This is a genomic window from Psychrobacter proteolyticus (genome assembly GCF_038155145.1).
Lineage (GTDB): Bacteria > Pseudomonadota > Gammaproteobacteria > Pseudomonadales > Moraxellaceae > Psychrobacter > Psychrobacter proteolyticus_B.
In genome coordinates, this window is sequence record NZ_JBAKAY010000004.1 from 288,358 (window position 1) to 332,309 (window position 43,952).

Sequence of the window (43,952 nt, forward strand, 5' to 3'; positions counted from 1 at the left end):
CGAGTCACATTCAGCAGGTGTGGTCGGTCGCACTGGTGGCGGCGTGACTGAATTGTTTGATCTGCGTGGCGATATTGAGCTGATCACTGGAACTTTAGGCAAGGCATTTGGCGGTGCTATTGGCGGCTTTACGACAGGTAAAAAAGAAATGATTGAGATGCTGCGTCAACGCTCACGCCCGTATCTATTTTCAAATTCTATTCCTCCTATGGTGGCTGCCGCTGGGGTAAAAGCGTTTGAGATGCTGTCGCAAGACAATACCCTACAAGACCAATTGCATGAAAATACCGCCTATTTTGTGAAGCAAATGCAAGATGCAGGCTTCGACATCAAGCCTACCGAGTCTGCCATTTGTGCGGTGATGCTCTATGATGCCAATGTCTCGCAACAGATGGCAGACGCACTGCTTGAAGAAGGCATTTATGTGATTGGTTTCTTCTATCCTGTCGTACCCAAAAATGAGGCTCGCATTCGTGTACAGCTTTCTGCTGCTCATACTCGCGAGCAGCTAGACCAGTGTATCGCCGCCTTTATCAAAGTCGCCAAGCAAATGAAGGTGATTGATTAAGCGTCGTCCGGTATTTATCTAGGGCGTGTCCTCAATTCAAACGAGCGTTCTCTAAATGGGCTAAAAATAGCTAAATTTTGCCAAACATCGTCAAATAGTTGGTCAATATCTCGATATTATCTGCACTATTTTCCTCGTTTGACGGCAATTTATCTCATTTTTATCACCATTTTTAAAATGAGGACACACCCCAGATTCAATAATTAAATGCAGTTAAATAAGAGAAAACTATGAAAGCACTGGTTAAAGCTCATGCCGAAAAAGGCATCTGGATGCAAGACATGCCAGAACCAACGGTTGGCATCAATGACGTTAAAATTAAAATTAAAAAAACCGCCATTTGCGGCACAGATTTACACATTTATAAGTGGGATGAGTGGTCACAAAAGACCATAAAAACGCCAATGATTATCGGACATGAATACGTCGGTGTCATTAGTGAAATGGGCGATGGCGTCAAGCATCTTGAAATAGGTGACCGAGTCACAGGCGAAGGCCATATCGCTTGCGGGCATTGCCGTAACTGCCGCCGTGGTAAGCTACATGTGTGCGAAAACACCATCGGCGTGGGCGTTGACCGCGATGGCGCGTTTGCCGAATATTTGGTGATACCTGCCGACAATGTCATCAAACTCGATGAGCGTATCAGCGATGAGATGGCCGCAATTATGGACCCGTTTGGCAATGCTACTCACACTGCCCTTTCATTCCCTGTACTGGGTGAAGACGTGCTAATTACGGGTGCAGGACTGATTGGGTCAATGGCAACGGCGATTTGCCGCTTCGCAGGGGCGCGTAATATTGTAGTCAGTGATATTAGTGATTATCGTCTAGAGCTTGCCAAAAAAATGGGCGCGACGATGACCATCAACCCAGCCAAGGGTGAAACCATCGAAGGCGCTATCGATGAGTTAAAAATGCATGGCTTTGATATTGGGCTTGAGATGTCAGGCTCGCCTCAGGCCTTTGATTCGATGATTAGTAACATGTATAACGGCTCTAAAATTGCGCTCTTGGGCATTTTGCCTAACACCACCACGGTGGATTGGAGCAAGATTATTTTTAAGGCGTTAACCTTAAAAGGTATTTATGGTCGTGAGATGTGGGAGACGTGGTATCAAATGGAGCAAATGCTGATTAGCGGTATTGATCTGTCGCCAATCATTACCCATCGCATGCACATTGATGACTTTCAAGAAGGCTTTGATATCATGGAAAGTGGGCAATGCGGTAAGGTAATTTTAAGCTGGGATTGATAATGTAGTGCGTCAGTATTTGAGAAGTCGTGGTTAGGGTTTAAATTATTACGACTGATAAAACGGCACTGATTTCAGTGCCGTTTTTTTTGATGTTAAGAAGTGCTAAGATTCATGAGTTGATTGCTGAGTCTAAGAAAGGGACAACTTATTAGGAAAAAAACATGGACAGAAAAATAGTTTTTTATGATCTTCGTATGCTAGCAAAAATAGAAAACGGAATTTACATTTTAGATGTTTCTGTTGAGAGCGGATTTGCAGAATATAACGTAATCGTAGATATAAATGCTCAAGACTTTGAAGTAATTGAAAATGATAAGTATAGAGCAATACTGCTTAAAGCTGCACTACATCGACCTTTTCAGCTTAAAGAAACCGCATTAAACAAGGCTGAACAACGATACTATCTAGATATGATCCTTCATGCGGATGAATCTGAGGTCAACACCTTTCTTACAAAGTTAGATCATGGACAAGCTAATGGTGCAATATCCAGCATGGTGCGTAAAGCAAGCAACAGAGATATAGAAAAACTGCGCAATGCAAATTGGTTTTATTGAAACGTAATGTATAACGAATAATTGTAAGTTAGTGTCGAGAGACGAAACTCAACACGTTATTTGCTACGACTATTAATTTAAAAACATTGTGTATTTTAAGCCCTACTCAACCTACTTGCTTGGCATAGTAACTGTATAGTTATTTATCTCTAGTTTTTAATTATTTTATCTTTAAAAATAGCTGTAGATGAATTCTTAGATAAATACTCTATTACCCCTAGTAACTCCTTGGAGTCATCAATTCTAATTGGCACAAATGCTGGCTCAAAACTAGTGTAGCCTATTTTAAACTTTTTTAATTTCACTTTGATTCCATCGATTAGTAAATATGCATCCAAGAAAACTTCTTCGTGCAAATGTTCTCCTGAACTACTAGAATCTAGCTTTAATTTATCGCTAAGCTCTAAAAAAGAGTAGGTCATCTGTTTATCGAGATCTTCAATCAAAACCTTATCTTGCATTTCTGGAGTTACAATATATTTTTCAAGATTAATGTGAGGGTTTTCTTCTACCCAACCTTTATCAACTTCAGCTTTAATACTATTTATCAGATTTGGTTGAGAAATTTGAATATTAATATTAATCTGCTTAATAAGAGGGTTGCCTTCTTTATCCTCCCAATCTTCATCTTTCTGTTCTCGTACTATTAGTAACTCAATTTTATTGTGCTTAGCCTTAGTCTTTGCCCCACTTTGATAACCTGTTTTTGTTGCAAATACCGGTATTAGGTCTGGAATATCTTTTATCTTACCAACTAGAGCATCTATTTTTTCAACTGAAATCGTGGACGCATAATCTTTACATTCAATTACGGTTTTATAAGTAAGCCCTGCTACTTCATACTCCCAATACAGGTCAAATTCACGGTCTATCCCACAGTTATCTATAATTTTTTTATTTCGTTCTATTTCTATGTTTTTTTGTGACATAAATTCTTCAGCATTAATAAGTGCTTGCTGCAAATTTTGTACGAAAATTTCGTAATTTTTACCATCGGACATATTGTTATTCTCGATTCTGAACTATGTTTAATGTAGCTTAATTATTAATCTAAAAGAAGCATATATTTTTAAAACTCGTAAAAGATATATCATTCTCAAAAACAGTAAACAGTAATAAAAACACCACGTCACTGCTAGCCCAGACTGGCAGATACAAGCGGAAGGCGGGAAATAGCTCCCCTACTTTCAAACCCAAACCCCAAACACAAAAAAGGTGAGCTTTGCGCCCACCTTTTTTATTTGTAGAACACTAGTCCAAACTAACTTAGTCAATCTTAACGAAGCAACCTAAGACGTCAAAAGACTTTATATATTACTCAACTCTCTTAACGCAGATAACGCCTGTTCCGCCTTAACATCCGATACAAATATATGGTCATGATAATAGGCAGCGATCACATTGGCACTGATACCTTTTGAGGTCAGTTTGGTTGACACGGCTGCGGTTAGACCTACCGCTTCTAAACTTGAATGCACCATCAGAGTGATTTGCCGAAACACGCCCTCGTAATGCAAATCTGCCTCATCAGCCTTGTCTTTTGTCAAAACCAGAGTCAGCCCCTCTGACTCTACAAACGTCGCGATTGGCACTAGGTTTACGTATTCTGCTAGCTGCCCTTTTACGGTACAAAACACAAATAATTCATCAACCAGTACTGGCTGCATCGAACTCAATAGCTCATTGATATCTGTAATTCCTGACATTTTATTCTTCCTTATTTTGCTTCATTTGAGTCTTTGTTAATCGCAATTTTAACATGGGTATCATTACCTATACTCGTGAAAACACGGTATAAACGCTAACCCTTATTTCCAAACACTCAAACCTTAAACACAAAAAAGGTGAGCCTAAGCCCACCTTTTTATTTAACAAACAACTATCTAAAACTATAAGCAATTGCTAGAGGTTTGAGTAGCGACTAGCGCAACCAAGCACGGGCGTTGCGGAACATACGCATCCACGCACCGTCTTCGTCCCACTCTTCTGGTTTCCAGCTGTGATTATAAGCTTTTAGGTTACGCTCAGGATGCGGCATCATGATAGTAACGCGACCGTCGGTGCTACATAGACCCGTGACACCGCCGAGCGAACCGTTTGGATTGAGCGGATACGTCTCGGTTGGATGACCTTGGCTGTCGACATAACGCATCGCAAGTTGACCGTGTTTTGCCATACCGTCGATTTCTGTGTTGTCTAGCGTGGCATAACCTTCACCGTGCGCCACCGCGATTGGCAAAATGCTGTCTTGCATACCTTTGAACAGGATAGACTTGGTACGCTCGACTTTTACGTTGACCGTACGCGCTTCAAAACGAGCCGACTGGTTGGCGATGAAGCGTGGGAAGTTATCTGCACCTGGAATGAGGTCTTTTAACTGAGCCATCATCTGACAACCGTTACAGACACCTAGTGAGAAGGTATCAGGACGGGCAAAGAAGCGGACAAACTGCATGCGTAGCTCGTCATGGAACAAGATAGAGTTCGCCCAGCCAGAGCCAGCGCCCAGTACATCACCATAACTAAAGCCACCACAAGCGACCAGACCGTCGAAATCACGTAGATTGATACGGCCACTGAGTAGATCGCTCATGTGGACATCGACCGCTTCAAAGCCAGCTTGGGTAAAGCCTGCTGCCATTTCCGTCTGACCATTGACGCCTTGCTCACGCAAGATAGCGACTCTTGGTCTGCTGTTATCAGAATCAGCGCGACTGTTTACATACGGCTCTTCAACTTTTTGATTCAGATCAAAGTTTGGCGCAGCGATTAGGCCTTTATGGCTCGCATCAGCGATTAAGTCATACTCTTGCTGTACGCACGCTGGGTTATCACGGCGACGCGCAATTTGATAGCTGACCTGCGTCCATGCTTGCTGTAATTCAGTACGGCTAAAGCGTAGAGTGTCATCACCCATGAGCGTTGGCGTTTGGATTAGTAAGCTGTCTTCTTCAGAGCTTTGACCGACGAGGCTAAGCATATCGCTGACGTTGTTTTGCTCTGCTAGCTCCATCAAAGTAGCAACGTTTTCTGGCAATACTTGGATGACCGCGCCCAACTCTTCGCTGAACAGCTGACCGAGTAAGTTATCATCATTTAATGACAGCTTGATACCCTGACGGCTGGTAAACTGCATCTCTGCAATGGTCGCTAGTAGACCACCATCACCGATATCATGATAAGCGCTGATGACGCCTTGCTCATTACCCGCTTGGATAAAGTTAAAGAAGTCGATCAAGTCGCTTGGCTGCGCTAAATCTGGGCAGTCGTTACCCAATTGGCTAAGCGTTTGCGCAAGGATTGAACCGCCTAGACGTAATTTTCCTTTAGACAAGTCAATGCGGTAAAACGCGCTATCGCCATTGATTAGCTCAGGGGTTAGTGTTTTTGCGACGTCAACGACAGGAGCAAATGCAGTCACGACCAAACTCATTGGTGACACAACTGATTTGTCTTGGTTTTCACCATTGCCATTGTCGTTGTCAGTCCAGTTAGCACGCATCGATAGCGAGTCTTTACCAACTGGGATAGCGATACCGAGTGCTGGGCAAAGCTCTTCACCGACGGCATGTACCGCGTCAAACAATGCAGCATCTTCTACGTCATCACCACACGCGGCCATCCAGTTCGCTGACATGGTGATATCAGACAATTGAGCGATACGCGCACCAGCGATGTTAGTAATCGCTTCACCGACCGCTAGACGCGCCGAGGCTTTTGGACTGATAAGCGCAACAGGCGTACGCTCACCGACACTCATGGCTTCGCCAGTCATTGGCTGACCATCTAGTGCCACTAAGCCAGAAGCCGTCACCGCACAATCTGATACAGGCACTTGATAGCGACCCACATACTGATCACGCACGACCATACCTGTGATAGAGCGGTCACCAATGCTAATCAAGAATGATTTGCTCGCGACAGTTGGGTGACGCAATACATCGGTAATTGACTCGGCTAGATTAACGTCATCAAGCTCTAATGCTGGTAACGTGCTCTCGGTACGCTCAAAGCTGCGTTGCATTTTTGGTGTACCGCCGAGCAATACTTGCATCGGCATATCGACTGGTTGCTCGTCCAACAGCTCATCATCAACAACTAGCTGACGGATATCCGTCGCCTCACCCAAGATGGCATATGGGCAGCGCTCACGGGCACAGATGGCATCGAACTGATCTTTGCTCTCTGGGCGAATCGCTAGCACATAACGCTCTTGCGCTTCGTTTGACCAGATGGCCATTGGCGACATGCCAGCTTCTAACGATGGAATCTTACGCAAGTTCAGATGCGCGCCCATTTCATGGTCATTGACCAGCTCTGGCATCGCATTAGACAGACCACCTGCACCTACATCATGTAATGAAACGATTGGGTTGCCGTCTTTACTGTTATTGCTTACATCAACATCATCGCCCGCTAGTGCCCAGCAGCGATCAAGGACTTCTTGGCAACGACGCTCCATCTCAGCGTTATCGCGCTGAACTGAGGCAAAGTCTAAACCCTCATCAAGATCACCACTATCGACCGACGATGCGGCACCGCCGCCCAGACCGATTTGCATGGCAGGGCCACCAAGAACGATAAGCAAATCGCCTTTTTTGATTGCATTTTTTTCAATCAGATTGCGTTTGATATTGCCGTAACCACCTGCCAACATGATTGGCTTGTGATAGCCGCGCATCTCGCTACCGTCTTTTGCCGCAGAGGTATCTAGCTGAAAACTACGGAAGTAACCGCATAGATTTGGACGACCAAATTCGTTTGAAAAATTGGCACTACCTAATGGCGCTTCGGTCATGATCTCAAGGCTGGTAGCCATACGATCTGGCGTACCATAATCCTGCGTGCTCAATTGACCTGACTGCTCCCACTTTTCACTAAGCTCTGGGATATGCAGATGTGACACGTGGAATCCCGTTAGACCCGCTTTTGGCTTGCCGCCGCGACCAGTCGCGCCTTCGTCACGAATCTCACCGCCAGCACCTGTTGCCGCACCAGAATAAGGGGCAATCGCTGTTGGGTGATTGTGCGTTTCAACTTTCATTAAGATATCGATATTTTCTTGATGGAAGTCGTAAGGATGGATTGAATTGGCATCCATCGCGTCAGTTGGGATAGGATAAAAACGCATGCCATCAGACCCTGCCATGACCGCAGCGTTGTCTTTGTACGCTGACAAGATACCTTGTGGGTTCGACTGGTACGTGTTTTTAATCATTTGGAACAATGATTTTGGCTGTGCTTCGCCATCAACTGTCCACTGAGCATTGAAAATCTTGTGACGGCAATGCTCTGAGTTGGCCTGTGCAAACATCATCAGCTCAACGTCAGTTGGGTTGCGTTTCAACTCATTGACGTACGCATTCATCAGATAATCAATATCTTCACTTGATAACGCAAAGCCGAACTCTGTATTGGCAGACTCTAGCGCTGCCTGACCTTGTCCGATCACGTCGATATGATTCAATGATGCTGGCGCTTGATCGTCAAACAATTTGCTGACATCGCTCAAGTCATAAACCAAGCTCTGCGTCATACGGTCAAACAATAACTGCTCGGCGTCTACTGGTAGTTTTTCGCCCGCGTCACCGTCTGTTTTTTCATCGAAGGTTAACGTATAAACGACGACACGCTCAACACGATTGATCTCGATTTCACAGTTATTAAAGATATCTGTCGCTTTACTTGCCCATGGCGATATCGTACCAAAACGTGGCCCAACGATGACTTGTAGTTGGTTGTCTTGCGGCGCATTTAGCGTTGCTGACTGGTCAACCGCCAGTAAATCTAGCGCTTTTTTATGTTCATCACCAGATAGCTCTCGTGATAGCACATACACTTGCTGTGTACTTATTTGACTGACATTTAGCTCGGTTTTTTGCTGAAACTGACTGATGAGTTGCTGCGTCTGAAAATCGGTAAGAAACGGTTGTCCGGCGATGGTCATCATAAAGGCATAATCCGTAAGATCAAGGCATCTCTGCCATGCTAAGTAAATGGTCTGGGTATTATAACAAGAAGACCTGTAATAAGCAGGTCTAAACCGAGATAAATTGCCGATAAGTTGCGTTCTATCGCGACTTACTATTTGCGAATCGATAATTCAAAAAAGTATCTTTTTAAGTCGTTTTTGAATTATCCATCGAAAAATAGAACGCTCAAATCTATGCTGTCACAATTTTTACCTAACCTTCATATTCCTTACAAACACTCACATCGCATTACTGGGAACCTATATAAATGTAGGGTGACAACTCGGTATTCTAGTCTCAGTTGTTAAGGCGACGATGACGTTTAACTTTTAGATTTATTTAATAGTTAGACATATCTAGCATAAAGAAAAATTACTATAAATAATCAACTGTTCAATTCGGCTAATTAAAACAACGCTATATAAGCCCAATTAAAGCACTATTTAAAAGGAAATTTATTATGAGTAGACAAAACCATATCGATAAAGTACAAGAGCTAGTAAAAGAAGTGAAATTTGCCATGATGACTACTCGTACTCACGAAGGCCATTTACATGCCTGCCCAATGACCACCGGCGAGACGAGCATTGGCGCAAAAGAGATTTGGTTTATTGGTGATAAAACCACTGAGACCATCAAAGATATTGAAAAAGACCCACAAGTAAACTTGGCATATGTGAGTCAAGATGCAAAAGATTATGTCTCAATTAACGGTAAAGCAGAATTGGTCGAAGACCAAGAAAAGCTAGACGAGCTATGGTCGCCAATTTACAATGCATTTTATGAGCAAGGTAAAGAAGATCCAAATGTACAGTTAATCAAAGTCGTCCCACATGGTGCCGAATACTGGTTAAGCGGTAGCTCAGTAGTTAATATGTTTAAAATGACCACTGCTGCAGTAATGGACGGTAAGAAAGCGACCAACTTAGGCGAAAACAACTCAGTGACACTATAAGTCGTCTAATTTATAGGCAGTAAAAACAAAAACGCCAGTAGCTAATGCGACTGGCGTTTTTATTGTCTAAATTTTATGCTGATTACTTTTGTCTTATGGAGTTATCCGCTTTGCTTTAAATAAGGCCAAGCGGCTTTTAGATAAATCATCATCGACCATAAGGTAAGTATCACAGCAGCGACCATTAATACGTAGCCGATGGTTTCAAGCGACTGCCAATTAAGCAATAGTACGGTAATCGCTACCATCTGGAACGTGGTTTTTAGTTTGCCAACATAAGATACGGCGACGCTAGTACTCTTACCTAGCTCTGCCATCCACTCGCGTAATGCTGATACTGCGATCTCGCGCGAAATAATGACGATAGCAGCTATCGCCATAATGATATTGGGATGCCACTGTACAAGGACAATGAGCGCTACAGCTACCATCAATTTATCAGCAACAGGGTCCAAAAAGCGACCAAAGGCTGACATGACATTGAGTTTACGAGCAAAATACCCATCGAGCCAATCAGTAATCGCGGCAATAATAAAGACGCCGGTCAATAATAAATGGCGCAACAAACTATCGCTAAACTCGCTCATCCCAACGCGCGCAATGACATTGTCTGAAATCGCAGGCATACCAATACCCATGGCTGGCGGCCAATAAGCAATCGCGACAAATAGCGGAATCATCAAGATACGCGCAATCGTAAGGTTGTTAGGCAAGTTAAAAATACTCTTGGTATTTTGCGAACTTGGCGGTTCTTCCTGCGTATGCAAATGCGTGCTGTCAGTCATGGCAAACCCAGTTTAATATGAACATAATAATGGCAGATAGCTTAGCATTTTTCGGACAAGGCGTCATGCCATCTCTGCAGCGATTAAGTTATCAAAGATATCAATAGTGACTAGATGACCTGTTATCGACATAAACTATTGAAATTATTGGCAGCCTTTATGGATGATTGCATCATAAAGCTCCGCTACTTACTCTAAATATCAGTGCTTCATACCAGTCTTTGCATCTTTTGGAATTTTACAAAGTAATATACTGTAACCAAAACCGCCAGACAGCACTCAATTGCGCTATCATAGCGACTGTACCAGAACACTTGTACACTTAAATTAGTAAATGTTAATAGTTAAATATCTCCACCTATTGTATTGATAATTACTACCCTTATAAATAACAGTAGAGAGCACCAATAATTACAACAACTCTTGACCACGGCCTGTGTAGCTAATACATGACCCGTTTTCCTCAGCCCACAGTACCTCCTCTGTGGGCCTTTTTTTTCTTACATTTTGCTAAATATCGAGTTTTCGACTGTCCAAATATCGCCAAACGATGCAAAATAATGAGTATAGATATTCCGCTTACTATATTTGCATAACTGCCTTAACGGTTTGCTGAGCCATCCGATAGCAGCTTTCAATATTACCTTTTGCACACCAGTCACCACTGACGATCCACTGCTTAGTTGCATCTATTAAGATGCCCAACTCTTCAGTATCCTTATTTACAATAGTAGCTGCATAGCGCCAACGATGACAATCTGTTTGGCTAGGTGCGCTGTCTTCATTCCAATTTAATGCTTGTTTTGCCGCCTGTAATAATTGTTCTGTGACTAACTCTATATCGTCATCGACGTGGGCTTCTGACCAGTCATTACGTGCATGTATGGTGACACTTGGTAGTAGTTCACCATGAGCAGGTTTTTGATGCTCAATAAATATCCTATCGAGAATAGCGTTATTTAAATAAGCGACATCCCATTGCGGTGCTAGCTGATCCTTTAATGTTTCAGGTAACTTTTGTACATCATCCCAACCAAGCATCAGCGTATAGCAGGCTTGCATTTGCGGTTTAGTAATTTTGTCTTGCTGAGCAAAGCCGCTATCTGCCATTAGCTCTACCGCCTGACCATTTGGCGCTGTGCAGATCACCCAATCAAACCAACCGAGACTGGCTCCAGTTTCGTCAAATAGCTCAGTTTGCTTGCTGTTTTGATTAAAAGTTTGATTAAAAGTTTGATTAAAAGTTTGATTAAAAGTTTGATTATGAGTCTGGTTCTGGATCTGATGCTGAGACTGCTGCGGGTTTTGACGGTGCAAATACTGAGCAAGCGGTGCGACACGGGTCTTAAATACTATGGTCGTATGCTTGAGCGCAGCGACTAATTCACGACCCCAACTGGTCATTTTCGGTGTGCTGATATAGCGTGCATGCACCGCGTCCCATTGCTCTTTGCTTTGGATATTAGGTGACTGACCATTTTCATCTGCTGCCGTTAACTCAACCACTTCAGCACACCATGGCTTCAGCAACTCTGTATCTAACCAAGGCGCGATAAACTGTTGAAAGTCAGCAGTTTTGGCGGTGAAAAACTGTGCGCCGAACGACCATTGCCAGTTTTTACCAGTCTCACTGTCGCTACGATAGCGGGTCGCTAAACGGCCTACACTACGTGATTTTTCAAAGATAGTGATTTGCGGGGTGTTAGATGACGAGCCTGTCTGGTTTGAAGCACGCTCTAATAGTGTTGCGGTAAGCAATCCAGTTAAGCCTCCACCGATGATGGCGATTTTTGGGGCGGATAGAACAGTTGAGCACGAAGCATGATCAGTCATGATGACAGTAGACCTTATAAAGTATTTATGAGTCGCTACTATATTAATTAGTTAGCCTAGTAAGTACCGAGTGGCTCGTCAATTAATCCTCAATTAAAATGGTAGCGATGTTGTCTTGTTAGCATTATTGAACCTTCAAAATGCGCCAATATCAATATCGTCTACGTAAAAAAGCCATGCTATTCTCGATAACATGGCTCTTATTTAACTTCGATATATGAATATTAATGGCTAGTATTGAATAACTATCCTTAACACTACAGGATCGTTATCAGGCTGACTTACTCTCCGCGGCCCGCTTTTACTTCTTCAACCAAGTCATTAATCACTGAGCTATCAGCAAGCGTAGATAGGTCGCCCAGTCCCACATATTGCCCTGCTGCAAGGTTACGCAAGATACGGCGCATGATTTTTCCTGAGCGCGTTTTTGGTAGTGCATCAACCATATAGATGGCATCCAAAGTCGCAATTGGTCCAATCTCGGCACGCACATGACGTTTTAATTCTGCTTTTAGATCGTCGGTCTTTTCTTCACCTGACTTTAGAATGATAAATGCACAGATACCTGTACCGCGTATCTCATGCGGCATACCGACAATCGCAGCTTCAGCAGTTGCAGGATGCGCAACCACTGCGCTCTCAATCTCTGCTGTGCCCAAGCGATGCCCTGCTACGTTGAGTACATCGTCGACACGACCGGTAATCCAGTAATGCCCATCTTCATCACGTTGAGCGCCATCACCCGTGAAATAATGACCCGGATAATCGCTAAAGTAGGTTTTCAAAAAGCGTGGATGATCATTATAGATAGTACGCATCTGCCCTGGCCAGCCGCTACTGATCACCAAATTGCCTTCTGCAGGGCCTTCCAAGATTGCGCCATCGCTATCGACGACTTCTGGTTTGACGCCATATAGCGGTGTCATTGCCGCGCCCGGTTTGAGATCGACTGTACCTGGTATTGGCGCCATTAAGATGCCGCCTGTCTCGGTCTGCCACCATGTATCGACGATAGGACATTTACCATCACCGACGACGTTGTAGTACCAGTCCCACGCTTCTGGGTTGATCGGTTCACCGACCGACCCTAGCAGGCGCAAACTAGAACGATCTGACTCTCGAACAAAGGCGTCGCCCTCTTTCATCATCGCGCGAATGGCTGTTGGTGCAGTGTATAGGATAGTCACGTCATGCTTATCGATAATATGACCGATACGTGCCCATGTTGGATGCTCTGGCACACCTTCAAACATTACCGTTGTCGTGCCATTGGCCAATGGTGCATAGGTTGAATACGTGTGACCAGTAATCCAGCCCACATCTGCCGTACACCAGTAGACGTCATCTTCTTTGATATCAAAAACATCACGGAACGTTGAGATAGCATAGGTGATATAGCCGCCTGTAGTATGCACGACACCTTTTGGCTTACCTGTCGAACCAGAGGTATATAACAAGAATAGCGGGTCTTCGGCGTTCATGACTTCAGGCTCGCAGATCTCTGATTGACCATCGACCAAATTGTGATACCACACATCACGGCGGCCACTCATTGGTATAGAGTTACCCGTACGATGAACGACGATGACTTTTTCGACACTCTCAGTACCATCCATATCGAGTGCATGATCGACGTTGGCTTTAAGCGGTGTGTGCTTACCGCCGCGTAAACCCTCGTCAGCGGTAATAACAACTTTTGAGCGACTGTCTATCAAGCGATTGCCCAGACTCTCGGCAGAAAAACCACCAAACACCACTGAATGCACCGCACCAATACGCGCACATGCCAGCATCGCTACCATGGCTTCCGGTATCATCGGCATATATAGCGTTACGCGGTCACCTTTTACAACGCCAAGCTTGCGCAATGAATTACCCAAGCGGCAGACAGCTTCATGCAACTCTTTAAAAGAAATGATTTTGTGCAATGAAGGGTGATCACCCTCCCAAATGATAGCAGGCTTGTATGGGTTTTCTTCGAGGTGACGGTCGAGACAGTTGACTGAAATGTTTAGCTCACCATCTTCAAACCATTTGATGCGAAAATCATCTAAGTCATAATTGACGTTACTGACCTTGGTTGGTTTTTTTATCCAGTCGATTAGCTCAGCACGCTTCGCCCAAAAAGCATCAATTGCTTCGGGTGATTCGATAGATTGCTGGTAGTCTGTAAGGTACTTATCAGGTGTGGTATTGGCAGCAGCCATAAACTCGGCTGAGATAGGAAATGATTTCTGAGTCATAGTGTTGGGTCCCTTTTAATTATTATGACCTACACGGATAAACGTCTATGACGCGCCCCATGTAAGCGATAAGAGTCATCTTCCATAATGTGTGACACTCATCGTTAGTTTGACAAATAAGCGTGACGGTTGCAAGACATCAAAAGCCAAACATAACAATTTCACTGTACATCTGTATGTTTAGGCACAAATAATCTAGTCGCTATAAGGAAATTGACTCATTATTCCAGTCAATTTTTATTGTCTATGACTTATGGCTTATTTTGTATTAAGAAGGGTTTTGGACTTATGAATAATCATAAAATAGTTAACATATAAAATGAGATTATTACCAAACCCATATTTTATAAACGACACAAGCCATACTTATGTATGGCTTGCTGCTATCGAAAGCTCCATAAACATCTAGGATGTATTATTTAAGCTGCGTCACCGTTTTCCACTGACCATTTTGTACTTGCGATAAATAGATATCATTAATCGCGACATGGCTCTCAGGCGTGATGGCAACTGTAGATCCTGTGACGCCATCGACAAAGCTGACGGTCTCTAGACCCTTATTGAAAGTGTCGGCATTTAAGTCAGGACCTGCTGCGGTTAGACCATCAACGGTTACTTTGGCAGCTAGATAACCAAGAATAGCACCTGCTGATACTTCCTCCCCTGTGGCTTTTTCAAACTTCTCAACCCAAGCTTTGGTCTCAGGTTCATTGGCTCTTAGTGCCAAATCATTATAATACGATACAGAGTATAGGCCTTCACTTGCGCCGCCTGGTGCCGCTGCAACTGCAGGATGGAAACCAGTGACAGGAGCGATAAACTTCACATCACTCCAGCCCATAGCGTTTGCTGTACCGACCGCCGTGATAGCGCCGCGAATAGTTAGAGATAAGGCAATAAGCTCACATTTAGCGTCTTTTAACTTGGCCATTGCCCCAGCAAAGTCTGTTTCATCAGGACGATGTGAGCTGGACTGGACTAGGGTGACGTTAGGATTGCTATCACTAATATCCTTAGCAGCCTCATTGGTCTCTTCACCATAGTCTGATGGGATATACATGACACATAAATTGCTAACTTTGTTTTCGGCAATAAGATACTCCATGCCTAGCTTTATTGAATCATAATAGGTACTACCAGCGGTATAGCGACGATTGAAATCCCCTTCTTCTTGCATAGCCCGAGCAAAGGTGAGCGGCATGATACTAGGAACATTGGCGCGATCCATAATAGGGAAGCTCGCTAAGTTGTGCGGAGTGCCGAGCGACATCAGCATGGCAAACACTTTATCGCGGCTGACCAATTTGTTCGCAGACTGTACGGCCTTTGGTACTTGATAAGAATGGTCCTCGACAATGTAACGAATCTTTCGTCCATTGACACCGCCTGCCGCATTCACCTCATCAAAATACATATTGGCTGCGGCGACTGCAGGATTACCAAATCCAGCAAACGGACCCGATAAATCATTTGCACCGCCTAAGATAATCTCAGTATCGGTCACGCCCTGTACTGGCATATCGCTTGTAGAAGTAGATGTGGCAGCTTCAGTATCAGTGCCCGTCGCTGCGGTCGTTTCTGGATCACTACACCCTACTAGACCCATCGTACCGACCGTGAGTGCTAGTAGCGTCATCTTGAATGTCCATTTCATTGCCTTTCTCCTTGCGACTCCGTCGCTGTTAGTTTGATGCTCTTAAGATTAATACTTTCGAGGTTGAGACGACTTCAAAAAAGCTGAACGGTGCTAAACTAAACTGTATTAAAGAGCTAGATCAGTACATAGAGTCGATGAGAGCATGATGCTTTTTCTCAACCAAGTTTCTTTTCAGTTTCATCGTCGCGGTTAATTCGTCATCTTCAGGACTGAGCAGCACATCAATAAGCCTGAATTGCTTTATGGTTTCTACCTGAGCTAGAGTTTCGTTAGCAGACTGTACGACGTCATCTATCAAGGCGATAACTTCTGGCGCGTGACACAACGAGCGAAAATCAGAAAACATCACTTGATTATCTTGTGCATATTTTTCGACATTTTCTTGATCTATCATGATCAGACAAGTCAAATACTTCCGTTTATCGCCAATGACGACCGCATCTGAGATATAAGGTGAGAATTTAAGTTTGCTTTCAATCGCAGCTGGTGTGACGTTCTTGCCGCCTGCGGTGATAATAATGTCCTTGATACGACCCGTGATGAATATATAACCGTCTCTTATCTCGCCGACATCACCCGTATGTAGCCAGCCATCACGTAAGTCCTCAGCCGTTTTTTCTGGCTTATTCCAGTAGCCTGCAAACACGTTAGCGCCTTTTACGAGTATCTCCCCATTATCGGCAATACGGACTTCAGAGTCTGGTAGTGCCTTACCTACGCTGCCGGCCATCTGTGCTTCAGGCGTATTGACCGATATCACGCCCGCACTTTCGGTCATGCCATAGCCTTCATAGATAGGTACGCCTATCGCATGAAACCAGCGTATAATATCTAGCGATATGGGCGCAGCACCAGTAGTGGCACGGCGAATATTACTCATGCCTATTAGGTCACGAATTTTGTATAGCACCAGTCGATTCCAAAACTCGTAACGCAGTCGTTGACCTGTCGTAGGAGTATTGCCTGCCATCACGATATCAGCGTAGTCATGGCCTGCTTTTATGGCCTGATCAAATGCCCAGCCATTGAGCGCACTGGCATCGCTACGCATATTACTGATAGAGGCGTACATTTTTTCCCACAGTCTAGGCACAGCGGTAAAAGTATCAGGCGATACTTCTTTCATATTCTCAAATACCGTTTCTGTACTCTCAGCAAAATTGACGATACAGCCTCGATGGATAGGCAGATCCACTGACGTTAGACGCTCAAGCACATGACATAAAGGCAGAAAACACAGCTGCTCATCAGTGGGCAAGATAGGAAGAATATCTATGCTTGTTTTTAGCTCAAAGAGGACATTGGCATGCGTCAAAATCGCGCCTTTTGGGTTGCCTGTCGTACCAGATGTATAGATTAAAGTGCGTATGTCATTAGACGTACCTTGATCGATATAATCGCTAAAGCGCTCTCTTGCGTTATCAACACTTTGACCAGTCGTATATAGCTCATCGAGGAAAATAACCTGATTATCCTCTAGGCTACGCAAACCTTTACGGTCAAGGACAATGACCTTTTTAACATGAGGCGTCTGCTCACGAATCTCTAAAAACTTATGCAATTGCTCATCGTTTTCTACAATCAGAAACTTTGAGTGGCTATCATTCAATATATAAGCAAGCTGCTCAGGACTGTCTGTCGTATAGACACCGTTGGGTATCCCGCCTACGCCGCAGACACCCATATCAAAATAAAGCCATTCTTTATTATCTTCACTTAAGATAGAAACAGTATCGCCTTTGCTCAGACCAAGCTCGACGAGTGCCATGCCGATATCGCAGCTATGATGATAATAGTCTAGCCAACTATAACTCTGCCAAATACCAAAGCTCTTTTCGCGATGCGCAATCCTATCACCTCGGCTCAAGCAAACCTGTCGCCAGAGTTTGCTCAATGTATCGCACCCTTCTAGGATTTGAGGTGCATGATCGAAAGGCGCGTTGTGTATCTTTCGACCCGTATCGTAATCATAACTTTTAGAATTATCGCGAGACGATACTGGCGCAGCAGATGTTTCTTTCATGTCTGCTGCATCCGCAGGAGAAAGTGAAGTATTGTTTTCAGTATTAACATCAATATCAATGGAGGTCGTCATGATTATTATCGCCAAGTCTTTTTGCGTTTCCACCGAGTGGCTTCCGCAGTGTTATCTTTGGTTTGTCCCAAATAGAACTCTTTAATATCATCAGAGTGCATGAGTTTGTCCGCTGAGCCTGCCATGACAATACGCCCTGTTTCTAACACATAACCGTAATCCGCTGCTGCCAAGGCAACTCTTGCGTTTTGTTCAACCAGTAAGATCGTCACGCCTTGTTCTTTATTTAAACGTCGAATGATGGCAAATATTTCTTGTACTAATAGTGGAGACAGTCCAAGAGACGGCTCATCGAGCAGCATAAGAGAGGGTCGTGACATTAGTCCTCGACCGATAGCGAGCATTTGCTGCTGACCACCAGACATCGTGCCAGCTGCTTGTGTACGGCGATCTTTTAGAATAGGAAAATACTCATATATCATCTCGACATCACGCTGTATCTCAGACTTGTCACGCCGAGTATAAGCGCCCATCGCTAAATTTTCGGCGACATTCAAAAAAGGAAATACCTCGCGCCCTTCGGGTACGTGCGACAGTCCTTTTTTGACCAAGCGATCAGGTTCAGTACCATCGATACGCTCTCCGTGGAACCATACTGCGCCCTTGCGAGGATTGATAACCCCCGAGATGGTTTTCATTAGCGTCGTCTTGCCCGCCCCATTCGCACCCAAAATCGTGACCACTTTGCCTTCCGGCACCTCTAGACTCACGCCTCTCAATGCCATCACTGGACCATAAGCGGACTCTAGATTTCGCACCTCAAGCACGTTGTTTTTTACTTCGGAGTCGACCAAGTTCATTTCAGTGGCTGGCGCGGCAGAGGATAGCGGCTTTTTAATAGCTGACATTACACACTCTCCTGTCCAAGATAGGCTTCAATAACCTGTGGATTGGCTTGTACCTCAGCTGCCGTGCCCTGAGCCAAAAATTTACCTTCAGCGACGGCCAATACGCGATCTGACACCCGATTCACAAGACTCATGTCATGCTCTACCATCAAGATAGTCAAGCCAAGATCTTTCTGCATATCCTCAATCCACCATGCCATCTCAGACGTCTCCTCTACGCTGAGACCAGAGGCTGGCTCATCGAGCAAAATAAGCTTTGGATTAGCAGCTAATGCACGCGCAATCTCAACCACCTTTCTAATGCCATAAGGCAAACCTGCGATAAGCTTATCTCGATAAGGCGCTAACTCTAAAAAATCTATAATCTTCTCAACTTGCAGACGATGCTCGCGCTCGCTACGGCGGACTTTTGGCAAAAACAATAAGTCCTGTATCCATGACGTATTACGCTGCGAATGGCGACCGATAAGCAGGTTTTGTAATACGCTTGAATGATCAAACAACTCGATGTTTTGAAACGTACGGGCAATACCCAATTTTGCGATATCGTGAGCAGGTAGCTTGGTAATATCAGTATCATCAAAGGTAATACGACCACTAAGCGGCTCGTACAAGCGACTGATTAAGTTAAAAATCGTGGATTTACCAGCCCCATTAGGTCCTACGATAGTAAATACCTCGCCCTCGTTTACCTCAAAGCTAATATTATCAACGGCTTTGACGCCACCGAACGCAATAGATAAGGAGTCAACTTTTAATAAGCTCATCGCATACGCTCCGTTTTAAGATAAGTTTTAGAACGGCGAAACAGTCCTTTTCGATATAGCGGAAACATCTGAAACCAAGTCCGTATCTTTATCCAAATGCCGTATATACCGCGTGGCTCATAGATGATCATAATGACAATAACTAAGGCAAACAGCGCCGTATCAATACCAGGAATACTGGTGATACTAGAGCCCGCACCTTGACCAACCATATCGCCTAAGATAGCAATCACTTGTGGTAATAAGACAACGACGACAGCACCAAAAAACGCACCATGTATGGAGCCCAAACCACCGATGACAATCTGCAAGAGGATGGTGATAGAGATGATAACGGTGAAGCTCTCATAATTGACCGCTTGCACAAAATGTCCGTACATAGCGCCACCCACAGCGGTAATCGCACAAGATATGCTGAACGCTAGCGTTTTGGCTTGCGGCACATTGACGCCAAGCGCACGGGCGGATACTTCACTGTCTCTGATGGCTAAGAACGAACGCCCTGTGCCGCTTCTGAGCAAGTTGATATACCCTAAAGTCACCAACACCACGAGCGCAAGGCACAAGTAATAAAAGGCTTTTGGCGTGATGTAGCGATCGATGGTGTAGCCAAACAGATTGATAGGAGAGGCAAAGGTGCCAGAGATACCGCCCGTAATAGGCTCAGCTACGATAGCGATGTCCTCAACGATAATACTAAGTGCTAAGGTTGCGATGGCTAAGTAGATACCGCTGGTTCTTAAGATTGGTCTGGCGATGATCGCACCGATAACCCCAGTGATGAGTGCACAGGCAACCAAAGCAGGGAAAAAATTCCACCCTCGAGCCATCAGTGCCATATGGCTAAATGCTCCTATCGCCATAAAGGCGGCATGCCCTAAGCTGACCTGTCCGGTATGTCCCGTCAAGAGCATCAGACCCAGTCCAGAGATAGACCAAATCAATATGGCGCTAAGCTCACTGATGTAATAGTTGCTCAACAACCAAGGCGCCATTAATAGTAGCAAGAGGAGCACGCCATACTTTATGAGTTGGCTTTTGTCATCGAAGATATTGATATCTTGATCATAGCTGTGTTTAAACTGGGCTTTCATGGGCAGTAATCATCCTTGAAAAGATTTGGAGGCCGCTTTGTCATCCTTGAATCAAAGCTGCCTTAGATCAAAGCTTCTATACTTTTTTCTGTTTGACCTGAGAAAAAATACCGCCCGGACGCACGATTAGTACGATTAGCATAACCACATAAGGCGCAATTTGACTAAGACCTAGCGGTAGATAACGACCAGCAAAAGGCTCTATCACTCCTACTAGCAACCCACCTGCCAGCGCACCAGGCAAGGAGCCTAACCCACCGATTACCGCAGCGGCAAAGGCCTTTATACCGAACAGTAATCCGACAGAGGGTTCAATAGCGCCTTTGGCCGCAAATAGTATGCCGGCAAGTGCGGCAACCACCCCTGACAATGCCCAAACGATACCATTGACCCGCTTGACGGGAATACCCATATAGTAGGCTGCCATCTGGTTTTGACTGCTGGCTTGCATCGCAATACCAAGCCGCGTGTGGGCAAAAAAGAAGTACAAAATGGAAGTTAATGCGATAGTAGATATGATGATGATAATGTCGACATAAGCGATACTCAGTGAGCCTAATGCCAACATCTTGCCTGAAAACGGCGTCTGTAGTGAGACTGGGCTATGCCCCCAGATGACACCAGCGACAAAACGCATTAAAAATCCAAGCGAGATGGTAAGGATGACCATCGCAAATTGCGGCTGACCAAAAATACCACGTAGGATAAAGCGATCGAGTAAGTAGCCAAATGCACCCATGATGACAGCAGCAAAGGTGATGCCTAATAAGAAGGGAAGGTTTGCCTGATCGGCATTGATGAAAGATATGCCCAAAAAGGCACCGAGCATAAGCATGTCGCCTTGAGCGAAATTGACCGCTTCTGAGGCTTTGTAAATGAGTACAAAACCCAGCGCTAACAGCCCATATATACAACCATTAGCAATCCCGCTAATGAGCAGTTGTAGGATATCCATAAAGTCCCTTTTGTCTTAACATTATCATCCGTGACAATGTTTGAATAAGCGGTTCAATCGACTGACTTTTTCATCAACTACTTGTAAAGAAATTCATTTTCTTCATATCAAAACGATTAGCGTTTTAGTAAGCAATCAACATGGCAGCAGTAGTAGCGAATAATATTCATATATTCACATTATACCAACTACGAATTATTGTCTATAGAAAAATCAAAGTTATTCAATGATTTATAGCAAGCGGCAAAAGCTATTTATATTACTCACCTAAAAACACCGCCATTATTGCCATGGTATAATTAGCTACTTTATATCGTCTATCCAAACCTATTCTATAAGTCATCATCATGAGTCAAATGCCAAAACAAGCAAAGCCAGTTAAGCCAAGCAATTCATCAGCGGGTAATCCATCGTCAGCCAAAAAATCTACTGATAACCACTATGACGTCATTATCATCGGTGCTGGTGCTTCAGGATTATATTGCGCACTGACTGCTGGTCGCCGTGGTCGGCGCGTATTGGTGTTGGATCATGCCAATAAAGCTGGCAAAAAGATTTTGATGTCGGGTGGTGGTCGCTGTAATTTCACCAATTACTTTGTGGAGCCTGAGCATTTTATCGGTGCCAATCCTCACTTCTGCAAATCGGCACTGAGTCGCTATCCGAGTTGGGAGTTTATCGGTATGGTAGAGTCGCATAAGATTGCCTACCACGAGCGCGAACATGGTCAGCTGTTCTGTGACGATTCGGCACAAGACATCTTATCTATGCTGTTAGATGAATGCGCGGCCGTAGGCGTACAAGTAAAGCTTAACGCTCAAATTGATCATGTTAAAACTACCGCTCATGATAACGGCGAACGCTTTTATTTAACGACGAGCAAAAAGCTTGGTAAAAAAGACATCGCGAACGGTACTCAACCTTCGCAGACACGCTATAGCTGTGAGTCTTTAGTTGTCGCTACTGGTGGCCTGTCTATCCCGACCATGGGGGCAAGTGGTATCGGCTATGAGTTGGCACAGCAGTTCGGACATACGCTCGTACCTACTGATGCCAGTCTCGTGCCGTTTACCTTCACTGATAAAACAGGCGATCTTATCCGTGCCTTGGCTGGTATCAGTCTGCCAGTTATTGCCAGTAACGAACGTATCTCTTTTAAATTACCCGTCCTATTTACCCATCGTGGTCTTTCGGGCCCTGCCATGCTACAGCTCTCCAACTATTGGCAGACTGGCGAAACAATCAGTATCAATCTGTTGCCTGAGATAGACGTCACTGAGCTTTTACTGACTCGTAAAAAATCACATCCACGCCAACTGATTCGTACCGTATTGGCAGAAAACACGGATAACGCATTACCCAAGAAGCTATTGGCAGCGTTACAGACGCATTTGTGGGAAGACATCAAAGATACAGAACTTGCCAACATCAAAGACGAGCGACTTACAGAACTTGGTGCTACGCTCAACGGCTGGCAGCTCAAGCCCTCTGGTACAGAAGGTTACCGCACGGCTGAGGTAACACGCGGCGGTGTCACAACCGACGAGGTATCTTCCAAAACGATGCAAAGCAACTTACAAGATGGCTTGTACTTTATCGGTGAGGTACTCGATGTGACTGGCTGGCTTGGCGGCTATAATTTTCAATGGGCTTGGGCCAGTGGTTTTGTCAGTGGTGAAGTCGTTTAATCACCTTAATGGCTTCACTATTTATAGCGACAATAATAGCCTTAATGACTGTCAGCATTTGAATAATTGACTATTACTCAGATAATGGCTGACAGTATGTTTGATGATAGTTGAATGGTTTTAGACAGTAATATTAGAGAGCAATGAGAATAAACACAACATAAGTCTATTTTCATAGTAGAATTAACGTAAGGCATTCATCCTATTGATAGCAATGCCACTTAGACTTATGAGGTAATCCATGCGTTCAATCAAGCATATTCATGGTGATAAAAAGCCGCATTGGGTAGGTGACGGTTTTTTTGTAAAAACCCTAATCAATCATCTCGATAATAATCCTGATTTCAACTACAGCCATACCGATCCTTTTTTATTATTTGACTACGGTAAGCCCACGACTTTTTCACCCAATCCTGATTATAAGCTGCAACCGCATGGTGTTGGACTGCACCCACACAAAGGTTTTGAGACCGTAACCATCGCTTATTCAGGTGAGATTAGCCATGCAGACTCGACCGGTGGGCGCGGCGATATCTTAGAAGGTGATGTACAATGGATGACTGCTGGTCGCGGTATTTTGCACGAAGAGTTTCATTCTGAAGCCTTTGGGCAACGTGGTGGTATATTTAGTATGGTGCAGTTATGGGTCAACTTGCCAAGCGCCCACAAGCTGACCGACCCCAAATATCAATCTATCAAACGTGCTGATATGCCTATCGTTGACCTGATAGACAATAGCGACGAGCAAACTGTCATCGGTCAAACTGCCATTATTGCCGGTGACTGGCATGGGATAACGGGTGCCGCAACGACATTTACGCCAGTCAATATGTGGGATATCGAGCTACATACAGCAGGTACAACCACGCTACAAGTACCGAAAACACACAATACCCTACTGCTGGTACAAGAAGGTCAAGTATTGGCCAACGGTACAGCCGTCAGCGCAGGGAGTTTGATAGAATTTTCAGCGCCTATCCGAAATCATGTAGGCATTCAATCTGAACACCCATCATTACCTGCTACTGATACTATCGAATTGACCTACCCTACAACTACCGATGACGATACATCTATCAAATTGCTATTACTAAGCGGCGAGCCAATCGGTGAGCCAGTCGCAGGTCATGGCCCCTTTGTCATGAATACTCAAGAAGAACTACGCCAGACCTTTCGTGATTATCAAATAGGTATTTTCGGCAAATAATGAAAATCTAGGCATAAAAAAGCCGCTCAACTATTGCTAGTTAAGCGGCCTTTTTATGTTGCGTTATTTAGCTAAAAATCCAACTATTACGCTTGGTCTAAAAATGGATAGTCGGTATAACCTTCAGCACCGCCACCATAGAAAGATTCTGGATGCTGCTCATTGAGCGGCGCGCCCTTTTGGATACGCTCAGCCAAATCAGGGTTGGCGATATAGTCACGGCCAAAGGCGACTGCATCGATATAACCTGCTTTTACATTTTGCTCTGCTTTTTCGGCAGTGTAGCCACCAGCTGCGATGATCATTTGATCAAAAGCAGCACGCACACGCTTACGGAAGTCTTCGCTATAAGGTGTACCACCTGCCCAATCTGGCTCTGACAGATGCAGATACATGATACCGCGTTTGTTAATCTGCTCAATCATCCAGATATTTTCGTCTTCGTTATATCCAGCTTCTACGTTGTTGAACGTACCAAGTGGTGAAATACGAATACCAACATGATCTGCATCCCAAGCGTCTACACACGCATCGATAACATCAAGCGTCAAGCGCGCACGGTTTTCGCGGCTACCGCCGTATTCATCATCGCGTTGGTTGGTTTGCTCAACCCAGAACTGATGCAATAGGTAACCATGAGCACCATGAATCTCTACCCCATCAAAACCCGCTTCTTTAGCGTTCTTAGTTGCTTGACCAAAGTCAGCGATAACTTGCTTGATTTCTTCAAGTGTGGCTGGACGCGGCGGCGTTGCATCTACACGAATGGCTTGGTTATCGCTGTCACGTAGCGAGGTACGTACACCAACATCAACGTTAGAAGCAGAGATAGGCGCTTTACCATCTGGCTGTACGCTCTCATGAGAGACTAGGCCAGTGTGCCATAGCTGTACTACGATTTTGCCACCTTTAGCATGGACATTATCTACGATGGTTTTCCACGCAGTGATTTGGTCTTTGGTATGAACGCCTGGCGCACCAGCATAACCTTTCGCTTGGAAAGAAACTTGCGTCGCTTCAGTGATTACCAAGCCAGAACCTGCACGCTGTGAATAATATTCGCTTGCCAATGCTGTTGGTACATCGCTTGGCTCAACCGAACGCAGACGCGTCAACGGTGCCATAATGATGCGGTTTTTTAGGGTTTGGGTACCCATTTTGACGGTTTCAAATAAATTATCGTGTGCCATAAAAAGCCCTGTTTATTGTTTTAAACCTTAGTATCAGGTTTACTATTATTGGTAATAAATAGCACTTACATTAGTAGGTAGCACTTAGCTATCGTTCTATAATTTGCGAAGTACGCTACTCATAAGCCGAGTTCTTTATAGGGGGCAAATGCAATTATTCCAAGCAATATTTACAAACAGAAACACCAATATTTAGATATTTGAATCTTTGTAATTACAGGCTACGAAGACAGTTTACCGTAGCTTAAACTCTCGTCGCCCGCGTGGAATTCTTTGGTTGTAGCATTTTTTTAACAGACAGCTCTAATGACAGATATGTACCAAACAATATCACTACTGAACCGATGATGGCTTGGATATTTAGGGCTTCACCAAGCAGTAGATACCCTAAAATAATGGCAAAAATCGGAATGACCAAGGTAATACTGGTGGCGCGCGTCGGGCCAATATTTTTAATCAGCTGATTCATAAAGATAAGGGCGATGGCTGTCGAAAATACACCGATACAGATCACTGATACCCATGCCTTTATGCTGATATCTTTACCATAAGGGAACTCATTAAAGGCTACAGGCAGCATAATAATACTACCGATAATGAGCGAGCCTGCGGTGATAGCGACTGGCGATACTTCGTACAGATAGTTCTTGGTGATGTTGGCCCCAAGCGCATAACCCACACAGGCCAGTAGCGCGTAGCCCATCGGTAGTAGCCCTTCGACCAACCCTTTGCCTGGCTCACCGCCACCAAATAAGCTTTCGCTCATCAGTATGATTACCCCAATCACTCCGATGACCAAACCGAGTGCTTGTTTTTTTGATAGCCTATCTTTAAAGAAGACTCTAGCGATAAAACCACTCATCATCGGTACAGAAGCATTTAGCACGGCTAGCACACCCGCGTTCACTGACTGCGCGGAAAACGAGAACAACACAAAAGGCAGCGCTGCTGAAAACAAGCCGACGAGCGCTAGCATTTTCCAATGCTCCTTGATGCCGACTCTATTTTTCTTATTGAGCAATACAAAGACCAACATGACCAATCCGGCGAATATCACACGCAAACTGGCGAATGCCAATGAGCCAAACTCAGGCACGCCGATACGATAAAAAACGAAGGAGAGTGACCACATAAAAGAGAGTGTCACAAAGATGATGAGGTCACGGTTGGTCATTGAGTAATCCTATTAAGCGCTTAGACTGCGTTTACCAACTCGTGTCGGTCATAAGCGTCTGATGCGTTGTAAAAATTATCATGCGATTAAAAACTCATGATGATAACTTTTTAATTGTTTGATGGGTAATTTTTTATAAAAGTTATAGTGAGTTTTTATCCATTTATTAATTTTTTTAGCACAGCTTTAAGGTTTGCACCTTTTGATAATTTATAAATCTGGACAAATTCTTTTTATTAAGCAGCATATAGCAAGCAGCGCTGATCCTATATTTCTTATACTTTAGCCTATTCCAGCGCCTTTCTATTCACATACTAAAGAACTCGAAAGTCATCCTTAAGTAAGTCATCCATTCAATATCTACAAAAATAGATTCACGGTCATAGTAAACCCTGCTTATATCACTACCTTATAACAGCTACTCTTAATAATACTGATGTTAAAAGTAGCTTTAATACATCAGTTCAAGATTTTCTTAAAATATATTAGTTGATATTTGTTTACTAATTTTCTACTATCTACAAGGTATTGGTTAGTATTTGGCAATACAAAAAATAGATGGCAAACATCATTAGTAGGATTTATAAATTATTGAGGAATGATTATGAAAAGGATAGCGTTATTTATCGGTATGATGTCAGTTGCAACGGCAGGTTTTTGCGGGGTTGGTCAGTTCTCAGATGAGACCACTTGCTATGTTTATAAACAAGATAAACTGCAAAAAAAGCTAAACTGTCAGTATGAGGGCGCTGAGGGTGCAGCGATGAGTTATAGTTTTAGGCAGGTCTCCTATAACCTGCCAGGGTTTGGCAAAATGGCAACCTCTACCAGTGCAAACTATAATGACCGTAATGAAGTGACTGGATGGACGACGACCGTCAATGACGAGCCCGCGATCATCAGATATCGTCTGCCAACCAATCAGCGTATCGTCAGTGATGCCTATGCGCAGTCTGGTAAAGCGGTTATGCAATGTTATCTTAGTACAAAATCGCAGTGGGAAATCTGTGCTAAATAGAGCAGAGTACTCTAGCAATTTATAGTGCAATAAAGCTGAGTGTTTTGCTTGGCTTTTATTGCCGCCTGCTAAAAACTGAAGCATCAACCTTAGCACCATCCTCTATGAAATTTTTTCACCGTTTTTTCTATATACTCAAAGTCTTCGTCACTGTCAAAGCCACTGATAAAATCCTCCTTCCTATGAGACAGCCATTGAATTACAACCCTGCATCGGTAAGAATGATGCTACCTATTTATAAAACCTACTCACCAACCCAGTTTATTAACGAGTCAAATACATGAAACTGCGCATCCTAAAGTCTGCTGTGACCAATCCTTGGTTCAACCTTGCCACCGAAGATTGGATATTTAATACGCTCAATCCCGACTCGCATACTTTATTTTTATGGCGTAACTCTGAGACTGTGGTTATTGGACGCTCGCAAAATCCATGGGTAGAGTGCAAAACCGATAAGATGGAAGCAGACGATGTGTTTTTAGCGCGGCGTCAGAGTGGTGGCGGCGCTGTGTTTCACGATTTAGGTAATACCAATTTTACTTTTTTATCGCCCAGTGATGCTTACGACCAAGAAGCAAACTTCACCGTCATCATTAATGCGCTTAAGAAACTCGGCATAGACGCCACGCTGTCTGGTCGTAACGATATGCAGGTCGGTGACCGCAAAATATCGGGTAGCGCATTTAGACATGCAGCCGATCGCAGCTTTCATCATGGCACATTGCTGGTCAATGCCAACATGCAAAAGCTTGGCGACTATCTAAACCCGCATCCATTAAAGCTTAAAGCAAAAGGCATCAAATCTGTGCGCGCTCGCGTTGCAAACTTGGTAGATTTTAATGAGACTATCAATCACGAGACCCTGTCTGATGCGATCATCGAAGCGTTTTGTGAATATCATGGAGATACTGCACAGGTTGAGCAATTAGATGAGGCTAGCCTTGCTAAGCAGCCAACACTAAACGCTTACTATCAGCAAATGGCAGATTGGGATTGGCGCTTTGGTAAAACGCCTGAGTTTACTCATCATATCGAGACACGCTTTGATTGGGGCATGATGGATGTGCATATGGATGTGAAGCAGGCAATGATTACCGAAGTTGTCATCTTCTCTGATGCGCTAAATGTTGAGCTTATCGACCTGCTTAAGAATACATTGATTGGCGTTAAATATAATAAGCTTGAGATTAAAAACAAGCTCGATGACCTAACAAAAGCACAACCTGAATTGGCAGCGCAAGTTAGTGATTTTGAAAAATGGTTAGTTGGCGAGATGGAAGGTTAAGATTTTGCGACGTCAGATTTAATCTAGCAAGTATTATAGAGTGTGCTGCTTGTGCTGCTTGCACTGCTTGATAAAAAATTACTGACACAAATGCACTTTATGTAATTAACGGTATTGATACCATACATACGCCATCTGAGATTTTGTATATGAATGATGCATAAAAAGCACCCTACCATTACTCCATTTTTTATGAATAATCAATATTAAGGTATTTTCATGAAGTACTTACATGCAATGATTAGAACCAACAAACTAGAAGAAACGTTATTTTTCTATTGTGACCTTATGGGCTTACAACTGCTAAGAAAGAAAGACTCTGAATCAGGCAGATTCAGCTTATATTTTTTAGCAACGCATGAGGGTGCGCCAGAGATTGAGGTGACACACAACTGGGATGAAAGAGAATATACCAATGGCGATAATTTTGGGCACTTTGCCTTTAGAGTCGACAACATATACGCGCAGTGCGACACCTTTATACAGGCAGGAGTCGAGATATTAAGACCGCCAAGAGATGGCCATATGGCTTTTGTCAAAGACCCTAATAATATCTCAATTGAGCTGCTACAAAATGGCGAAGACTTAGAACCTATTGAGCCTTGGATTTCGATGGAAAATATTGGCAGTTGGTAGGTGAGTGAGGCTGGTTAGTTGGGCTAGGATGGATGGACTGATTCGTTTTTTGCAGATAGTGATGATGACACGTATATCACAGTTATAGCTTTCTTAACATACAATCAAGCTCTAAAAAATGAGGATAATATGAAAAAGTTATGCATCACTACAATCGGTATTTTAGGCACTTGCCTACTCTCCACTTATGCCAATTCAGCAAGTTTTGATTGCAACAAAGCGGCTAGTTGGGTAGAAAAAACCGTCTGTGACAGCCCTGAGCTTTCTAAGCTTGATGACGCAATGGCGAAGAAATATAAAAGCAATCTTGCCACCTCTTCTGACTATGAAGACAGCAAAGCCTTTAAAAATAGGTCCATTGCGAATCAACGCACATGGCTTACGTTTCAGCGTAATACCTGTAAAAGTGAAGAATGTCTGATACGTGAGTATAAAGAGTATATCGAAGAGCAAACCAATTACGGTGTGGCTTGGAATTTTTCAGATGAGTTAAGTCCTTCTGATTTACCGAGAAAAAGTGCCTTTGGTAAGTTTTCTCAAACCTCTCAAATCTCACTATACAATTCAGATACTCAGCGCTGGGAAGATACGGGAGAGGCAAAAAACACGGTATCGATTCATAGTGTCGCTAATAAACCTTATCTTTCTATTATCGATGGCGTTTTGATTTTTACCAATGCTCATACCTGCGATTTGGGAGAGAGTAAAGCCATATGGTCAGAAAATCACTGGGTCGTCAACGATGATCAGCCAGATAAAAACGTTGAGCTGCGTTTATATCCAGCAACTTATAAAGGCCAGACTCAATTATTATTAAGAGATATGGATGATCAATATAGAAGACTGCATTGTGGTATGCGAGGGTATTTTGACGGTATTGTATTAGAGCGTGAGTAAGTGAACAAAATCTCTCGATTCTCTCAGAACAAACATAAGCTGAACTGAATATCCAATTTAATAAGTCAAATTTTCATTCCAAATAAAAAAGGACGGCAAGAGATATCCCCTCACCGTCCATTATTTAACATTCATGCCAAAGAGTTTAGATCTGAGCTGCAACCTCTGCCCCATCACGAATCGCACGTTTGGCATCTAGTTCAGCTGCTAGCTTAGCACCGCCAATTAAGTGGTACTGCGCGTCTGGTGCATCACCAACATTTGGCATCAGCTCAACGACTGACTCTTGACCGGCACAGACAACGACGCTATCGACACGTAATAACTGGCTTTGACCTTGTGGGTTAGTCACCCAGATACCTTCGTTGGTGATTTTGTCATATTGCACGCCAGCGACTTGGATCACGCCGTGAGATTTGATATGAGCACGATGCACCCAGCCTGAGGTTTTGTTCAGACCACTACCCAGACGGCCTTTGCTACGCTGCATCAAATATACTTGGCGAATCGGCTTGATCGCTGCTGGTCTGACCAGACCACCATCACTTTGATAGTCGGTATCGTTGGTCACGCCCCACTCTTCGCGCCACTCATTGATTGACTGTGGCTCAGGGCGATAGCTTGGATCTTTTAGTCCCTCAGGGCCAATCTCATCCAGTGACTTACCATGATTGGCTGTCAGATATTCACTGACATCAAAGCCAATACCACCAGCACCGATGACCGCGACTGTATTACCCACTGCTTTTTCGCCAGATAGCAGCTCAGCATAGCTCATTACTTGTGGCAGCTCAGCACCTTCGAGCTTACCTTCTAGACTTCTCGGTACGACACCCGTTGCCACGATGACATGATGGAACTTAGCCTTTTCAAGCATGTGTTTATCGACTTTGGTGTTCAGTTTAATCTCAACACCTAGATGCTCAAGCTCATTAATATAGTAGCGAATAGTCTCGAAGAACTCTTCTTTACCAGGGATGACTTTGGCGTAGTTAAACTGCCCGCCCAGCACATCTTTAGCTTCAAACAGAGTCACGTCATGACCACGTAAGGCCGCCACATGAGCAGCTGACATACCAGCGACACCGCCACCGATGACGGCGACTTTTTTCGGTTTTTTGGTTTTTTTATAGACCAATTCAGTCTCATAACAGGCTTGCGGATTGACCAAACAAGTCGAGCGTTTGTTTTCGAACGTATGGTCGAGGCAGGCTTGGTTACAAGCAATACAGGTGTTAATGCGATCTGTTTGTCCGTTTTTGGCTTTATTGACCCAATGTGCATCAGCCAAGAATGGACGCGCCATCTGAATCATGTCAGCTTGACCAGTCGCAACGATTTCTTCTGCTGTCTCTGGCATGTTGATACGGTTGGCTGCCATCATCGGGATACTAATATGCTTTTTGATTTCAGCGGTGAAATCAACGAAAGCGGCACGTGGTACGCTAGTCACGATAGTCGGGACACGCGCTTCATGCCAGCCGATACCCGTGTTCATGATGGTCACGCCCGCTTCTTCTAGCGCTTTGGCCACGGTAATGACTTCATCCATGACGTTACCGTCTTTGACCAAATCAATCACTGATAAACGGAATAAAATAATAAAATCTTCGCCAGTCGCTTCACGTACCGCTTTGACCACGTCGACAGCGAACTTCATACGTCCATGAATATCACCACCATAAATGTCTTTACGCTTATTCACATGGCTTGATAAAAACTGGTTGAGTAAATAACCTTCAGAGCCCATGATTTCGACGCCATCATAGCCTGCTTGCTTGGCAAGTTTGGCTGAACGAGCATAATCTTTCACCGTCTGCTCGATGTTTTTGATGCTCATCTTACGCGGTTTAAACGGTGAGATTGGAGATTTAATCGGGCTAGAGGATACGGCAAAAGGATGATAGCCATAGCGACCACTGTGCAATATCTGCATGATGATTTTGCTGTCGTGCTTGTGCACAGCACGGGTGACGCGCTGGTGATTGATAACATCAGCTTTAGTATTCATCGTTCCGCCAGCAGGCAACAACCAACCTTCGCGGTTAGGCGAGATACCGCCAGTGATCATCATCGCCACGCCGCCCTTGGCACGTTCTGCAAAATACGCCGCCAGCTTGCCATAATTATAAAAACGGTCTTCAAGCCCAGTATGCATTGAGCCCATAACCATACGGTTTTTTAGCGTAGTAAAGCCCAAATCTAGCGGCTCAAATAAATGCGGATAGTGTTCATTGGTGCTAGCGGTTTGGATCGTATTGGCACTATGGCTGGCAGACATATCATTTTCCTTATGAATAGTTTATGAGGCTACTTCTTAAAAACGGCTTTTTAGAATTAGTGGGCCTAAGGGGTTTAGCATCTTCGATATCGTAACACACCGCGATTATTGTCAGCTATGCAGACAAGCGACTGATGAGTGAGCACTATATTAATTGCTATAACGAGCGGGACGGTGTATCAGACGGTACTGTGGCATATGGTTAAGCAAACACCACAAAACCTAGCCAACTTTTAAGGTAGATTATATACCGTTAGCTTAATATCACTTAGAGATTAGACTAAGATATAAATCGATAAATATCGACTTATACCTATAACTTCTATGCTAGATTACTGTACTAAATAACATACTGACGTCAATGTACTGACGCATTATAGAAATACGATAAAGGACTATCATCATGACAGATTTCCATACAGGTCTCGGCAAAAATACTGCCAACCATCAACCACTTACTCCTATTGATTTCATCATTCGCAGCGCGCAAGTTTATCCTAATAAGACTGCCATCATTTATGACGACCTAGAACACAATAACCTCACTCAGACATGGCAACAGACCTATACCCGCTGCCGCCAACTGGCTGATGGCCTGCGCAAATTGGGTATCGATAAAAATGATACGGTCGCCGTGATGCTACCGAACACGCCAGCGATGGTCGAATGCGCCTTTGGTGTGCCTATGTCAGGCGGCGTACTCTGTACTTTGAACACTCGTCTCGATATCAATGCACTTACCTTTTGTTTGCAGCATTCCGAAGCCAAGGTCTTAATCTTAGACAGCGAGTTTGCTGAGCATGCTGAGATTATTGATGAGACTTTTCCAGACTTAATCGTCATTCATTCAACGGACAAAGCTGTCGATGTCGAGCGCTTTGGGCACATGAGTTATGAAGCATTAGTAGCCAGTTCAGACAGTTTGGATAACTGGGAGATGCCGAAAGATGAGTGGGATGCCATTGCGCTGAACTATACCTCTGGTACCACAGGCAAGCCCAAAGGTGTGGTCTATCATCATCGCGGCGCAACTCTCAATGCTATCTCTAATATTTTAGATTGGGACATGCCAAAACACCCGATGTATCTATGGACGCTGCCGCTGTTTCACTGCAACGGCTGGTGCTTTCCGTGGACCATCGCCGAGCGTGCTGGGGTCAATGTATGCTTGAGAAAAATTGATGCTGATTTGATATTGCAGCTGATTGCCAAGCATCAAGTTAGCCACTACTGCTCTGCGCCAGTCGTGCACAATATGATTGCCGGCGGCAAACCTGAGTATAAAGAAGCTATCACCCATACGGTCAAAGGTTGGGTCGCGGGTGCACCGCCGTCTGAAACCATGCTGGCGGCGATGGAAGCAATGGGCTTTCATATCTCTCATGTCTACGGCCTCACTGAGGTATATGGGCCAGTGACGGTCTGTGCTGAGCAGGAAGAATGGGATGAGCTTGATGTGGCCACACGCGCCCAAAAGAAATCACGTCAAGGTATGACTTCTCACTTGATGGCAGGGTTTGAAGTATTTAAGCAAGGTACTACCGAGCCAGTCGCCGCTGACGGGGAAGAGATGGGCGAGCTGGCGCTACGTGGCAATATGGTGATGAAAGGCTATCTAAAAAGCCGCAAGGCTACCGAAGAGGCATTCGCTGATGGCTGGTTCCGTACAGGCGATTTGGGGGTTAAATACCCTGATGGCTATATCAAAATTATGGACAGACTAAAAGATATCATCATCTCAGGTGGTGAGAACATCTCTAGTATCGAGGTAGAAAACGTCTTGTATAAACTACCTGCGATTGAAAGCTGCGCTGTGGTCGCCGCGCCACATGATAAATGGGGTGAAGTGCCCGTTGCGTTTATTGAAATTCACGCTGGTAGCACGCTGCAACGTGATACGGTGATGGAGCATTGCAGTCAGCACCTAGCAGGTTTTAAAGTGCCGAAACATATTGTCTTTGCAGAAATACCTAAGACCAGTACCGGTAAAGTACAAAAATTTGAGCTACGCCAAGCGGCAAAATCATTGGCACACGAAACACCAAAAGTAACTGCCAGTGCTAAATGATCTGACAATATATTAAATCCTGTCACAAATTAATATTCATAAAAAAGGTCAATCACGTATAAGTGACTGACCTTTTTTCGAGTGCTAGCCTATTTATCCTATAGTTGGTTCAATATAATTTGGAGACAAGGAAGCCAAGTGAAAGTACTACAAATAGTAGACTAAGCGAGGCTGACACCGTATCCAATTTATAGAGAACTAACTATATTAGCCAAGCTTAGGCTCAAGCCATTGATAGACTAGCATTCCTATAATCATGGCTGGAATAAACACATAGGCTTGCCATTGACCAGTACCAAGCAATACAATTCCTGGTCCTGGGCAGATACCAACTAGCCCCCAGCCGATACCGAACAACATCGCACCAATAAGTAATTTTTTATTAATGACAGTTTTGCTTGGCATATCAATCGGTGTACCAATCCAGCTGCTTTGTTGACGCTTTGCTAATCGTACACCGAAAAACGCCACTATCAGGCCACCGCCCATCACAAGAGCAAGGGAGATATCCCATGCGCCAAATACGTCCAAAAACCCTTGTACTTTCACAGGATCGGTCATACCTGACACCAGTAGTCCCAGTCCAAACAGCAGTCCTGCTAGCAATCCGATTATATTTTTTAGCATCGTCGTATCTCGCTATTATTATCTTTTATTAACCATCATATGTCGTTCGCGTATGAGTCCGACCATCAGTCTTCATCTGGCAACCTGCCATGAGTTCGCTATAGTAGGCCTAATACGTGACGACCGATATAAACGGTCACAATCCCAAACAGCATAAAGGTGACGGTCGCTGCCAATGACCGTGGAGACAGCCGCGCATTACCACAGATACCATGTCCACTGGTGCATCCTGAACCTAAACGCGTGCCGAAGCCGACCAATAACCCTGCACCAATCAATAATGGCAGGGAAGTACTGATAGCTACCTCAGGTAGCGGTCTGGCCAACTGATATAGCAGTGGTGAAATGACCAAACCCAGTATAAATAGCACCTGCCACATCTCTACACGCTTTGGTTTTAGTAGGCTTGAAAAAATACCACTGATACCTGCTATACGACCGATACCCAGCAGTAAGATAACCGTCGCTACGCCTAGCATTAGACCACCAACTAAGGAGATCGGCGTAAATGCTTGCCAGTCTATTTGTATGCTCATAACGGACTACCTAATTAAGTTTATTAAATACGTACTTGAGTATTAATTTATAAAAATACATTATATTATAAAATATAATAAAAAGGTAAAAAAATACTGAACCTAGCATGACACTAATGGTTCAGTACTTTTTATAACTGTAAAGACTGTACTGTAAAGGCTTTAAAAAGGGCAGTGAAAAAGACTTAATAAGTTATCCTATTAATATCTTTATCAGTCCTCTTAATTGGTATCTTTACTGGCCTAACACTTTATCAAGTGCCTTTTCAAAACGCGCTACTGTGCCATCGATATCAGTCAATTTATCCAAGCCAAACAGGCCCAAACGAAAAGTTTTGAAATTATCAGGCTCGCCCACTTTCAATGGTACGCCAGCCGCGATTTGCACCCCTATTTCAGCGAAGGCACTACCTTTATGCATGTCATCACGATCAGTATAAGAGACGACCACACCAGGTGCTTTAAAACCTTCAGCAGCAACGCTCTCAACGCCCTTAGCTTCTAATACTTCACGGATACGTTTGCCAAGTGTCCACTGCGCGTCACACAATTTATCAAAACCGATTGCTTTGGCTTCATTCACGGCATCACGGAACTGACGTAAGCTGTCTGTCGGCATAGTCGCATGGTACGCATGACCGCCATTTTCGTAAGCACGCATGATGTTCAACCATTGCTTTAGGTCGATACTAAAGCTATCAGACTCAGTACTGTCCACTTTTTTGACAGCAGCGTCGCTTAACATGACCAAGCCAGCGCCCGGCGTACTGCTCCAACCCTTTTGCGGTGCGCTAATCAGCACATCAATACCCAATGCTTTCATATCTAGCCATACGCAACCTGAAGCAATACAGTCAATGACTAACAATCCGCTAACGCTATGCACAGCCTCGCTCAACGCTTTGATATAGTCATCTGACAAGATGATACCCGATGATGTTTCGACATGCGGCGCAAATACAACTGCTGGTTTTTCTTCTTTGATTTTAGCTACAGCAACGTCGATATCGACTGGAGCAAACGGCTTTGGCGACTCACTATTATCGGCACGATTGGCCGTGAGGACTGTAGATGACTTGGCGATTTTGCCTTTTTCTAAGATTTGCGTCCAACGATAGCTGAACCAACCATTACGAATGATTAGGCAGTCTTCATCATTTGCCAACTGACGAGCGACTGCTTCCATACCATAAGTACCAGAACCAGGAACGATCACCACTGCGTCAGCGTTATACACAGATTTTAGGTCACTAGATAGGTCGTTCATCACTTGCTGAAAGGCTTTTGACATATGGTTCAGCGCACGATCGGTGTAAACCACTGAATACTCTAATAAGCCGTTTGGATCGATATCTTGACGTAATGCAGGCATTGAACACTCCTAGTGTATGGTTAGATAATATGCGACATGGATTAGATAGCACTATAATCAAGTGCTATTATTTTGATGGTGAGGTCTTGCGCTGTCTAGAGATGTATTATTTTTAAACAAACAAAAAACAACGGACACTGATGAGGTCTACTAACGTGAAGTTAATATATTTTTAGTCATATTACGAGCAAACACCAGCACATATCTTGACCTAAGCCATCCATGAGAGCTTGATATTAGCACTGATACTGAAGGTTGACAACGATACGCTCAGGCAACGATATGACTTGCGCTATTGAGCATTTATTGGTAGGTGTTGGTAGGTATTGATTGATAAGTTTTGATTTATAAAGCCACGATAAAAACATCAATGCCCTCGATGAGCATCTTGTAGTCCTGACACCACGAAGTCTAGCAACTCACTATCGCCTTCACGTGCGGCTTTGCGCATCAGTTTCGATGGTGCATGGGTCAATGTTTGGGTCAAACGTCGTGACAGCTCAGTGATGATATCTTCTGGACTGACATCGTCCTGTTGCAGCTTAGCAATAGATTCATGCAGCAGTTTATCGACTTGACCTTGAGTACACGCGCGGTACTGCTGAATATCTTTGCCAACTTGGCGAACCTGAAAGCGACGGTCTATCTCGACCACCAATTGACTGACTAGCAGCTCGGCATCCACTGCGGCTTGGCGACGCTGTTCGATATTACCTGCAATGACATGCTGCAAATCATCGACAGAGTACAGATAAACATCATCAATACGGCTAATGGTAGAATCGATATCGCGTGGTACAGCCAAATCTATCATAAGCATTGGCTGATAACGGCGACGCTTTAGCGCTTGTATGGTCATTGTCTTATCAATCAGCAAATCCATACTACCACTACAACTACTAACGATATCGGCTTCTGCCAAGACTTGTGGTAGTTCCTGTAAAGGTCTAACGTCTACGCGGCGATTAGGGCCACGTAGTTCAGCCGCTAACGCTTCGGCACGTTCGGGATTACGGTTACAGATAATGACTCGTCCGACCCCTAACCCTGCGATATGGGTGGCAACTAAGCGATTCATCTCGCCTGCCGCAACGACCAGTAGAGTACGACTGGGTAAATCATCAAATATTTGTGTGACCAATTTGGCGGCAGCAAAGCTAAGTGATACGGCTTGGGCGCCAACTTGCGTCTCGTTACGCACTCGTTTGGCGGCAGCGAATACTTGATCGATGATCCAGCCTAGCTGATTGCTGAGTACTTTTTGGTCTTGAGCCAGATGCACAGAGTTTTTGATTTGACCAAGAATCTGCGGCTCACCCAGTATCATAGAGTCGAGACCAGCCGCTACTCTTAACCAATGAGTCAATGCATGAGTATCACGATGTACATAGAGATATGGATCAATATCAACGAGTGGTAGTTGCTTGAAGTCAGCTAGCCACGTTTTGATTTTGGTAATATGCGCACTAATCGCAGCAGACGAGATATTCATGCTACTACTAAAAGCATTATTGAATGACTGTCCTACGGCTTTGACATCTTGCACATTGGATGATTGTGAGTCAGATAATTGGCTATTAGCGTGCTGCGACGTTGGCGATTGTGGCACTAGCGCATAGATTTCGGTGCGGTTACAAGTAGAGACGATCACGCTACCATCAGTAAAGGCTTCTATTTGTTTAAGTGCGACATTTACATCGTCACCCACAAGCGCCAAGCGCTCTCGCAGAGCGACTGGTGCAGTTTTGTGATTGACCCCAATGACCACTAATCTCATTATCGATAGACCATAAACATGACGCTCAGTTGCCCCTTACGCTATCTTATTATTTTTAAAAGACAGTTTTTGACGACAGCGCTAAAAAGGAAGACCCTAAAAACCGCCTATTATATCATTATTGCGGGCTTTAATTAACACTCACCCATCTATGATAACCATATCTCTGTATCTGGTCGCAAATGTAACAAATCAACTACTCATACGATTTATAAAATCAATAGCTAGGTTTTGACTTATGGTCAATAATATAATGTTAAATCATTCGCTTACTCTATCTTAACTTGTTATATTTCTATAATATTCAGTTCGACAGACATATCTATATTTAATTATCTTCAGTGTCGTTCTTTGGCGACGTACTCGCTACTAGTAGCACATTCATACAGTCAGACATGCCGATACCTGAGTAACACGGATGCTATTGTTTATCTCATCGGTCTACTCTTATAATGTTTGTCATGGGTACATATTGCCAATATTTAACTTAAAATGATTAAAACAAACTTGCCTTATCTGTGTAGGTAAACCATGGGCGAATACGGCTATCTATGATTTTTTTTGGGTCATTACTTCGGTCACCACATCCCTATAGCGAATACTCTAGCTTTCGTGCTTTATTGCACGTCGCTATTGAGCGCCTGTGTCAACGGTATAAGCTAGCGTTGTCTCTAGCTGTATGCCTGTGTTTGGCAGCCCCTGTTCATGCTAGCCATCCCGATGTATTGCTAGAAGCAAAGACTCCTAAGGTATCCGTTGCTACTGAGAATAAAGCAGCTAACAATAAGCTAAATAGCAATAAAGTAAATGATAGTAATGCCGCGATTGATACACCTTATAATGAAGATACGCTTACTATAGAAAACGTAAAAAATATTAATGGCTTAGCGCCAGCCAGTCTATGGCAGCCTGAGCTTAGAGAACCAAGCTTGTACGCTCTACTGGATGCCGAGTTTGCTGCTGATCGCGATGACAAACGACGGGCGGTCTCTATTTATAAGCAACAGTCTTTTAAAGAAGATGCGACAGCCGTGTTTGAGAGAGCGCTTAGCTTGTCTTTGCGTAACGAAAGGGTTGAAGACTCATTACAGTTTGCCAAGACATGGCAAGACCAAAACCCTGACCACGTACCTGCTTGGTTTTATGTCGCGCATTTGGCCTTACGTGCCCACGACTATATATTAGCGGGTGAAACTTTAAACCGCATCTTGCGCTATGACCCACGCGCAGACTTAAGCGAAATTCTCATAGGTATTTATCCAAACAATGATGAAGACAAACGTGAACTTCTTGCTGCGTTACAACCACTAGATAGCGAGCAAAATGCCTCATTGTCAGTATTAAAAGCGGGTTTACTCTATCAGTTTAACGAACCTGAAGTCGCTATCGTTCATATCAATCGAGCGCTAGAGCGTCAGCCAGACTATGTACCTTTTATTACCTTAAAAGCGGATATATTGCGCAAAATCGTGACTGCAGAAACCGTCATCAATTATGTCAGTCAAGCTCGTCTACGTAACCCTGATAGCAAAAGCTTATATTTATATGAGATTCGCTATCTATTAGATTTAAAGCAAAGCGAACAAGCGTGGAAGTTATTGCTTGAAGCGCATAGCCGTTTCAGTGATGATTCTGAAATTACTCTGCTCGCAGCTTTAGTGAGCCTAGATATCGAAGAGTACGCTAGCGCCGATGAGCTACTCAATATGCTTGCTAAGAGTCCAGCTTATCTTGATCAAGCTTATTATTATCTGGGTATCAGTGCTGAGCGTCAGCAATTGTTCGATCAAGCCAAATACTATCTCAATGGCGTCATGCAAGAGGATTTGGTATTGGAAGCGCGTAGAAAAGTAGTAGCGTTTGAATTACTCGATAACGACGTCGATGGGGCAATCGCGACGTTAGAGAAGCTGCGCAAAGACTTCACGGTATTCGCGCCTGACACTTTTGTCATGCAAGCCGATATCTTGTGGCAACAAAACGAATCTGATGAAGCACTGCGTCTACTAACTCGTGCCGCTCGTAAATATCCTGACAATGAGATGCTACTCTTTGCACGGGCTCAGCTTTTAGATGATAAAGAAGACTATGTCGTTAAGCGCACCCTGCTCAACCATTTGCAGGCTTTAGATCCTAGCAACTTGTCCTATCAGTTAAGCTATGCACAGTTACTGCTGGCAAATGAGCGCAGCTCAGAGCAAGGTCTAGCGCTAGCTACCGCAATTATCCAGATTCGCTATGATGACCCACGTTATGATAACGACCTACATCTGCAAGCCCTAAATGTCTTGGCAGGCAATGCATTAGCCAAAGAAAACTATCAGCAGGTTATCGACTATCTACAGACACCTTATGATGTGCTACCAACTCTGCGCTCAGGCACGCTGTTATTGCGCGCCTATCAAGGCTTAGGTAACAATGACAAAGTTGAGGCATTACTCGCAGATTTGCAGCAGCGCTTCTCATTTGGACAGCACAATATCAATGACCGCATACAGCTGTATTAATAGCGCTGATTTTGGATATGCTTTTTGGGTTTTGCGATTACAGAGATATGATAATTGATAAGGTTTTTATAAAACCGAAGCATTTATAAATTACAAGGTCGTTATAAGAAGCTAACAGCCGTGCATAACCGAGCAACAAATAACGCTTAAGCTAATATCTTTGTTCATCTTTCCATTTTTGAGAAACTATTATGTCAGCATCAATCACTTCTTTTAAACCAAATAAATTGGCTCTATTTACTGCTATAACTGCAGCAATGGTCATAACCTCTGGCTGTCAGTCATTAAAAACGGCCAACGCGACCAACCAGCCAACGACTACTGTACAAGGTCAAAACGCTGATCAACCCAAAAAGCTAGAGAGCTTTAATATCACGGGCAAGATTGGAGTGACGACACCTGCGAATGATTCGACCGGTACCCAAGGTGGTAGTGCGTTCTATGCATGGGGTCAGCAAAATGACCGATTTGCCATTGAGCTGATTGGCGCACTTGGTATTGGTAAAACCAACATCGAATACAATGGTCAGACCGCTACTCTAGTTAGCGAAAAGACAGGTACATTGACCGCTGATGATCCCGAAACCTTGCTAAAGAAAGCCACTGGTTGGCAAGCCCCAATTTCACAAATGCCTTACTGGATTTCTGGTCGCCCAGCGCCTTCAGATAGTGCGCCACAACTGGATGATCAGAACCGTTTAGTTAGCTCAGTCAATGGTGAGTGGACAGCCAGCTTTACTTATAAAGGTACGGATAAGTTACCTAGTAAAATTAGTGCAGTACAGCCTCAAGGCAACAAAGTTGTAATGACGATCAACCATTAATCCATCACTGGTTGATGATATGAACTACGCTAAAAATCATTATTGCTAATTAAGATAGCTGTTTATAACTGCACCTTATGATAAAAAATATGACTGAAAATATAGCCGAACCATCTGCTTCTACGATTACTCGTTTATCGCCTGCAAAACTCAATCTGTTTTTGCACATCACTGGTAAACGAGCCGACGGCTATCATAATTTGCAAACGGTATTTCGCCTGCTTGACTGGGGCGATTACTTGCATTTTTCGGTCAGCGATAATGCCGTGATTTCTACTATAGATAGTGAATTAAGTGCTAATCGATTCTGTCATCAGCTACTGATACTAGATGGTGCAGAGGCTATCACTACTAGTATAGAAGACAATTTAATTTTCAAAGCGGCACGCGCATTGCTAGCATTTGCCATACAGTCAAACACTTTACCTGACCAATTAGCAAAAGTGCATATCACTTTAGATAAGCACTTGCCAATGGGTGCAGGATTGGGTGGCGGCTCATCTAATGCAGCAACGACTATGCTTGTGCTCAATGAGATTTGGCAGCTTAATTTTACCTGTGATGAGCTTATAAAGATTGGCGCGACTGTGGGTGCGGATGTACCTATATTTATCTTTGGGCAAGACGCTATTGCGATGGGTATTGGTGAAGAACTGACTACGATTGAATTGCCTGACCAGCAATATTTAGTACTGACGCCTAACGCTCATGTAAATACCGCTACCCTATTTGCACACCCTAAACTACAGCGAGATATCGCGCCCCTATCGGTTGCAACTATCCAAAACCAATACGCTGACTATGTACAAACGCTCACTACGCCTTATCATAATGTCTTTACACCTGTCGTCACAAGCCTTGCTCCCGCTGTTAGAGAAGCCTTGCGTTACTTGCAAGGGTTAGAGCAGCAAGCACTGGCTACAGCACGCATGACTGGGTCTGGTAGCGCAGTGTTTTTGCCTCTAGATGCAAGTGTGGCTACTAATAAAAAACTTGTGGCGAAGTGGATTGCAGATGCGCCTTGTGCAGGGTATATCGTTGGAAACTTAAAATAGCACATACAACCTTTAGATTTCTTATCATCTAAATAATGACAACGGTAGGATTGCCGATTTTAATTTGCTAAAATAGCGCCAGCAGTAACCTATGATGAATAAATACCAGAAAAAGCCGCAAATGACTTGCAAAATCTGAAAATTTACTTATAATAGGTCGCCACAATAGGGGTATAGCCAAGTTGGTAAGGCATCAGGTTTTGATCCTGACATCCGTTGGTT

33 protein-coding genes (1 of these 33 running past the window's edge) are annotated in these 43,952 nt (G+C 44.0%); 14 read left to right on the top strand and 19 right to left on the bottom strand.

What is annotated here, in order from left to right; all coding sequences use genetic code 11:
* From kbl to V6252_RS07150, 3 genes are all read left to right on the top strand, one after another.
* On the top strand, window positions 1-568 hold the 3' portion of the coding sequence (gene kbl / locus V6252_RS07140) for a glycine C-acetyltransferase (RefSeq protein ID WP_341609887.1). Its footprint begins 623 nt before the window's first position; 568 of the gene's 1,191 nt are visible here — the last part of the coding sequence; its start codon lies beyond the left edge, outside the window; its stop codon occupies window positions 566-568.
* A 230-nt stretch (window positions 569-798) separates the two neighbouring features.
* Window positions 799-1,824, top strand: a complete 1,026-nt coding sequence (gene tdh / locus V6252_RS07145) for an L-threonine 3-dehydrogenase (protein WP_341609888.1) — start codon at window positions 799-801, stop codon at window positions 1,822-1,824.
* Between the two features lie 164 nt (window positions 1,825-1,988).
* On the top strand, window positions 1,989-2,384 hold the full coding sequence (locus V6252_RS07150; protein WP_341609889.1) for a hypothetical protein: 396 nt from the start codon (window positions 1,989-1,991) through the stop codon (window positions 2,382-2,384).
* A 149-nt stretch (window positions 2,385-2,533) separates the two neighbouring features.
* Here V6252_RS07150 and V6252_RS07155 read toward each other — a convergent pair whose 3' ends face one another.
* From V6252_RS07155 to purL, 3 genes are all read right to left on the bottom strand, one after another.
* Entirely contained in the window at window positions 2,534-3,385 is an 852-nt protein-coding gene (locus V6252_RS07155; RefSeq protein WP_341609890.1) for a restriction endonuclease, read from the bottom strand.
* Window positions 3,386-3,691: 306 nt separating this feature from the next.
* Window positions 3,692-4,090, bottom strand: coding sequence for an ACT domain-containing protein (locus V6252_RS07160; RefSeq protein ID WP_341609891.1), 399 nt, complete (start codon window positions 4,088-4,090; stop codon window positions 3,692-3,694).
* Between the two features lie 215 nt (window positions 4,091-4,305).
* The gene (gene purL / locus V6252_RS07165; RefSeq protein WP_341609892.1) at window positions 4,306-8,334 is read right to left on the bottom strand and encodes a phosphoribosylformylglycinamidine synthase; all 4,029 of its coding nucleotides are present in this window, start codon (window positions 8,332-8,334) and stop codon (window positions 4,306-4,308) included.
* A gap of 482 nt (window positions 8,335-8,816) precedes the next feature.
* Here purL and V6252_RS07170 point away from each other — a divergent pair, with 482 nt between their 5' ends.
* Window positions 8,817-9,311 (top strand): pyridoxamine 5'-phosphate oxidase family protein, encoded by a 495-nt coding sequence (locus tag V6252_RS07170; protein WP_341609893.1) that lies wholly within the window; start codon window positions 8,817-8,819, stop codon window positions 9,309-9,311.
* Between the two features lie 101 nt (window positions 9,312-9,412).
* On the opposite strand, the gene pgsA is transcribed toward V6252_RS07170, so the two are convergent.
* The 9 genes from pgsA to V6252_RS07215 form a co-directional block, all read right to left on the bottom strand.
* Window positions 9,413-10,096 carry a CDP-diacylglycerol--glycerol-3-phosphate 3-phosphatidyltransferase gene (gene pgsA, locus V6252_RS07175; RefSeq protein ID WP_057758088.1) on the bottom strand — a complete coding sequence of 228 codons (684 nt, stop codon included), beginning with the start codon at window positions 10,094-10,096 and terminating at the stop codon, window positions 9,413-9,415.
* Between the two features lie 582 nt (window positions 10,097-10,678).
* Window positions 10,679-11,929, bottom strand: coding sequence for an NAD(P)/FAD-dependent oxidoreductase (locus V6252_RS07180; RefSeq protein WP_341609894.1), 1,251 nt, complete (start codon window positions 11,927-11,929; stop codon window positions 10,679-10,681).
* Between the two features lie 281 nt (window positions 11,930-12,210).
* Complete coding sequence (acs, locus tag V6252_RS07185) at window positions 12,211-14,172, bottom strand: acetate--CoA ligase (RefSeq protein ID WP_165597556.1); 1,962 nt, start codon at window positions 14,170-14,172, stop codon at window positions 12,211-12,213.
* Window positions 14,173-14,587: 415 nt separating this feature from the next.
* Complete coding sequence (locus V6252_RS07190) at window positions 14,588-15,826, bottom strand: ABC transporter substrate-binding protein (RefSeq protein ID WP_290177954.1); 1,239 nt, start codon at window positions 15,824-15,826, stop codon at window positions 14,588-14,590.
* A 121-nt stretch (window positions 15,827-15,947) separates the two neighbouring features.
* Entirely contained in the window at window positions 15,948-17,924 is a 1,977-nt protein-coding gene (locus V6252_RS07195; RefSeq protein ID WP_341609896.1) for a long-chain fatty acid--CoA ligase, read from the bottom strand.
* Window positions 17,925-17,929: 5 nt separating this feature from the next.
* Window positions 17,930-18,772, bottom strand: coding sequence for an ABC transporter ATP-binding protein (locus V6252_RS07200; RefSeq protein ID WP_228724810.1), 843 nt, complete (start codon window positions 18,770-18,772; stop codon window positions 17,930-17,932).
* Entirely contained in the window at window positions 18,772-19,539 is a 768-nt protein-coding gene (locus V6252_RS07205) for an ABC transporter ATP-binding protein (RefSeq protein ID WP_201548964.1), read from the bottom strand. The genes V6252_RS07200 and V6252_RS07205 overlap by 1 nt, the downstream gene beginning before the upstream one ends.
* Entirely contained in the window at window positions 19,536-20,633 is a 1,098-nt protein-coding gene (locus tag V6252_RS07210; protein WP_296209270.1) for a branched-chain amino acid ABC transporter permease, read from the bottom strand. Before V6252_RS07210 ends, V6252_RS07205 begins: the two co-directional genes overlap by 4 nt.
* Window positions 20,634-20,709: 76 nt before the next feature.
* The gene (locus tag V6252_RS07215) at window positions 20,710-21,588 is read right to left on the bottom strand and encodes a branched-chain amino acid ABC transporter permease (RefSeq protein ID WP_057758078.1); all 879 of its coding nucleotides are present in this window, start codon (window positions 21,586-21,588) and stop codon (window positions 20,710-20,712) included.
* Window positions 21,589-21,935: 347 nt separating this feature from the next.
* On the opposite strand from V6252_RS07215, the gene V6252_RS07220 reads away from it, so the two are divergent.
* Both V6252_RS07220 and V6252_RS07225 read left to right on the top strand, forming a co-directional pair.
* Window positions 21,936-23,276, top strand: a complete 1,341-nt coding sequence (locus V6252_RS07220) for an NAD(P)/FAD-dependent oxidoreductase (protein WP_341609897.1) — start codon at window positions 21,936-21,938, stop codon at window positions 23,274-23,276.
* A gap of 241 nt (window positions 23,277-23,517) precedes the next feature.
* Window positions 23,518-24,483 carry a pirin family protein gene (locus V6252_RS07225; protein WP_341609898.1) on the top strand — a complete coding sequence of 322 codons (966 nt, stop codon included), beginning with the start codon at window positions 23,518-23,520 and terminating at the stop codon, window positions 24,481-24,483.
* Window positions 24,484-24,569: 86 nt separating this feature from the next.
* Here the strand turns inward: V6252_RS07225 and V6252_RS07230 are convergent, their stop codons facing one another.
* Both V6252_RS07230 and V6252_RS07235 read right to left on the bottom strand, forming a co-directional pair.
* Window positions 24,570-25,673: an alkene reductase gene (locus V6252_RS07230; protein ID WP_201568238.1), complete on the bottom strand. Its 1,104-nt coding sequence runs from the start codon at window positions 25,671-25,673 to the stop codon at window positions 24,570-24,572.
* A gap of 244 nt (window positions 25,674-25,917) precedes the next feature.
* Window positions 25,918-26,847, bottom strand: a complete 930-nt coding sequence (locus tag V6252_RS07235; protein ID WP_114701320.1) for a DMT family transporter — start codon at window positions 26,845-26,847, stop codon at window positions 25,918-25,920.
* 604 nt (window positions 26,848-27,451) lie between these two features.
* On the opposite strand from V6252_RS07235, the gene V6252_RS07240 reads away from it, so the two are divergent.
* From V6252_RS07240 to V6252_RS07255, 4 genes are all read left to right on the top strand, one after another.
* On the top strand, window positions 27,452-27,865 hold the full coding sequence (locus V6252_RS07240; protein WP_101205128.1) for a hypothetical protein: 414 nt from the start codon (window positions 27,452-27,454) through the stop codon (window positions 27,863-27,865).
* A gap of 280 nt (window positions 27,866-28,145) precedes the next feature.
* Window positions 28,146-29,150: a lipoate--protein ligase gene (locus V6252_RS07245; RefSeq protein ID WP_341609899.1), complete on the top strand. Its 1,005-nt coding sequence runs from the start codon at window positions 28,146-28,148 to the stop codon at window positions 29,148-29,150.
* Window positions 29,151-29,369: 219 nt separating this feature from the next.
* Window positions 29,370-29,786, top strand: coding sequence for a VOC family protein (locus V6252_RS07250; RefSeq protein ID WP_341609900.1), 417 nt, complete (start codon window positions 29,370-29,372; stop codon window positions 29,784-29,786).
* Window positions 29,787-29,915: 129 nt separating this feature from the next.
* Entirely contained in the window at window positions 29,916-30,683 is a 768-nt protein-coding gene (locus V6252_RS07255; RefSeq protein ID WP_341609901.1) for a hypothetical protein, read from the top strand.
* A gap of 145 nt (window positions 30,684-30,828) precedes the next feature.
* Here the strand turns inward: V6252_RS07255 and V6252_RS07260 are convergent, their stop codons facing one another.
* The gene (locus tag V6252_RS07260) at window positions 30,829-32,964 is read right to left on the bottom strand and encodes an FAD-dependent oxidoreductase (protein WP_341609902.1); all 2,136 of its coding nucleotides are present in this window, start codon (window positions 32,962-32,964) and stop codon (window positions 30,829-30,831) included.
* Between the two features lie 403 nt (window positions 32,965-33,367).
* On the opposite strand from V6252_RS07260, the gene V6252_RS07265 reads away from it, so the two are divergent.
* A complete protein-coding gene (locus V6252_RS07265; protein WP_341609903.1) occupies window positions 33,368-35,032 on the top strand; it encodes an AMP-binding protein in 1,665 nt (554 codons plus the stop codon).
* A gap of 207 nt (window positions 35,033-35,239) precedes the next feature.
* Here V6252_RS07265 and V6252_RS07270 read toward each other — a convergent pair whose 3' ends face one another.
* From V6252_RS07270 to hemA, 4 genes are all read right to left on the bottom strand, one after another.
* Window positions 35,240-35,659, bottom strand: a complete 420-nt coding sequence (locus V6252_RS07270) for a DUF6691 family protein (RefSeq protein WP_201568232.1) — start codon at window positions 35,657-35,659, stop codon at window positions 35,240-35,242.
* Window positions 35,660-35,757: 98 nt separating this feature from the next.
* Window positions 35,758-36,195, bottom strand: coding sequence for a YeeE/YedE family protein (locus V6252_RS07275; RefSeq protein WP_191114580.1), 438 nt, complete (start codon window positions 36,193-36,195; stop codon window positions 35,758-35,760).
* A 235-nt stretch (window positions 36,196-36,430) separates the two neighbouring features.
* Window positions 36,431-37,567 carry an aminotransferase class V-fold PLP-dependent enzyme gene (locus V6252_RS07280; protein ID WP_341609904.1) on the bottom strand — a complete coding sequence of 379 codons (1,137 nt, stop codon included), beginning with the start codon at window positions 37,565-37,567 and terminating at the stop codon, window positions 36,431-36,433.
* Between the two features lie 367 nt (window positions 37,568-37,934).
* Window positions 37,935-39,344 (bottom strand): glutamyl-tRNA reductase, encoded by a 1,410-nt coding sequence (gene hemA / locus V6252_RS07285; protein WP_341609905.1) that lies wholly within the window; start codon window positions 39,342-39,344, stop codon window positions 37,935-37,937.
* A 551-nt stretch (window positions 39,345-39,895) separates the two neighbouring features.
* On the opposite strand from hemA, the gene V6252_RS07290 reads away from it, so the two are divergent.
* From V6252_RS07290 to ispE, 3 genes are all read left to right on the top strand, one after another.
* Window positions 39,896-41,851, top strand: coding sequence for a tetratricopeptide repeat protein (locus V6252_RS07290; protein WP_425355865.1), 1,956 nt, complete (start codon window positions 39,896-39,898; stop codon window positions 41,849-41,851).
* A 191-nt stretch (window positions 41,852-42,042) separates the two neighbouring features.
* Complete coding sequence (lolB, locus tag V6252_RS07295) at window positions 42,043-42,675, top strand: lipoprotein insertase outer membrane protein LolB (RefSeq protein WP_341609907.1); 633 nt, start codon at window positions 42,043-42,045, stop codon at window positions 42,673-42,675.
* Window positions 42,676-42,764: 89 nt separating this feature from the next.
* Complete coding sequence (gene ispE, locus V6252_RS07300) at window positions 42,765-43,730, top strand: 4-(cytidine 5'-diphospho)-2-C-methyl-D-erythritol kinase (protein WP_341609908.1); 966 nt, start codon at window positions 42,765-42,767, stop codon at window positions 43,728-43,730.
* Window positions 43,731-43,952: the final 222 nt, after the last annotated feature.

Excerpts from the sequence above, each read along its gene's own strand:
- V6252_RS07245 (WP_341609899.1), top strand. The coding sequence starts at position 28,146 with ATGAAACTGCGCATCCTAAAGTCTGCTGTGACCAATCCTTGGTTCAAC.
- V6252_RS07190 (WP_290177954.1), bottom strand. The coding sequence starts at position 15,826 with ATGAAATGGACATTCAAGATGACGCTACTAGCACTCACGGTCGGTACG.
- V6252_RS07205 (WP_201548964.1), bottom strand. The coding sequence starts at position 19,539 with ATGAGCTTATTAAAAGTTGACTCCTTATCTATTGCGTTCGGTGGCGTC.
- V6252_RS07150 (WP_341609889.1), top strand. The coding sequence starts at position 1,989 with ATGGACAGAAAAATAGTTTTTTATGATCTTCGTATGCTAGCAAAAATA.
- V6252_RS07255 (WP_341609901.1), top strand. The coding sequence starts at position 29,916 with ATGAAAAAGTTATGCATCACTACAATCGGTATTTTAGGCACTTGCCTA.
- V6252_RS07215 (WP_057758078.1), bottom strand. The coding sequence starts at position 21,588 with ATGGATATCCTACAACTGCTCATTAGCGGGATTGCTAATGGTTGTATA.
- acs (WP_165597556.1), bottom strand. The coding sequence starts at position 14,172 with ATGACTCAGAAATCATTTCCTATCTCAGCCGAGTTTATGGCTGCTGCC.
- hemA (WP_341609905.1), bottom strand. The coding sequence starts at position 39,344 with ATGAGATTAGTGGTCATTGGGGTCAATCACAAAACTGCACCAGTCGCT.
- V6252_RS07210 (WP_296209270.1), bottom strand. The coding sequence starts at position 20,633 with ATGAAAGCCCAGTTTAAACACAGCTATGATCAAGATATCAATATCTTC.
- V6252_RS07270 (WP_201568232.1), bottom strand. The coding sequence starts at position 35,659 with ATGCTAAAAAATATAATCGGATTGCTAGCAGGACTGCTGTTTGGACTG.
- V6252_RS07240 (WP_101205128.1), top strand. The coding sequence starts at position 27,452 with ATGAAAAGGATAGCGTTATTTATCGGTATGATGTCAGTTGCAACGGCA.
- V6252_RS07250 (WP_341609900.1), top strand. The coding sequence starts at position 29,370 with ATGAAGTACTTACATGCAATGATTAGAACCAACAAACTAGAAGAAACG.
- V6252_RS07195 (WP_341609896.1), bottom strand. The coding sequence starts at position 17,924 with ATGACGACCTCCATTGATATTGATGTTAATACTGAAAACAATACTTCA.
- V6252_RS07200 (WP_228724810.1), bottom strand. The coding sequence starts at position 18,772 with ATGTCAGCTATTAAAAAGCCGCTATCCTCTGCCGCGCCAGCCACTGAA.
- V6252_RS07225 (WP_341609898.1), top strand. The coding sequence starts at position 23,518 with ATGCGTTCAATCAAGCATATTCATGGTGATAAAAAGCCGCATTGGGTA.
- V6252_RS07280 (WP_341609904.1), bottom strand. The coding sequence starts at position 37,567 with ATGCCTGCATTACGTCAAGATATCGATCCAAACGGCTTATTAGAGTAT.
- ispE (WP_341609908.1), top strand. The coding sequence starts at position 42,765 with ATGACTGAAAATATAGCCGAACCATCTGCTTCTACGATTACTCGTTTA.
- V6252_RS07180 (WP_341609894.1), bottom strand. The coding sequence starts at position 11,929 with ATGACTGATCATGCTTCGTGCTCAACTGTTCTATCCGCCCCAAAAATC.
- V6252_RS07275 (WP_191114580.1), bottom strand. The coding sequence starts at position 36,195 with ATGAGCATACAAATAGACTGGCAAGCATTTACGCCGATCTCCTTAGTT.
- pgsA (WP_057758088.1), bottom strand. The coding sequence starts at position 10,096 with ATGACTGACAGCACGCATTTGCATACGCAGGAAGAACCGCCAAGTTCG.
- V6252_RS07220 (WP_341609897.1), top strand. The coding sequence starts at position 21,936 with ATGAGTCAAATGCCAAAACAAGCAAAGCCAGTTAAGCCAAGCAATTCA.
- tdh (WP_341609888.1), top strand. The coding sequence starts at position 799 with ATGAAAGCACTGGTTAAAGCTCATGCCGAAAAAGGCATCTGGATGCAA.
- lolB (WP_341609907.1), top strand. The coding sequence starts at position 42,043 with ATGTCAGCATCAATCACTTCTTTTAAACCAAATAAATTGGCTCTATTT.
- V6252_RS07160 (WP_341609891.1), bottom strand. The coding sequence starts at position 4,090 with ATGTCAGGAATTACAGATATCAATGAGCTATTGAGTTCGATGCAGCCA.
- V6252_RS07260 (WP_341609902.1), bottom strand. The coding sequence starts at position 32,964 with ATGTCTGCCAGCCATAGTGCCAATACGATCCAAACCGCTAGCACCAAT.
- V6252_RS07155 (WP_341609890.1), bottom strand. The coding sequence starts at position 3,385 with ATGTCCGATGGTAAAAATTACGAAATTTTCGTACAAAATTTGCAGCAA.
- V6252_RS07265 (WP_341609903.1), top strand. The coding sequence starts at position 33,368 with ATGACAGATTTCCATACAGGTCTCGGCAAAAATACTGCCAACCATCAA.
- V6252_RS07235 (WP_114701320.1), bottom strand. The coding sequence starts at position 26,847 with ATGACCAACCGTGACCTCATCATCTTTGTGACACTCTCTTTTATGTGG.
- V6252_RS07290 (WP_425355865.1), top strand. The coding sequence starts at position 39,896 with ATGATTTTTTTTGGGTCATTACTTCGGTCACCACATCCCTATAGCGAA.
- V6252_RS07170 (WP_341609893.1), top strand. The coding sequence starts at position 8,817 with ATGAGTAGACAAAACCATATCGATAAAGTACAAGAGCTAGTAAAAGAA.
- purL (WP_341609892.1), bottom strand. The coding sequence starts at position 8,334 with ATGATGACCATCGCCGGACAACCGTTTCTTACCGATTTTCAGACGCAG.
- V6252_RS07230 (WP_201568238.1), bottom strand. The coding sequence starts at position 25,673 with ATGGCACACGATAATTTATTTGAAACCGTCAAAATGGGTACCCAAACC.